This window comes from Candidatus Paceibacterota bacterium, from assembly GCA_035452965.1.
GTDB lineage: Bacteria > Verrucomicrobiota > Verrucomicrobiia > Limisphaerales > UBA8199 > UBA8199.
Genome location: DAOTCE010000014.1, coordinates 1 through 57,671, shown reverse-complemented (window position 1 = coordinate 57,671; position 57,671 = coordinate 1). Strand labels below are relative to the sequence as shown.

39 protein-coding genes (1 of these 39 running past the window's edge) are annotated in these 57,671 nt (G+C 63.6%); 30 read left to right on the top strand and 9 right to left on the bottom strand.

Features of this window, described 5'->3' with window-relative positions:
* The 4 genes in view from P5205_12440 to P5205_12425 are tightly spaced (at most 9 nt apart) and all read right to left on the bottom strand, a layout consistent with a single transcriptional unit that may run on beyond the window.
* Positions 1-64 carry the start of a chemotaxis protein CheW gene (locus P5205_12440; protein HSA11169.1) on the bottom strand. It extends 629 nt beyond the left edge of the window, so only the first 64 of its 693 coding nucleotides appear in the window; the start codon lies at positions 62-64; its stop codon lies off the left edge, out of view.
* A gap of 9 nt (positions 65-73) precedes the next feature.
* A complete protein-coding gene (locus P5205_12435; protein ID HSA11168.1) occupies positions 74-1,261 on the bottom strand; it encodes a CheR family methyltransferase in 1,188 nt (395 codons plus the stop codon).
* Positions 1,248-1,718, bottom strand: coding sequence for a chemotaxis protein CheW (locus tag P5205_12430; GenBank protein HSA11167.1), 471 nt, complete (start codon positions 1,716-1,718; stop codon positions 1,248-1,250). The genes P5205_12435 and P5205_12430 overlap by 14 nt, the downstream gene beginning before the upstream one ends.
* Before the next feature lie 2 nt (positions 1,719-1,720).
* On the bottom strand, positions 1,721-3,319 hold the full coding sequence (locus tag P5205_12425; GenBank protein HSA11166.1) for a methyl-accepting chemotaxis protein: 1,599 nt from the start codon (positions 3,317-3,319) through the stop codon (positions 1,721-1,723).
* 288 nt (positions 3,320-3,607) lie between these two features.
* On the opposite strand from P5205_12425, the gene P5205_12420 reads away from it, so the two are divergent.
* The 13 genes from P5205_12420 (at position 3,608) to P5205_12360 (ending at position 25,929) form a co-directional block, all read left to right on the top strand.
* A complete protein-coding gene (locus P5205_12420) occupies positions 3,608-4,237 on the top strand; it encodes a hypothetical protein (GenBank protein ID HSA11165.1) in 630 nt (209 codons plus the stop codon).
* A gap of 15 nt (positions 4,238-4,252) precedes the next feature.
* Entirely contained in the window at positions 4,253-5,413 is a 1,161-nt protein-coding gene (locus P5205_12415; protein ID HSA11164.1) for a cytochrome c biogenesis protein ResB, read from the top strand.
* Positions 5,410-7,431, top strand: a complete 2,022-nt coding sequence (ccsA, locus tag P5205_12410) for a cytochrome c biogenesis protein CcsA (protein HSA11163.1) — start codon at positions 5,410-5,412, stop codon at positions 7,429-7,431. Before P5205_12415 ends, ccsA begins: the two co-directional genes overlap by 4 nt.
* 146 nt (positions 7,432-7,577) lie before the next feature.
* A complete protein-coding gene (locus P5205_12405; protein ID HSA11162.1) occupies positions 7,578-9,200 on the top strand; it encodes a sodium/solute symporter in 1,623 nt (540 codons plus the stop codon).
* Positions 9,201-9,248: 48 nt separating this feature from the next.
* Positions 9,249-10,658 carry a hypothetical protein gene (locus tag P5205_12400; protein HSA11161.1) on the top strand — a complete coding sequence of 470 codons (1,410 nt, stop codon included), beginning with the start codon at positions 9,249-9,251 and terminating at the stop codon, positions 10,656-10,658.
* 3 nt (positions 10,659-10,661) lie between these two features.
* A complete protein-coding gene (locus P5205_12395) occupies positions 10,662-12,125 on the top strand; it encodes an FGGY family carbohydrate kinase (protein ID HSA11160.1) in 1,464 nt (487 codons plus the stop codon).
* The gene (locus tag P5205_12390) at positions 12,122-13,216 is read left to right on the top strand and encodes an amidohydrolase family protein (GenBank protein HSA11159.1); all 1,095 of its coding nucleotides are present in this window, start codon (positions 12,122-12,124) and stop codon (positions 13,214-13,216) included. The genes P5205_12395 and P5205_12390 overlap by 4 nt, the downstream gene beginning before the upstream one ends.
* Positions 13,213-14,370: a Gfo/Idh/MocA family oxidoreductase gene (locus P5205_12385; protein HSA11158.1), complete on the top strand. Its 1,158-nt coding sequence runs from the start codon at positions 13,213-13,215 to the stop codon at positions 14,368-14,370. Before P5205_12390 ends, P5205_12385 begins: the two co-directional genes overlap by 4 nt.
* A gap of 209 nt (positions 14,371-14,579) precedes the next feature.
* Entirely contained in the window at positions 14,580-16,208 is a 1,629-nt protein-coding gene (locus tag P5205_12380; protein ID HSA11157.1) for an aminotransferase class III-fold pyridoxal phosphate-dependent enzyme, read from the top strand.
* A 24-nt stretch (positions 16,209-16,232) separates the two neighbouring features.
* Complete coding sequence (locus P5205_12375; GenBank protein ID HSA11156.1) at positions 16,233-17,345, top strand: hypothetical protein; 1,113 nt, start codon at positions 16,233-16,235, stop codon at positions 17,343-17,345.
* Positions 17,346-17,436: 91 nt separating this feature from the next.
* On the top strand, positions 17,437-19,806 hold the full coding sequence (locus P5205_12370) for a DUF4838 domain-containing protein (protein HSA11155.1): 2,370 nt from the start codon (positions 17,437-17,439) through the stop codon (positions 19,804-19,806).
* A gap of 775 nt (positions 19,807-20,581) precedes the next feature.
* A complete protein-coding gene (locus tag P5205_12365; GenBank protein ID HSA11154.1) occupies positions 20,582-23,881 on the top strand; it encodes a family 78 glycoside hydrolase catalytic domain in 3,300 nt (1,099 codons plus the stop codon).
* A 167-nt stretch (positions 23,882-24,048) separates the two neighbouring features.
* Positions 24,049-25,929 (top strand): DUF4091 domain-containing protein, encoded by a 1,881-nt coding sequence (locus tag P5205_12360; GenBank protein HSA11153.1) that lies wholly within the window; start codon positions 24,049-24,051, stop codon positions 25,927-25,929.
* Between the two features lie 99 nt (positions 25,930-26,028).
* Here P5205_12360 and P5205_12355 read toward each other — a convergent pair whose 3' ends face one another.
* A complete protein-coding gene (locus P5205_12355) occupies positions 26,029-26,403 on the bottom strand; it encodes a hypothetical protein (GenBank protein ID HSA11152.1) in 375 nt (124 codons plus the stop codon).
* Between the two features lie 255 nt (positions 26,404-26,658).
* Here P5205_12355 and nusA point away from each other — a divergent pair, with 255 nt between their 5' ends.
* From nusA to P5205_12285, 14 genes are all read left to right on the top strand, one after another.
* Positions 26,659-27,939: a transcription termination factor NusA gene (gene nusA, locus P5205_12350; protein HSA11151.1), complete on the top strand. Its 1,281-nt coding sequence runs from the start codon at positions 26,659-26,661 to the stop codon at positions 27,937-27,939.
* A gap of 96 nt (positions 27,940-28,035) precedes the next feature.
* The gene (gene infB, locus P5205_12345) at positions 28,036-30,519 is read left to right on the top strand and encodes a translation initiation factor IF-2 (GenBank protein HSA11150.1); all 2,484 of its coding nucleotides are present in this window, start codon (positions 28,036-28,038) and stop codon (positions 30,517-30,519) included.
* A gap of 110 nt (positions 30,520-30,629) precedes the next feature.
* The gene (gene rbfA / locus P5205_12340; GenBank protein HSA11149.1) at positions 30,630-30,995 is read left to right on the top strand and encodes a 30S ribosome-binding factor RbfA; all 366 of its coding nucleotides are present in this window, start codon (positions 30,630-30,632) and stop codon (positions 30,993-30,995) included.
* A gap of 79 nt (positions 30,996-31,074) precedes the next feature.
* The gene (locus P5205_12335) at positions 31,075-32,058 is read left to right on the top strand and encodes a bifunctional oligoribonuclease/PAP phosphatase NrnA (GenBank protein HSA11148.1); all 984 of its coding nucleotides are present in this window, start codon (positions 31,075-31,077) and stop codon (positions 32,056-32,058) included.
* A gap of 90 nt (positions 32,059-32,148) precedes the next feature.
* Positions 32,149-32,895 carry a sigma-70 family RNA polymerase sigma factor gene (locus tag P5205_12330; protein ID HSA11147.1) on the top strand — a complete coding sequence of 249 codons (747 nt, stop codon included), beginning with the start codon at positions 32,149-32,151 and terminating at the stop codon, positions 32,893-32,895.
* 177 nt (positions 32,896-33,072) lie between these two features.
* Complete coding sequence (locus P5205_12325; protein ID HSA11146.1) at positions 33,073-38,544, top strand: protein kinase; 5,472 nt, start codon at positions 33,073-33,075, stop codon at positions 38,542-38,544.
* 589 nt (positions 38,545-39,133) lie between these two features.
* Positions 39,134-39,562: a response regulator transcription factor gene (locus tag P5205_12320; protein ID HSA11145.1), complete on the top strand. Its 429-nt coding sequence runs from the start codon at positions 39,134-39,136 to the stop codon at positions 39,560-39,562.
* Positions 39,555-39,737, top strand: coding sequence for a hypothetical protein (locus P5205_12315; protein ID HSA11144.1), 183 nt, complete (start codon positions 39,555-39,557; stop codon positions 39,735-39,737). Before P5205_12320 ends, P5205_12315 begins: the two co-directional genes overlap by 8 nt.
* Positions 39,727-41,424 carry a GspE/PulE family protein gene (locus tag P5205_12310; protein HSA11143.1) on the top strand — a complete coding sequence of 566 codons (1,698 nt, stop codon included), beginning with the start codon at positions 39,727-39,729 and terminating at the stop codon, positions 41,422-41,424. The genes P5205_12315 and P5205_12310 overlap by 11 nt, the downstream gene beginning before the upstream one ends.
* A 78-nt stretch (positions 41,425-41,502) precedes the next feature.
* Positions 41,503-42,519 (top strand): M15 family metallopeptidase, encoded by a 1,017-nt coding sequence (locus tag P5205_12305; protein HSA11142.1) that lies wholly within the window; start codon positions 41,503-41,505, stop codon positions 42,517-42,519.
* 22 nt (positions 42,520-42,541) lie between these two features.
* On the top strand, positions 42,542-43,804 hold the full coding sequence (locus P5205_12300) for a hypothetical protein (GenBank protein HSA11141.1): 1,263 nt from the start codon (positions 42,542-42,544) through the stop codon (positions 43,802-43,804).
* A 38-nt stretch (positions 43,805-43,842) separates the two neighbouring features.
* Positions 43,843-44,610 (top strand): sigma-70 family RNA polymerase sigma factor, encoded by a 768-nt coding sequence (locus P5205_12295; protein ID HSA11140.1) that lies wholly within the window; start codon positions 43,843-43,845, stop codon positions 44,608-44,610.
* Positions 44,611-44,902: 292 nt separating this feature from the next.
* Complete coding sequence (locus P5205_12290) at positions 44,903-49,882, top strand: serine/threonine-protein kinase (GenBank protein ID HSA11139.1); 4,980 nt, start codon at positions 44,903-44,905, stop codon at positions 49,880-49,882.
* 839 nt (positions 49,883-50,721) lie between these two features.
* Complete coding sequence (locus P5205_12285) at positions 50,722-51,684, top strand: PEP-CTERM sorting domain-containing protein (GenBank protein ID HSA11138.1); 963 nt, start codon at positions 50,722-50,724, stop codon at positions 51,682-51,684.
* Positions 51,685-51,943: 259 nt separating this feature from the next.
* Here P5205_12285 and P5205_12280 read toward each other — a convergent pair whose 3' ends face one another.
* The 4 genes from P5205_12280 to P5205_12265 form a co-directional block, all read right to left on the bottom strand.
* Entirely contained in the window at positions 51,944-52,174 is a 231-nt protein-coding gene (locus P5205_12280; protein HSA11137.1) for a DUF4287 domain-containing protein, read from the bottom strand.
* A gap of 51 nt (positions 52,175-52,225) precedes the next feature.
* On the bottom strand, positions 52,226-52,657 hold the full coding sequence (locus tag P5205_12275) for a DoxX family protein (GenBank protein ID HSA11136.1): 432 nt from the start codon (positions 52,655-52,657) through the stop codon (positions 52,226-52,228).
* Between the two features lie 32 nt (positions 52,658-52,689).
* Positions 52,690-53,427, bottom strand: a complete 738-nt coding sequence (locus P5205_12270) for a helix-turn-helix domain-containing protein (protein HSA11135.1) — start codon at positions 53,425-53,427, stop codon at positions 52,690-52,692.
* Between the two features lie 200 nt (positions 53,428-53,627).
* Positions 53,628-54,143, bottom strand: a complete 516-nt coding sequence (locus tag P5205_12265) for a GNAT family N-acetyltransferase (protein ID HSA11134.1) — start codon at positions 54,141-54,143, stop codon at positions 53,628-53,630.
* 220 nt (positions 54,144-54,363) lie between these two features.
* Between P5205_12265 and P5205_12260 the strand changes: the two genes are divergently transcribed.
* From P5205_12260 to P5205_12250, 3 genes are all read left to right on the top strand, one after another.
* Complete coding sequence (locus P5205_12260; protein ID HSA11133.1) at positions 54,364-55,392, top strand: SDR family oxidoreductase; 1,029 nt, start codon at positions 54,364-54,366, stop codon at positions 55,390-55,392.
* A 263-nt stretch (positions 55,393-55,655) separates the two neighbouring features.
* Complete coding sequence (locus P5205_12255) at positions 55,656-56,303, top strand: glycerol-3-phosphate acyltransferase (protein HSA11132.1); 648 nt, start codon at positions 55,656-55,658, stop codon at positions 56,301-56,303.
* Positions 56,300-57,671, top strand: a 1,372-nt coding sequence (locus P5205_12250) for a GNAT family N-acyltransferase (protein ID HSA11131.1), incomplete at its 3' end; no start/stop codon positions are given. The genes P5205_12255 and P5205_12250, both read left to right, overlap by 4 nt.

Below are 57,671 nucleotides of genomic sequence, written 5' to 3'. Positions count from 1 at the left end.
CGTTCCAACAAGCCTCGATCTCGCGCGTCGCAGGGGGATCAGGTTGCCGCAGGGAGGTGCTCACGAGTGTGGGCTATGTCTTGAGCCTGATTCGCTGGGCGCGGATCTTATACGCGCGCGCACGTCCGGAATCGCCATTCTGCTCCAGCAAATATGCCATCCACTCTAAACTATCACAATGGTTGGGCTCGAGGTAAATGGCTTTGCGGAGGCAGTCCAACGCGCGAGGATCGCCGCCGGCCTCACGCACCCGCCCGAGCAGATAATACGCCTGGGCGCACGCCGGGTCCCGTAGCAGGCGGGACTCGCATATTTCAGCGGCCTCCTTTAGGCGCCCGGCTTGGATGTGGCGGAGCGCGGCGTCCAGGTCGGCTCCGGGCAGGGGACCCGGTTTGGGTCCGCCGTTGCCCGGGAGCTGTGGTGCGGGAACTTGACGGTTCAGCGGTCGGGGGGGCTTCGGGCGGCGGGGGGCGCGCCCAGGTTGGCGGACGGTGAAGGCCGAGCAGAGGTTGGCGCTGACCAAACCGAAGTCCAAAGCCATCGGTCGTTCAACCGGCCCGACAAATAGAATTCCGCCAGGCGCCAGCAAGCGCTCCAGTCGGGCCAACACATTGCGCTGGGTCGGCGCGTCGAAGTAAATGAGCAGGTTGCGGCAGAAAACGAAGTCATAAACCCCGTGTCCGGGCAGGAAAGTGTCGCTCAATAGGTTGGCCTGGAAGAAGCGCACACACTGCCGCACCGCCGGGGCCAGCACGAAGCCGTCTTTGGCCTGCTGAAAATAGCGGTCGCGGTACCAGAGGTCCTTGCCGCGAAAGGCATTCCCGCGGTAAACGCCCCGCTGGGCCGCAGCCAACGCGCGTGTGCTGATGTCCCCCGCCTCGATTTGGAACCGGCTGGGCGGCACCCCCGCCTCCAGCAGGGCGATCGCCAGCGAATAGGGTTCTTCCCCCGCTGCGCAGGGCAGGCTCAGCACCCGTAGCGAAGCATGCGGGTGGGCGGGCAGCCAGGCCCCGGTCACCGCGCGCGTAAACGCCGCAATTGCCTCGGACTCGCGGAAGAACCAGGATTCGGGGACCACCACTAACTCCACCAACTCGCTCCATTCCCCGCGCGGGGCTGGGAGCAGTTGTCGGTAATCCTCCACTCGCTTCAGGCCAAGGCTCCGCATCCGGTGCCGAACCGCGCGCTGGATGCCCGTGGGGCCCAGGGCGGCGCCACTCAGGCCCATCGTCTGCCGGAGCAATTGTTCAATCTGCTTCATGTGCGGCGGTTTCCGCGAACAAGCTGTTGCGCACGGAATCCGAGAGCAGGCGTTGTTCGTAGATCCACTGGACCGGGCGCTGCTGGTCCATGAGGATAGGGCCCAGATAAGGTGCGTGGTCGAGTTTGACGCCCGAGTCCAGGAAGTCTTTGGCGTCTCTGCGCATCGTCTCGGTGGCCTGCTCGGCAATCAGTCCGAGCAGCCGGTTGGTCCCGCCGCCGTCCGGGTAATTGACGATGATGATCCGCGTGCTGAACCGCTCCCGGGCTGGCTGGCCCAGGGTCAGCGCCGACAGGTCCACGGCGGGCACTGGACGGCCGCGATAATTGAAGATCCCGACTACTCCGCGGGGCGCCTCGGGCAGTTGCTTCATCTCCAACAGCGGGACGACCTCGACCACGCGGCTGGCCTCCAGTGCGTAGCGGTCCTGGTCCAGTTGGAAGAGCAGAAACAGCATGGCTAGCTGGGCAGCTTGAACCGGGCCACACTCACCTGCAGGCCGCGGGCAGCGCTGTTCAATTGCTCGATCGCCAGGTTGGACTGGCGCAGGGACTCTGCTGTTTGCTGCGAGGCTTCGGTCAGTTGCGTCAGCGTGTCGCTGATCTGCTGGGCTCCGGTGGCCTGAGCGTTCATGCCTTCGTTCACCGTCTGGAACCGCGGCGTGAGCGTCTGGACTTGGTGGAGAATCTGCGCCAAATGGGTGCTCACCTGCCGGATTTCCTCCACCCCGCGGCGTGCCTCCTCCGAAAACTTGTCCATACTCATCACCCCGGCGGCGACGGCCGATTGCATCTCCTTTACCATCTTCTCGATGTCGAAGGTGGCCACGGCGGTCTGGTCCGCCAGGCGGCGGATTTCCATGGCCACCACGGCGAAGCCCAAGCCGTATTCGCCGGCCTTTTCGGCCTCGATGGCGGCGTTGAGCGACAGCAGGTTGGTCTGGTCGGCCACCTTGGTGATGGTGGTGACGACGGAGTTGACGTTGGTCGTTTTCTCGCTGAGCACGGACAGCTTGGCGGTGATGGCGGCGGCAGCCTCCACGATTTGGCGCATGGTGGTCTCCATGCGCGTGATGGCCGTGTGTCCGCTGCCGGCGAGGTCGGCCGTTTGTTCGGAGACCTCGTTGACCTCGCTTATGGTTTTGACCAACTCCCTGGAGGTGGCGGAAATCTGCTTGGAGGTGGCGCCGATCTCAGCGGTCGTGGTGGCGATTTCGTGGGCGGTGGTCTGCTGCTCGCGTGCTGTTGCGGCGATCTCCGTAGCGGTGGTGTTGACTTGGATGCCCGAGCGCTGCACCTGGCCCACGAGGTCGGACAGGTTATCCGCCACGCGGTTGAGGTTCTCGCTCAGGATGCCAAACTCATCCTGCCGTGTGACCGTCAGGCGCTCGGTGAAATCACCTTGGCGCATGCGTTCGAGGGCTGCCACCAGGCGATTGAGCGGTCGGGTGACGGTGGCAGAATGGACGCGGCCCACAATGGGGATGGCTAGGAGCAGAATGAGTATGGGCGCCAGGCCTACCCACCCGAGCAGCCCGGCGCGCTTCGATTCCGCGCTGCGCAACGAGTCTATCTCAGCCGTCAAGTCGTCAAAGAGCTTCCGGCGCGCATTGCGAATATCCGGGTATTCCTTATTGTAGAGCAAGGTGGCGGCGGCACTGTCACCCCGGGCGGCAGTGTCGAGCACCTGCTGGTGAAAGTCGGCCAGGGTGCGGGAGGAGAAGTGGTTCAGGTTGCTCACTGCTTGAACGAGGCCCGGGTGTTCGGCGAAGGTGGCTTGGATGGAGTTAAGTTGGTTGGTCAAGGCATCCTCGGCTTCGCGCTTGTATTGCAGCTCCAATTGGTTGCCTGGATCCAACAACAGGCCGCGAACCGTGTCACTGATGAGCACCCCTTTGTAGGTGATGCTGGACCGGGCGGCCGCCAACTGCTCGGAGCGCGTATCGGCGGTTGCCCGGGCGTTGGCCGCCCACAGCGCCAAACCCACGCCGGCCAGCAATAGCACGATCAAAATCCAAAACGCGATGTTAAGGCGATGCCAAGTGGTCGTCGCTTGCATAGGAGGCCAGATGCATAACCCGTTCGAGGCGCGAAAACAAGCATTATTAGCCGTCCTGCCACAGGGTAGATCTCGGCACTGCCGCCACTCCGGACAGTAGCGGCAGGCACGATAGCTGCCGCTGCCTCTTTCACCGCTGGGTGAGTTGGTTCCGCAACGCGATGGGGATTAGGTTCAGCGTGGCTGCGGGACAACTGGCTTGCGCGGGCGGGGAAACGCTTGTAGATACAGAAGGTGAAGTTATTGACCAGTCGGCGATGTCTCCCATCCTGCGCGCGATGGGTTCTTGTGTTCACCACTGCGGTGCTTGCCGGATGCGACCGCAGCCAGGTCCAGGAATACCGCGTGGCCAAGGAACCTGCGGTGGCCCCTTCTCCGGCCCTGCCTCCCGGCCACCCCGACACCTCGGGCGCGGCCCCTATGTTCGAATATACCCGCCCGCCCGATTGGCGGGAGGCGCCTCCAGGCCAGATGCGCGTCGCCTCCTTCCAGGTTTCCGGCCAGGACGGTGAACAAGCCGATGTGAGCGTCGTTCCGCTGCCCGGCCTGGCGGGGAGCGACCTGGCCAACGTCAACCGCTGGCGCGGCCAGGTCGGATTGCCGGGGGTATCCGAGGAGGAGCTAGCCAAACTGGCCCAACCGGTCGAAATCGCCGGCCAGCCCGCCCAACTCTACGAGCAAGCCGGGACCAACGCCGGCTCGGGCGATAAGACCTGCATCCTCGCGGCCATCGCTCGTCGCGACGGCGTAGCCTGGTTCTTCAAGATGACCGGCGAGGAAGCCCTTGTGGCGCAGCAGAAATCCGCGTTTATCGGTTTTCTCAAGTCCGTGCGATTCCCACCCGCCAGCCCCCAGGCGCAATTGCCTCCCGACCATCCCCCGATTGACGGCGGCCACACGCAGCCGGGCACCAACTAGAGCCAGCCCGTTCCCATGGCCCTGGACGCAATGCTCGACCGGCTCATCCGCTTCTTTACTTCGATGCGGCTGACGGTGGTCTGCTTGGCGCTGGCGCTGGTGCTGGTGTTCTGGGGCACGCTCGCGCAAGTCGAACTCGGTCTTTACAAGGCACAGAACGAGTTCTTCCGCAGTTTCATTATCTACTGGAGCCCCAAAGGCGCCGCGTGGCGCGTGCCCGTGTTCCCGGGCGGCTACCTCATCGGCGGCGTCCTCTTGCTCAACCTCATCGCGTCGCAGATCAAGTGTTTCACACTCTCGGTCAGCCGGATTGGGCTTTGGATGGTGCATGGCGGCCTCGTCCTGCTGCTGCTCGGCCAGCTTCTGACAGACCTGCTTTCGCGCGAGAGCATCCTGCACCTGCGCGAGTGCGAAACCAAGAACTACTCGGAAACGCAACGCGAAGCCGAGCTCGCAATGGTGGATACCACTGATCCGAATGCCGACCGTGTCGTCGCCATCCCGCAGGACACATTGGCTAGGCAGAAGACCATCCGGCCGGTCGGGCTGCCCTTCACGGTGCGGGTGAAGCGTTACTTTGCCAACGCGAACGTACGCGAGCGAGCGGCCGACGCCTCCGAGTCCCCGGCGGCGACCAAGGACGCCGGCTTGCGCGCGATTGTCACCGAGCTTCCTCGGGTGACGGAGATGGACCGGCGTGATGTGCCGGCTGCGGTGATTGAGATCGAGACCAACCAGGGCTCGCTCGGCACCTGGCTGGTGTCCGAGTATGTTGATCAGCCCCAGGGCTTCACCTACGATCGCCGAACCTACCAACTCGCCCTGCGGCCCCGCAGGCATTACAAGCCCTACAGCATCCAACTGCTGAAATTCACCCACGATGTCTACCCGGGCACGGAGATCCCGAAGAACTTCTCCAGTCGCGTTCTGCTTCACCGTCCGGACACCGGCGAGAAGCGCGAGGTCCTCATTTACATGAACAATCCGCTGCGTTATGCGGGCGAAACCTACTACCAATCCGGCTTCGACCCGGATAATCACGGCAGCATCCTGCAAGTGGTCCGCAACCCAAGCTGGCTGACGCCCTACCTCTCCTGCGTGCTGGTAGGCCTGGGGCTGATCGTCCAATTCACGGTCCACCTCCTCGGCTTCGCCTTCCAACGGAGGACCGCATGAAGTTCCTCCTCCGGCTCGTTCCCTGGTTTTTCGTCGCCCTGTTCGGCGCCGAGATCGTGGCCGTTTTTCTCCCCAAGCGCGACGGTGAATACCACGTCCGCGCTTTCGGCCGCCTGCCGGTGCTGCTCAACGGCCGCATCCAGCCCTTTGACTCGGTCGCCCGCAACTCCCTGCTGCAAATACGCAGCACCGGTGACCTGCCACTCGAACAAGTGCCGTTCTGGAAATTCTGGTATCACCCCAAAAAACTCCGGGCGACCGAATGGCTGCTCGAAACCGCGACCCGGCCCGAAGTCGCCGATACCCGCCCCATCTTTCTCATCCACCACGCCGAGCTCCTCGGCGAACTCAAGCTCCAGGACAAAGGTATTGAGAAATCGGGCCTGCGCTATTACTCCTTTAACGACCTCAAGCCGATGCTGGAGGAGATTGACCAGCAGGCCCGCAAGGCTGGCGAGGCCAAGTCCGGCGAACAGTCCACCTTCCAAAAGCAGGTGCTCAAACTGGCCAACGCCCTCTCCCTCTACCGCCGGCTCAAGTTCACACTCCAACCGGAGGGCGTGGACGACTTCGCCCATGAGCTGGCTGTCTTCCAGCAAAACCTGGGAGCCGCCCTGGCCGCGGCGCACGCCAACGCCGGCGACAAGGACTTTGACCGGCAAGCCCTCCAGCGCATCGCTCGGCCTCTGCAGAACTTTCGCATGATGGCGCGGCACGGATATGCACTAACGGTGCCGCCGCTGGATTCCGCTCGGGCCCGCGATGATTGGCAGACCCTGGGCGCCAGCCTGCTGGAGAGCGCCCACAGTGGCGCTCTGCATCCCGCGGCGACCAATTTCGCCGCCCTGGCCACGGCCTACCGCCGGCACGACGCGCCCAGCTTCAACCGTGTGGTGGAGACCTACCGGCAATGGCTGGCCCCGCGATTCGATGGCGAGGTGCGCAAGGGCCGCGCCGAGTACTACTTCAACAATGTCAAGCCGTTCCTGCACGCGATGATCATCTATCTCTGTGCCTTCGTGCTGGCCTGGGGCGCGCTGCTCACGTTCGGCCTGGCGCCCGGGTGGTCCGAGGCGCTGCGCCGCTCGGCCTTTTACCTCGTGCTTATCGCCGGGCTGGTCCATACCTTCGGCCTGGTGTTCCGCATGGCGCTCGAAGGCCGCCCGCCGGTCACCAACCTCTACTCGTCCGCCATCTTCATCGGCTGGGGCGCCATGCTGCTGGGCCTGGTCCTGGAGCGTATCTACCGTGTGGGCATCGGCAGTGTGGTCGCCTCGCTGGCGGGCTTCGTGACGCTGACCATCGCTCACAATCTCGCCCTCGGCGGAGACACTATGGAGATGCTGCGCGCGGTGCTCGACACCAACTTCTGGCTGGCGACGCACGTCATTACCATCACCCTGGGTTATTCCGCCGCCTTCGCTGCCGGGTTGCTGGCGATCATCTACATATTCCTCGGCGTGTTCACCCCCCTCCTCTCTCACCCCGTGGGCAGGGCGCGGTCGCCGAGCGCGCCGCCTGCGTCCGCAGGCGCGCCCTGCCACGACGCCCTGCCTGTGACGTTGGGCCAGGCGCTTGGCACAATGGTTTACGGCATCATCTGCTTCACCACTCTGTTCAGCTTCGTAGGCACCGTTCTGGGCGGCATCTGGGCCGACCAATCCTGGGGCCGGTTCTGGGGCTGGGACCCGAAGGAAAACGGAGCGCTGCTTATCGTGTTGTGGAATGCGATCATCCTCCACGCCCGCTGGGGCAACCTGTTGCGCGACCGCGGTATCATGAATCTGGCCGTTTTCGGCAACGTGGTGACCAGCTTCTCGTGGTTCGGCGTGAACATGCTGGGCATCGGCCTCCACTCCTACGGGTTCATGGATGCCGCCTTCAAGTGGCTGATGCTCTTCTTCGCCAGCCAGGTAATGGTGATTGTCCTTGGTCTGTTGCCGCTCCGGCTGTGGCGCAGCTACCGTGCTGGGACCGGCCTCTCCTCCTCCGCCCAGCCCGACCCAGCCACCGTATAGACCTCACCCAGTCGAGCGATGCTCATCGCTCCCTGGTGAGAAACGCTTCCCAATTCCGAGTCAAGGAATGGTTGACGAGAGGAGCAAACCTCGCAAACCTCGGGCCCATGCGAGCGCATCCGGACCATGAACGCGCGTGAGGGTCAATGACGCACGGGATTGACTTCATCCTCTTCGCCCTCTACCTGGCAGCGAACATCGCGCTCGGGCTTTGGGTGGCGCGACGCAAGGCGGCCAACGCGCGGGGCTACTTTCTGGCCGGGGAGCGTCTGCCGTGGTATGCGATCGGCGGGTCTATCATCGCCGCCAACATCAGCACGGAGCACTTCATCGGGATGATTGGCGTGGCCTACGCGGTGGGTTTTGTCGTGGCGCAGTGGGAGTGGGGCAACTGGTTCACGTTCTCGGCGTTGATCTGGGTATTCCTACCTTTCTACATCCGGGGCGGGCTTTACACGATGCCGGAGTTCTTGGAGCGGCGCTACAACCGGACCTGCCGTTACCTGTTTGCGGTCTGCTCGCTGGTGCTCTGGATCGTGGCCCAAATGGCAGTGGTCATGCTGGCCGGGGCAAAGGCGATGAAAGGAATGTTCGGCCTGGATGAAACCGTGACGATCGTGTGCCTGGCGCTCCTGGCGGGCAGCTACACCATTTACGGCGGGCTCATCTCCGTGGCGTGGACGGACTTCTTGCAGTTTGTGGTGATGATGGCCGGGGGGCTGATCGTGACGGTGGTTGGGCTGCATGAGGTGGGCGGCTTGCATGCGCTCATGCTGTCAGCGCCGGAGAAGTTCAAGATCATCTACCCAATCACGGACAAGGAATACCCGTGGCTGGGCGTCTGGTCCATTTTCTTGTCGGTGGGTGTGTGGTACAACTGCACCAACCAGTTTATCGTGCAGCGCTGCCTGGGCGCACGCAGCGAATGGGATGCGCGGATGGGCGTGGTCTTTGCGGGGTTCATGAAGATCCTGCTGCCGCTGCTGGTGGTAATCCCGGGGATCGTGGCCTTCAAGCTGTTCCCGGGTCTCAAGGACACCGACCAGGCGTTCCCGTCGCTGGTGCGGGAGCTCGTGCCGGCGGGGTTGAGCGGTGTGGTCATGGCGGGGCTGGCCAGCGGTATGTTGTCCCACATCAGCTCGGTGCTCAATTCCAGCAGCACGGTCTTCACCATGGACCTTTACAAGCCATTCTTCGGCGGCGGCCAGTCGGAGGCGCACTTGGTGCGGGTCGGGCGGTTGAGCGCATTTGTCATCCTGGCGGTGGCGACGGTGCTGGCCATCTGGTTCAGCCGGCGGCAACTCGGGGTATTCCTCCTTATCCAGAACGTAGGTGCGTGGGTGGCGGCGCCGATCGCTGCGGTGTTCCTGCTCGGGGTGCTGTGGCGGCGCACCACCGGGGCGGCTGCGACGTTCGTGCTGCTGTTCGGTTTTCCCTACACGGGGCTGGTGGAGTATTACCTGTTCAAACACGTTCCATGGTTGATACCATTCGACAACTGGCTGAATCGTACGTTGGTGGTGTGGCTGACCTCGATGGCGTTATTGGTGGTGGTCTCGCTGCTCACCCGGCCGCCCAACGCGGAGCGGATCCGCGGTATAATCTGGTCATGGAACGTGGCCAAATTGCCCGCATCGGAGCGGGAACGAAACCGGGGCGTGCGCAACTTGTTCCTGTGGTGGGCCATTTTCATCGGCATGATGGCGGCCCTGTATGTCTATGTCATTTGGTTCCAATACGCTGGCCCTGGGGCGGCGTCTCCGCCGTAATCACCGCGCCCCGGCTCGGTGTGGCCGGTTCGAGCGGCCATCCAAACTATGAAACATAACGTGCGACCAAAGGTGGGCCTGCTGGCCCTGACGCTCGAATTATATGAAAACCTGCTGCCCGACCTGCGGGGGGCGAGGGAAGCGTGGCTGCGCCGCGCGGTAATCCCCGCGTTGCAGCGTGAGGCCGACCTCCTTTTCACCCGGGCCGTGTTTCGGCGCGAGGACATTGAGCAAGTGGTGGCTGAGTTGGAAACGGCAGGTGCGGACGCGCTGCTGGTGGTTTTGCTGACCTACTCGCCCAGCCAACTGGCTTTGCCTGCACTGCGTCGCGCGCGGCTGCCCATCGTTATCTGGAACACCCAGGAGCTGCGCGGCGTGGACCAGGCCTTCACGCTAACCCACATGGTGGATAACCACGGCGTCCACGGTACGCAAGACCTGGCAAATGTCTTGACTCGCGCTGGCGTGCGCTTTCACTACGTCACCAGCCCGGACAACGACCCCGCGGGGCTCCGGGAGCTTGGCGACTTCTTCGCGGCGGCCGGGGCGGTCAGGCGTTTGGGCACGGCCAGGATTGGCAGCCTGGGTTACCCGTTCCCGGGCATGGGGGATTTTGCTGTGGACACAACGCACCTGGCGGCGACGTTAGGCTGCGCCTGGACCAATTTGACTGTCGAGGACTACATCAACCGCGCGGCGGTGGCCCCCGGCACTGAGGTGGCGCGGCTGGTGGCGGATTACCGGGCCAGCTATGACGTCGCGCCAGACCTTACCGAGGAGGACCTGGCGCTGACAGCTCGGGCGGAGCTCGCGTTGCGGGGCATGGTGGCCGACCATCGGCTGGAGGCGCTGACCTACCAATTCACGGCCTTTGGTGAGGATGAGCGCACGCAGACCCTACCGTTCGTGGCAGCCAGCCGGTTGATGGCGGAGGGTGTCGGCTTCGGCGGGGAAGGGGACCTCATCGCCGCGGCGGCGACGGCCTTCTTCAGCTGGCTTCAGCCGCCGGCCAGCTTCACGGAGATATTTACGATCGGTTTCGCCGATGCGAGTCTGTTCCTTAGTCATATGGGTGAGGCCAACCCAGCGATGGCCCGGCGCGACCGCCGCATCCCGCTGGTGGCCCGACCCGCGCCCATCACCCGCACGCGCGGCAGGCAACTGGCGCTGGTGACCAGTTTCGCCCCAGGTCCGGCCACCCTGGTCGCGCTGACACCCGGGCCCGGCGGCAAATGGCGCTTGATTGCGGCGGCGGCGGCGATTGAGGACTTCGGCCCGCTGCCGGGATTTTTTGTGCCGCACTCGAAGCTCAAGCCCCTCGCGGGCGACGTGTGCCGATTCCTCACCGCCTATGCCACCGCCGGCGGGCCCCACCATAATGCGGTCATTTGCGGCGACGCGCGGCAGCGGCTGCGGTTCGCCGCCGGGCTCCTCGGCGCCGAGTACATCGAGGTCTGAGCTATGCTTCTCGGTCTGGACTTGGGCACCACCAACGTCAAGGCGCTGGTCACCGACTTCGCGGGCCAACCCCTCGGTGAAGGCGCCTGTGCTGTGCCGCTCTATGAGGTCGGCACGGGTGGCGTGGAGCAGAACATCGAGGAAATCTGGACCGCAACACTGACCGCGGTGAAGGAAGCCGTGCGTGCGGCTGCCCCCGCGGACATCCAGGCCATTGGGGTTTCCAGCCAGGGCGGCGCACTGCAAATACTGGACGCGCAGGGCCGGCCGGCGGCGCGGGTGATCAGTTGGCTCGACGAGCGTTGGACTCCCTTCGGCAATTCACTCACTTCGGAGTTGGGGCCGCAATGGTTTGCGCAGCGGATCGGCCATGGCAGCGCGGCATTCGCCCTCGGCCAACTGCTGCGTCTTCGGGACGAGAACCCCGAAGCGCTGGCCGCCCCCAACCGCATCGGCTTCGTCGGCGACGTCATCGTCTCGCGCCTCTGTGGCCGTCCGGCACACGACGGCACCTCGTGCTCGCTGGCACTGCTGTACAATCCCGTCCGGCGGGATTATGACCCCGAACTGCTGGCGCGCTTGGGGATTAATTCGGCGCAGTTGCCGGCCCTCCTTTCCCAGCGGGTGCCGGCGGGTGGCTTGTTGGCGTCCGTGGCCCAGGCCGTAGGCCTGCGCGCCGGCATTCCCGTCTCGGCGGCGGTCCATGACCAGTACGCTGCGGCTCTCGGCGTCAGGGCGGTGCAGGCGGGCACGATGATGGTGGGAACTGGCACTGCCTGGGTGCTGCTAGCCGTCAGCGCCACCTGCGGGCCGCCGGCCACTCCAGATGCGTTCGTGTGTCACCACGTCGTGGAAGATCTTTGGGGCCAAATCCTCTCGCTGATCAACGGCGGCTCCGCCGTGGCTTGGGCGCTGGAACTTGCCGGACACAAGCGGGCGGCTGGCGAGGAAGTGGATCGGCTTCTCGCATCAGCGCCGGCAGGCAGTGATGGCGTGCAGTGCTGGCCGTTTCTCACCGCGCTGCGGCCGGCCGGGCTGGCGCCCGGTACCAAGGGGCGGCTTGCGGGATTGCAGTTATCCCACGGGCCCGGCCACATCGTCCGAGCAGTGCTGGAAGGATTGGGTTATGAACTCAGGCGCCACATTGGCCTGCTGCGCAGGGCTGGCTTGGCGGTCGAACGCCTGGTGCTGAGCGGCAGTGCCGCCACCAGCCGGGTTACGCCCCGGCTCCTGGCCTCGGTAACAGAATTGCCGCTGGCCTGCTTCGGCAGCGGGGCTGGCAGCCCGCTCGGTGCCGCGATCATTGCCCGGGGGCTGTGCGAGCGCGCGACACCGTTGGCGGCCTTGGCCGAGGCAATGGCGCCGTCGGCAAGTCGGGTTGAACCCGGCGCCGACGCGGTTGCTTACCGGGCGGCGTACGAAACTTACCTCGGTTCTCTGCCGTTGCTGGAGGGCGGCGCCGGATGAACCCCATCCCGCTGCATCACGTATGGAGCTACACGGACGTGGACCGTGCCTTTTGGGCGGAGCACCTTGAAGGCTGGCTTCCGCGTCGCATCGTGGATTCGCACACGCACATGGTGCACCCCCAGTTCCGCCTGCGGCCGATGACCGAGACAAAGCGCCGTCAGTACTGGGTTAACGAGGTGCTTGAGCCGATCGACGCGCTGACCTTTGAGCAATGTCACCGCATGGTCTTTCCCGGACGGGACTTTGGCTGCGTGGCCTTTGGCCTGCCGGAGCTCGACTTTGACATTGAAGGTGAGAACAGCTACGTCCGGCAGGAATGCGCCCAGCGGGGCTGGCACAGCCTGGCGGTGCTCCGGCCGCAATGGTCGCAGGACCTCGTGGCCGGGCTGCTGGCCACGCCCGGCGTTATCGGCCTCAAGCCATATTACTCGATGATCAGCTCCGATCCTGAGACCCGCGACCGGCATCTGGAGGCGAGCATTTTTGAGTTCCTGCCGCACCATGTATTGGAGGTCGCTAACGGCCGCCACGCCTGGGTGACCCTCCACGTGCCTAAAGCGGGTCGCCTGAGCCAGCCGGATAACGTGCGCGAGATTCGCGAGATCCGGGAACGCTACCCTAATATTGTGCTGGTCATTGCCCACCTGGGCCGCTGCTACACCGAGCCGCACGCGCGCGAAGCGCTGCCGCAATTTGCCGACGACCCCGGCCTGTATTTCGATACGTCGGCCGTGGTGAATCCCGCCTGCCATCGGGTGGCATTGGAATGCCTTGGCCCTCGCCGTCTGCTCTACGGCTCGGACAACCCAATTATGTACATGCGCGGGCGGCGGCAGTGCCGTGGGCGCGCGTATGTCAACCGAACCAGCCACCCATTCCATTTCAACCGCGACCGTGAAGGGCCCGCCGTGGAGGCCGGTTACACCCTGTTTATGTATGAGGACCTGCGGGCTATCAAACAGGCGTGCGCGGAGATCGGGATTGCCAGCCGCGAGGAGATTGGCATGATCTTCCATGCGAATGCGGACAGGCTGATTGCGGGCATCCTGGCCCGGAAGCCGCCACCCCCGCGGGAAGAAAAGCAGTGAAGACCATCCGTTTCGGCATCATTGGTTGCGGCCTGATGGGGCGTGAATTCGCCAGCGCCGCGGCGCGGTGGTGTCATTTGCTGGAGGCCGAGGCCAGGCCCGAGATCGTGGCTGCGTGCGATCCTCATGCCGCCGCCCTGGGCTGGTTCCGGGAGCATGTGCCCACCCTTGCGCAGACCACGGATGACTACCGCGAGTTGCTCGCCAACCCGGCGGTGGAGGCCGTCTATGTGGCGGTGCCCCATCACCTCCACCGCGACATTTACTGTGCCGCCGTCCAGGCCGGCAAGCACTTCATGGGCGAGAAGCCGTTCGGGATTGACCGGGCCGCCAATGACGCAATCCTGGCGGCCATTCGCAGGCAACCGCAACTTCTGGTGCGGTGTTCCTCCGAGTCGCCTTTCTTTCCCGCGCTGCAGCGAGTGTGCGACCTGATCGAGCAGAATGCGTTTGGCCGGATTATCGAGGCCAATACCGGCTTTCTCCATTCGAGCGACCTGGATCCGAACAAGCCGATCAACTGGAAGCGGATGGTCGAGTTCAACGGCGAATACGGCGTGCTGGGGGACTTGGGCATGCACGCGTTACATGTGCCGCTGCGCGCCGGTTGGCGGCCCCGCAACGTCCGCGCCGTGCTTTCGAAAATTGTCACGCAACGTCCGGATGCAAAGGGCAACCTCGTCCCCTGCCTCACGTGGGACAACGGGCTGCTGCTTATGGAAACCGTTGACCCGCTATCAGGCGCGCCATTCCCCTGGACGGTGAAGCTGCAGCGGATCGCGCCCGGGCACAAGAACACGTGGTACGCGGAGGTGCTGGGGACGCGCGCCTCCGCCCGGTGGTCGAGCACCAACCCGCGTTTGCTGGAGGTGATGCGTTACACCCCGGGCGGCGAGCAGGTCTGGGAACAGGTGCAGACCGGTTATGAGGCGGCCTTTCGGAGCGTCACGGGCTCCATTTTTGAGTTCGGTTTCAGCGACTCCATTCTGCAAATGTGGGCGGCATTTCTCTACGAGTTGGTTCACGGCCAGCCGTTGAAGAAGTTTGCCGGATGCGTCACCCCGGAGGAGACTGCCATGAGCCACCGTCTATTCACGGCTGCCCTGGAGTCCCAGCGCGGTGGCACCACCGTGTCCGTGGAAGAGGGGCAGTGACTACCTTCGATGATCAGCGGCATGAGAACCGCAGTCCTCTGCACGGCGCTTCGAGCTGCGCGTGGGGCCGCGGGGTGCAGGAAGTTGTCCGCCCTCCATCCTTCACCGCTGGGGGAGTTGGTTCGGCAACCCACTGGGGATTGAAGCATGGCAGCGAAAAACACTGTTGACGGCTAACGCGGTTAGGATACCTCATTAGACAACCTATCATGAGTCAACCATTGGCCAGCCTGGGTGAATTATCCGCTCGGCGCTCTTTCGTCCCGGTTTCCATGTCGTTGGCGGACTTGTGTGGCGAGGAATATGTCCGCGCGATTTGCGCCAATCATGCGGCGCTGACCGGCGATGCCCCGGCCGCCGCCGTTGAATCTGCCTTCAAGCGGATTGAATTCTTTCCGCCGGCCTTTGAGCGACGCCTCTTGCAGTTGTTGCCCAAGGTGGGCCACAAGGTCGGGACCCGGCTGGCCCACACGCCGGGCGGGGCATCCACACGCGAATTCGAGGCGCATTCCAGGCTGAACATGGCCCCTACCGGCGTGCTGGGTTACTTCCGAATCGGCGAGGACGGCCAGCTCTACCTCACGGCCAAGTGCGAGCACTATCATGCGCCGCTGGGGCATTTGTTCCCGGGCTATGCGTTGCTCGACCGGGCGCGGCGGCTGGGCATAACGAATGCCACGCACAACAACACCCGTGGCTTCATTACCCGCCGGCTGGAAGAGGAGCTCATTGCCAGCGTCAATGGCCTTGCGCCGGGCGATAACGCCGCCCTCAAACCCGTGCTGGCCTCCAACGGGCCGGACGTGCTTAACCGTGTGCTGAACCTCGAAACCGGCAGCCTGGCCGTCGAGGCGGCCCTCAAGATGGTGCTTGCCCGGTTCTACCGCCCGGAGCCGACGATGCCGCCTCCGGGGTATCATGGCCGTATCCCGGTGCTGCTCGTTGTCGGCGACGACGACGGTGGCCTGCGAGCCAACTACCACGGGACCACCATGCTCACGCAGGTCATGCGCGGCATGTGGCCGGAGCTGTGCGAGGCCGCCCGTGATCGCGGATTTCGCGTCGTGGCCGTCCGGCCCAATTCAATCGCGGATTTGGAGGCGGCCTTCGCCAATCACGAGCAAGGCAGCCTCAAAGTCGCCGGCTTCTTCCATGAGATCGTGATGATGAACTATGGCGGCCGCGTGCTCTCGCCGGCGTTCCTTCAACGGGCTTACGAGCTGTGCCGCCTGCATGACGTGCCGGCGGTGGTGGACGAAATCCAATCCTGCCTCTGGGCCCCGGGTTTGTTCCTCCATCGCGAAAACGGGCTGCGTCCCTCCTTCGTGGCCATCGGCAAAGGCTTTCCCGGTGGCGAATATGCGGCCTCGCGCCTGCTCTTCAGCGCCGCCTTTGACTGCTTGCCGCAGTTTGGGGCGTTGGTCACCAACGGACAGGAGGAACTTGCGGCCCTGGCCTACCTGATCACGATGCGCTGGGCGTCTGCCAACCGGGAGGCGACTCGGGACATTGGGGACCACTATGCCGCCCGGCTGCAGGATTTGGCGGGCGAATTTCCGAAGCTCATCGCGGGCGTGGACGGCTCGCGGCACCTGGGCTGCCTCCGGTTTCGGGAGACTCACACCGCGGTTGAGTTTGCCAGGATGCTGGTCGAGTGGGGCCTGGATGTCAGCGCGCAGACCTACAAGGCGGATTGCCCGCCCAGCGTCCTCACCAAGCTGCCGCTCGTTGCGGGCCATGAAGTTGTAGACTTTGTCGTGGACGCTATGGCCCGGGGCCTGAGGGCCCTGCAGACCGCCGGCATCGCGGCTCCTGGACTTCAGAAGAAACCGCACTGAGTCTTCACATCGGCATGTTTCTGGATGAGAACCATCTGGATTGAGGAGAAGCGGCTGGACCGGGCGCTGGCTCGCCACGAGGCGTTCTGGCGTGCTGAGTTGGAGGAGGGGCCCTTGATGTGGGTGACCGCTGCCAACGCGAAACCGGGGCGGGTCATACCCGAACCGGCGAGCGAGGAAGAGTTGTGGACGAACGTGGATTTCGTGATCGCCGCAACGGACGCGTGTTTGGCGCGAACTCATTTCGCCGGCGATGCGCTGCCGGTGTTTTGTCCCTGGCTTGGGCCGGATCAGTTCGCGGCATGGTTGGGCGCGCAACTGGCGCTTAAGCCGCGTGATTTCACCTCGTGGGCTGAACCCTTTGTCCAGGATTGGAGCGATTACCCGGAGTTTCGCATTGCTCCGGACAACCGCTGGTGGAGGCTTTACCTGGACATCCTTCGGGAATCGGTGCGCGCGGGCCAGGACAAGTGGGTGACAGGCTATCCCGATCTGCACTCGGGGGTGGACGCGCTGAGCGCCATTCGCGGACGGGACCGGCTGGCGATGGACCTGGTGGAAACGCCGGCGGCGGTTCACCGGGCAATGCGGCAGATGACCGCGCTGTGGAAATGGGTGGTGGATGAGGTCTCGAACGTTGTCCTGCCAGCCGGGCAGGGCACCACAAACTGGACGATGGGCTGGAGCCGTGAGCGCTTCTTGTGCATCGGCCAGAATGATTTCACCTGCATGATCAGCCCGCAGATGTTTGAGGAGTTTTGTGGGGCGGACAACCGGGAGTGCTGCGACTACGTGGACTGGACAATCTATCACCTGGATGGCCCCGGCGCCGTGCGGCATGTGCCATGGCTGTTGCGGCTGGAACGGCTGCACTGCATCCAGTGGATCCAGGGTGCCGGTCAGAGGCCGCCGTCGCAGTGGCTCGAACTGCTGCGACAGATTCAAGCCGCAGGCAAGTCCGTCCAGCTTTACTACGGCGGATCGCACGGTGGGGACCTGGATCTGCGGAGCGAACTGGACATCCTGTGCGGCGCGCTCGACCCGAACCGCCTTTTCATCTGGGCAGAAGCAGATTCGGCGGAGCAGGCCGATGCCGTAGTGGCCCACGCTCGCAAGGCAGCCCACCGCCGCTGCTGATCACCGAAGCTGGCGCCGCGCTTCGTCGCCGCAGTCCAACTGATGGATGTTTTGGATTGCGGGTTGGGCTGGGAATGAGAGCCTGTGGCGCATGAAGATTTATCCTCAACAGCGCAGGAATCTCGCGCAAACGGTGTTGCCTGGCTTGGTGTCGGTCCTAATGCTTGTGCCGGCCGTACCCGCGCGGGCGGCATTCAGCATTGCGAAGGGGGGAAAGGCGCAATGCGTGATCGTGCAGCAGCCGGGTGCGACGATCGCCGAGTCCAACGCAGTGCGCGAGCTGACCGGGACGCTGGAGAAGATTACCGGGGCAACGTTCGAGGTGCAGACGGCAGCGGACGGCAGCGCGCCCGAGCGGGCGATCATTGTGGGGCCCGGGGTGGCGGCGCGGGCGCTCTTCCCGGAAGTCGCGCTGGATAAGCTGGGTGCCGAGGAATTGGCAATGAAGGTCAAGGGGAACCGGTTGTTGCTGGCAGGCGGCCGGCCGCGCGGGACGGTTTACGCGGTGAACCGCTTCCTGCAGGAGCAGTGCGGAGCCCGATGGTGGATGCCCTGGGCGGCCAGCATTCCCGCGCGTCGGAGCCTGCGTGTGCCGGATTTGGACGTGCGTTACCGGCCGCCATTCGAGTATCGCGAGCCTTTCTGGTACGCGGGATTCGAACCGCAGTGGAAGGTGCGCAACGGTGCCAACGGCGAGAACCGCCGGATACCCGCGGAATTGGGCGGATGCATCCTGTATAAGGGGTTCTGTCACACGTTTTATCCGCTGGTGCCGCCCGACAAGCATTTCGCCGCGCATCCCGAATGGTACAGCCTCATCAAGGGCAAGCGCACGCATGAGCACGCGCAACTTTGCTTGTCGAACCCGGAGCTGCGGGACTTTGTGGTGAGCCGGGTGAAGGAATGGCTGCGCGAGGCGCCCGAAGCTCAGATTATCTCGGTGACGCAAAACGACTGCCACGGCGCGTGCGAGTGCGCCAGTTGCACGGCGATTGACGAGGCGCAAGGCAGCCCGTCGGGGAGCATGCTGGCGTTCGTCAACTACGTTGCGGAGCGAATCGAGCCGGAGTTTCCGCACGTGGCGGTGGACACGTTTGCCTACCAATACACGCGCAAGCCGCCCAAGACCATCCAGCCGCGGCCGAACGTGATAGTGCGGCTGTGCTCCATCGAGTGCAATTTCCGGGAGCCGCTGGATCATGCTTCGAATGCGGCGTTCCTGGCGGACCTGGAGGGATGGTCGAAAATTTGCCGACGGCTGTATGTTTGGGACTACACCACGGATTTCAGCCACTACGTGTTGCCGCATCCGAACTGGTTTGTGCTGGGGGCGAACGTGCGGCTGTTCGAGGCATACAACGTCAAGGGTCTCTTTGAGCAGGGTGCCTACCAGGGGTACGGGTCGGAGATGGCGGAGTTGCGGGGGTGGGTGCTGGCGCAACTGCTCTGGAACCCGCGGCAGGATGAGCGGGCGCTGATCAAGGAGTTTCTGGAAGGCTATTACGGCAAGCGGGCAGGCGGGCTTCTTGGACGTTACCTTGTTCTGATGCACGATGCCTCCAAGGGGTTCAACTTGCGGTGTTATCTGGGCAACGACCCGCCGCATCTGCGTTTCCAGCCGCTAGCCGCGGCGGAACGGCTGTGGCAGCAGGCCGAGGCCGCCGCCAGCCGCGAGGCTGACCCCGACATACTGCTGCGTGTGCGTATGGGGCATCTGCCGGTGCGCTTCGCCTGCCTGGAACGCTGGACTTCGTTGCGGCGGGAATGCTGGGAGCAGAATGGGACGTGGCCTTGGCCGCGATCGCGAAAAGCCGCAGCGGAGGAGTTTCGCCGGGTGTGCGCTGGTGTTCCAGGCAAGGACTGGACGGTTGTGAAGGTGCTCAACGAGCCGGGGTTGCAGGTGGATACTTTTCTGCAGGGAGTGGCGGCGGACGTGCCGGACGCCAACGGCCCGCCGCCGCCCAAGCGATTGCTTCGGGCTCCCCCGCCAGAGGACCTGCGCGGGATGAAGCTCCGCCATTGTGTGGACCTCCAGGACAATGTGGCTGGATTGCACAAGCCGGGCGAGTTTGCGGAAATTCGGCCGGATGCGGCGGCCTCGGATCGGCGCGCGGCCTGGATGCCAGGCAAGCATAAGGAATGGGCGTTCCGGATTCCCGGCAAGGCGCTGCCGCTAAAGGCCCGGACTGGCAAGTGGAAGGTCTATGCTGTGGTGCGGGTGGAGAGGGAACCAGGGGTGACGTCGCATGGGATCGCCTTTGGCGCTGGGGTGTACGACAATCAGACCCGTACCTACCCAGCCGACCTGAAGGTGCTGCTCAATGAGACGGTCGCCGGTTACCGGTCCTATCTCGTGGGCACAGTTGAAAACAACGTGAACCGCGACATCTGGGTGGCGCCGGCAGGGAACAAGGCAGTCAAAGCGATCTACGTGGACCGGATCTTCTTGACGCCGGAATGACGGGGTTGACAGGTGGATGACTGAGGTTCTTCGCGGGTTTACGGCGATCTCTGATGGTAATCCGCCGGCTCGGGCTCCCCTTATTACCTCCAGCACCCCCGCCAGACGGGCCCGACGCCGTTCGGGTGGTCGCACGTTGGCGTCGGCTTGCGGTAGGCTGCAGGATGCCTTGTTAGCGTGGTCGGGCTACGGTGTGTATCCCATGGGGAGCGCTCCCCATGGGATACACACCGTAGCACCACCGTAGTGTCACCGTAACGCCAAGCCCAGGGTGCCGGGGTCAGCGGTGGCTGGAGAAGGCAGGCAGGCAGCATCACTGTCCCAAAAATGGACAGTGCGCGGGTTTCGCCGTATGTGTTTAGCGTAGCGCAGGCGTCCTCGCCTGCGGGTGCCGGCGGCATCTCGCCCTGCGTTTCCAACCGCGCACCGAGATGGTGCGCCAAACCGCAGGCGGGGACGCCTGCGCTACGCTAAACACACACCAGGTTGCAGTTTGGCAGGGCCGATACGACTCTGGCTGGGCCTTCCGGGCTGTGCAGCTGACAGCCCACTTGGCGTTTACCGGAATTCCTTGCAGAACCTGAAATCAGGGAGTCGTTTCGTGAGTGTCCGGGAGTTGGCAGTGTCTTTCACGCGGACTCGTCCGCAGTGGCTCCCTGGCGCTTTGGCTCAGGTCTGAGGCACAATTCGGGGACATGGCGCTGGTGGATGCTGGACATGTGCCTGCCGTTATGTGAACCTTCGCCTCATAATAGATTGTGAACCAAATGGACCTATGACTTCATTTTTGCTGCTCCAGACCAATACGCGCATGATGTCCACCCACCAGCATTTAGCGCGAAGCCTGGTGGTCATTTTGGCGGTCGCACTGGCGCCCTTTTGCGCTTCGGCGGTGGTTGTTGGGCAATTACGGTGCGAGTACTTGGAAGACCCGTTGGGGATTGACGTGATGCAGCCGCGCCTGAGCTGGCTGTTGAGCGCGGACCACCGGACGGAGCGGGGCCAGGCCCAAAGCGGCTACCAGGTGCTGGTCGCCAACAGCGCGCGGGAGTTGAAGGCGGGCGGGGGTGACTTGTGGGACAGCGGTAAGGTAGCTTCGGACAAGTCCATCCAGGTGCGCTACGCGGGCAAGCCGCTGATCTCCGGGCAGGAGTGCTTCTGGAAGGTGCGGGTGTGGGACGAGCAAGGCAAGGCCTCGGCCTGGAGCGAACCGGCGCGCTGGACGATGGGCCTGCTGCGGCCAACGGATTGGCACGCGAAGTGGATCGGACGGGATGAACCTGCCGAAAACGAGGCCGCGAACAAGCCGCTCGGTCAGGCGCAGTGGATTTGGTTTCCCGAAGGCCAGCCTGAAAAGGCGGCGCCGGTTGGCACACGGTATTTCCGGCGGGTCCTGGCAATCCCCGCAGATCGCGTCGTGAAGCGGGCGAGCCTGTCGTTTACGGCGGACAACAGTGGCGAGTTCTTTATCAATGGCCAGAAGGTCGGGGGCGCCAGTGACTTTCATGCTGCCAGCCAGTTCGATGTCACCAAGGAACTGCGGGCCGGCGAAAACGTGCTGTCGGTATCGGTGCACAACGACGGGTCGGACCCGAACCCCGCCGGGCTGGTGGGCTTGCTTCGGATCGAGTTTTCCCAGGGAGGGCCGCTGGTCGTGGCGACGGATTCAAGCTGGAAGGCCAGCAGAAGCGAATTGGCTGGCTGGAAGGATGCGGGCCTGGACGAGGCCGGCTGGGTGGCGGCAAAGCAGCTTGGATCGGCGGGCATGGCGCCTTGGGGCGAGATCAGCGGACCGGAAGACCGCCGGTTGCCGGCGCGGATGTTACGCCGGGAGTTTGCAGTCGAGAAGAAAGTCCGGCGCGCTGTCGCTTACGTTTCCGGGCTCGGTTTGAGCGAGTTCTATCTCAATGGCCGGAAGATCGGAGATGACGTCCTGTCGCCGGGGCTGACGGATTACACCAAGCGAGTGTTCTACATCACCTTCGACGTGACGAAGCAGCTGAAGAAAGGGGCAAATGCCGTCGGCATCCTCTTGGGCAATGGCCGTTTCTACGCGCCGCGCTCAAAGGCGCCGACCGGAACCACGGGCTACGGGTTTCCCAAGCTGCTCTTCCAGATGCACATTGAGTATCAGGACGGTACAAGCGCAGAGGTGGTGAGCGACAAAACCTGGAAGCTCACGACCGACGGACCGATCCGGACCAATAACGAATATGATGGTGAAGATTACGATGCGCGCAAGGAAATGCCCGGCTGGGACAGGGCCGGGTTCGACGACAAGAACTGGCAGCCGGCGCAGGCCGTCGCGGCGCCGGGCGGTGAGCTTGCGGCACAGATGATCAACCCGATCCGGGTAGTCGAGACGCTCAAGCCGTTGTCTGTCACGGAGCCCAAGCCGGGCGTGTGGATTTACGACCTGGGCCAGAACATGGTCGGCTGGTGCCGGCTTAAGGTGTCGGGTCCCCGCGGGACGGAGGTCAAGCTGCGCCATGCCGAGACGCTCAAGCCCGATGGCACTCTCTACCTGGATAACATCCGCGGGGCGAAAGTGACCGACACTTACACGTTGAAGGGCGGGGGGACGGAAGTGTACGAGCTGCGATTCACTTACCACGGGTTTCGCTTCGTCGAGTTGACGGGCCATCCGGGCAAGCCGGCGTTGTCGGCAATTGAAGGACGGGTGGTGCACGATGATGTGGCGACCTCCGGAGAGTTCACCTGCTCCAACCCTTTGCTGAATCAGATTTACCGGAACATCGTGTGGGGGGTGAGCGGCAACTACCGGAGCATCGCGACCGATTGTCCGCAGCGGGACGAGCGCCAGGGGTGGCTGGGGGACCGGTCTGCCGAGTCCAAGGGGGAGATGTACATGTTCGACACCGCCGCATTTCACACCAAATGGCTGCAGGACATGGCGGACGCCCAAAAGGCAAGCGGCAGCGTGCCCGATGTGTGCCCGGCCTACTGGCCGATTTACTCGGACAACGTAACCTGGCCCAGCACCACGGTGCTGCTGCCGGAGTCCATGCGCGAGATGTATGCCGATGAGGGCATCATTGCGGCTCATTACGCCAGCGCGAAGAAATGGGTGGACTACATGAGCGGGTTTGTCACTAACGGCATTATCTCGCGCGATACCTACGGCGACTGGTGCGTGCCGCCCGAGGACCCCAAGCTGATTCATTCCAATGACCCGAAGCGCAAGACCGACAAGGCGCTGCTCGCCACAGCCTATTTCTACCATGACGCGCGAGTGATGGCCCGCTACGCGACCCTGCTGGGCAAGACTGACGACGCCCGTCGGTTCGAGACGTTGGCCGCGACGATGAAGGAGGCGTTCAACCGCAAGTTCTTCCGCGCCTCTGAGGGTCAATACGACAACGGCTCGCAAACCTCCTGTGTGTTGCCGCTGGCCTTCGGGCTGGTCCCGGAGCACGAACGGGGACGGTTGTTCGACGCCCTGGTGCGGAAGATCACGGTTGAGACCCGCGGGCACATCGGCACCGGACTGATCGGCGCGCAATGGCTGATGCGCGTGCTGACCGACGGCGGCCGGGCCGACGTGGCCTACGCGATCGCGTCGCAGAAGACTTACCCGAGCTGGGGCTACATGGTCGAGAGGGGCGCCACCACAATCTGGGAGCTTTGGAACGGCGACACCGCGGACCCGGCGATGAATTCCGGCAACCACGTCATGCTCGTGGGCGACCTGGGCATCTGGCTCTACGAGAATCTTGCCGGCATCAAGCCCGACCCGGAGAGGCCGGGTTTCAAGCACATCGTCATGCGGCCCGAGCCGGTGGGAGACTTGCAGTTCGTGAAGGCGACGCGCCGGGCACCCTATGGGCTGATCGTTAGCGATTGGCAGCGGAAAGACGGGGTGTTTCGTTGGCGTATCACCGTGCCGGTCAATAGCACGGCGACCGTCTATGTGCCGGCGAAGAGCGCAGATGACGTCACCGAGAGCGGCAGGCCCGGCGTCCAGTCGGCGGGCGCGCGCCTGCTGCGGTTCGAGCCGGGGCGGGCAGTGTTCGAGGTGAAATCGGGGGACTACAACTTCCAAAGCTCGCTTTAGCGCAGGCCGTTGGCGCTCACACGGGAAGTGGATGGCTGAGGTATGGTTGAGCCGGCGCTCACGTTCCGCTCGTAGTCACACTTATCGATGCGGCGCCTGCAACGCAGCCACCCGGAGACTGCCACCGGATGCTTGATTGCGGGCGCAGTTGTCTTCATGCTGCCGGGATGCGCCGCGCATTGGAACGAATCCACACTGGTTTAGTTGCTTTCCTTCTCATCGAGCTGATTGTCATTTGCCTCGCGCCGCCGCTGGCGGGCGCGGAGGGGAATGGGGTGCTTAACGACATTCGGGGCGGACATTGGCTGGCGCAGACGGAGGACCTGGGGGTGTGGTGGTGCGAGAGCGGATGGAAGGTCGGACGGGAACGCGCGTTGCCGGCCAGGCCGCCGGGCAAAGTGGAGCCAGTGCGCGTCTCCGCCGCGCGCGGCGAGTTCGAGCCGGTGCAGGTGGTCTTGCGGCCGGAGAAAGACGGCGAGCTGGTGTCGGCGGTGGTGAGTCCTTTGCGCAAGAGGTGGGGCGGGGCGGCGCCGATTACGGTGCGGCTGGACGAGGTGGCTTACGTGAGGGTAACGCACCCGACGGATAAGACCTGCGTGCCGGGCTGGTATCCAGATCCGCTGCCGCCGTTGCGGCTGCCGCTGGCACTGTCGGCGGGAAGCAATCAACCGCTCTGGCTGACGTTTCACGTGTCGCGCGACGCCAGGCCGGGCGATTACCGGGGCCATTTGAGACTGGAGACATCCCTGGGCGAAGTGAAGGTGCCACTGCAGGTTCAGGTCTATGATTTCGTGCTGCCGAAAGAGACACATTTGAAGAGCGCGCTGGGCCTGAGCAGTTACCGGATCAGTCAATATCACGGCGCGAAGCAGCAAGAGGATAAGGAAGCGGTGTATGCTAAATACCTGCGAAACTTTGCCGAGCATCGAATCAGCCCATACTCGTTTTACGACCACTCGCCGATAGACATCCGTTTTGTTGGGGAGGGGACGAACAAGCACGCGCAAGTGGATTTCACCAGGTTCGAGCGCGCGGCGGCGCGGTGGCTGGACGAGGAGCATTTCAATACGTTCATGCTGCCGCTGCGCGGCATGGGGGGCGGCACCTTTCACAGCCGGCACCTCGGCCAGCTGGAGGGCTTCAAGGAGGGCACGCCGGAGTTCGCAAGGCTGTTTGGCGATTACCTGGGCAAGATCGAGGCGCATCTGCGCGAGCGGGGCTGGCTATCCAAGGCCTACACCTATTGGTTCGACGAGCCGGCGCCCAAGGATTTTGAATTCGTCGCGGACGGCATGAAGCGCATCCGCGAGGCAGCGCCGGGGATTCGGCGTATGTTGACCGTAGAACCGCAGCCGCAGTTGATCGGAAACGTGGAAATCTGGTGCGGGCTGACGCCGAAGTGGACGCCGGAGCTGGTGCGCGAGCGGCGGCAGGCAGGCGAAGAGGTGTGGTGGTACATCTGCTGCGGCCCGCATGCGCCCTACATCACGGAGTTCATTGATCACCCGGGCACGGAGCTGCGGCTTTGGCCGTGGCAATCGTGGCAGTATGGTGTGCAAGGCATTCTAATCTGGGATACGGTTTACTGGACCAGCCCGGCAGCGTTTCCGCCCCCAAAACTGCAGAATCCCTGGAATGATCCCATGAGCTACAAGTCAGGCTACGGCGAGAAGCCGGGCGAGATTGGCTACTGGGGCAATGGCGACGGGCGTTTCCTCTATCCACCACGGCGCGAGCCGGAAGCTGACGTGGCGCTGTGCCTGGATGCCCCGGTCAATTCGCTGCGCTGGGAGAACTTGCGCGACGGTATGGAGGACTACGAGTATCTTTGGCTGCTGCAGCAGGCGGCGGAAAGCGAGGTTGCACGGCGTGGCGATACTGCTTTATACAAACAAGCGCGCGAGCTTCTGAAGGTGCCGGACGCGGTATCCCGGGACTTGACGCATTTTACGACCGACCCGCGTGTGGTGCTGGCCCACCGTGCCCGCGTGGCGCGGCTGATCGAGCGACTTCAAAAGGCATCGGGAGGGGATGTTCCCGGGAGTTGAACTGCCGAGGGCGATGCCTCCAGTCGAGCGGGAGTGCGGGGCTGATAGAGTGAAACCGGAGGGTTGGCCAAGGGCGACGGGTCGCGCGGCGGGGAGCAGCTACTCGAGTTGCAGGGCCTGATCGAGAAGTTGGGGTAGGTGGCTCAAGATAGCCGCCTCGGCAACTAACAGTGTTACCCCTGCGGCCTTGGCGGCGGCTTGGAGTTCATCGGCGTCCTCACGGCTGAAAGCGATTATCGGCAGGTGCTTGGTGGCGGGATTCTGCTTTAGGCGGGCCAGGGCGGCACAGACGTTGTTCTGAGTGGATTCCAGGTCGGCCAGCACGAGCATGGGTTTGGTCTGTTCGGCGCATTCGGCGAGTTTGCTCGCATCCGGGATGGCCTGGACACGGTAGTTCAGGTCCTGGAGCCGATTAACCAGCTGGCTGCCCGGGAGCAGCTTCTCGTACAGGACAAGCGCGAGGGGTTGCGTCATAGCGTCAGCTTGGGACAGGGTAGGGGAGATTGCAAAGAAATTCAAACCAAAGGGCACAGAGCGGCCAGAATGGGGTACTTCGGCCTGGGTACGGGGAGGCGAAATGAACTCAACTGGGAGCTTGACTGATTTCGGCGAAAACCATAATTTGATATTTAGAACGGTACAAATTGCTGGTTCGCCAGCACGCCAAAGTCGGAAGAGTCTTATCTGCCGACTTTTTTGTTCCCTGTGTGGGACTGCCGTTGATGACATATGAACGCCGATTTTTTAGCAGTCTTGGAATTCTGGGAGCGGGAGAAGGGCATCAACCGTGATGTCCTGACCTCCGCTGTGCAGGAGGCATTACTATCCGCCGCTAAGAAAGCCGTGGGCCCGGCGCGGGAATTGCGCGTGGTCATTGACCAGAAGAACGGCGATATCCGCGCCTTTGCGAAGCTCATCGTGTCGGAGAAGGTTATTTCCAAGCATGACCAGATTACGGTGTTCGATGCCCGGCGAATCAAGGCGGATGCACAGGTGGGCGAGGAGGTCGAGGTGGAGGTGACGCCCGTAGGCTTCGGCCGCATCGCCGCCCAATACGCCAAGCAGGCCCTGATGCAGCATATCCGGCGCGCTGAGAAGGCGATGATTTTCACGGAGTTCAAGGACCGGGTGGGAGACGTCATCAGCGGGACAGTGCGGCGTTTTGACCGGTCAGACGTGCTGGTGGACCTGGGCAAATACGAGGCGCTGCTGCCCAACCGGGAACGCGTGCCGACTGAGGAATACCAGGCCGGCGAGCGGATCCGCTGCTACGTCAAGGCAGTCGAGGAAGGACCGCACGGTCCGGAGATCATTTTGTCCCGCGCGGACCCTCGCTTTGTGATCAAGTTGTTCCAGCTCGAGGTGTCGGAAATCAACGACGGGACGATTGAGATCAAGGGCATCGCCCGCGAACCCGGATTCCGGACGAAGCTGGCGGTGTGGACTCGCGACGAAAAGGTGGACCCGGTGGGCGCTTGTGTGGGCTTGCGCGGTCAACGGGTGAAGAACATCGTGCGGGAATTGAACAACGAGAAGGTGGACATCATCCGCTGGGACACCAATATCAAGAATTTCATTACCAATGCCCTGGCGCCGGCCAAGCTGAAGGCGTTCGAGGTGGACGAAGCTCACAAGCGGGTCAAGATCACCGTTAGCGAGGATCAGCTTTCACTGGCCATCGGCAAGCGGGGCCAAAACGCGCGGCTGACGTCGAGACTGACTGGCTGGCAGGTGGACATCGAGGCAGAGGTGCTGGTGACCAAAGGTTTCGAGGAGAAAGTCGCCGAGGCGGTGGAGTCGCTGGCGGCGATCGACGGGATCACGCGGGAGCAGGCGGACGTGCTCGTCCATCATGGACTGACGCGATTGGAGGATCTGTTGCAGGCGGAAGAGAGCGATCTGGCGGGAATGCCCGAGCTGGGGGATAAGGCTGCGGCTATTATGGAAGCGGCGCGTGCCGAAGCCGTCCGGAGGACCGTAAAAGTAGGGGAGACGCCGATTTCCGGTTGATTATGGTGGCGCGGTTGGAAATTCTTGTAGTCTTGTAGTTCAGGATCGAGCCTATGAAGGCTGTTTTGCAGAAGAGGCTCGAAGCGATAGATAGATATGCCCGTTCGGATTTACGACATTTCGAAGAAGCTGCACCTGGAGAGCAAGCAAGTGCTCGCCAAGGCGAAGGCTTTGGGTCTAACCGCTGCGCGGGTAGCCTCCAGCTCGCTGGATAAGATCACCGCCGAGTATCTCGAACTCGAACTTCTCAAGGACCACCCCGAACTTGCGGCTCCGCCGCCCCCGCCACCACCTGCCCCACTCGAGCCGCCGGTCGTAGAGTTGGTTGCTCCGCCTGCCCCTGAAGTCAAGACGGAGCAGACGGTGGAAGCGAGCGCAACAGATGCGGCCGCCTCACCTGTTGCGGAGCTTGCTGCAGTTCAACCGGAACCGGCCATATCAGATTCCGGCATCGTAGTCCTCGAAGCGCCGGCGGTTCCCGAGCCCGCGCCGCCAGTTGTCGAGCCGCCTCCACCTCCGCCCCCGCCGCCTGGACCCAAGGTGGGAGACAAGGTCGGGTTCATCCAGTTGCGACCCAGGCCGGGGACCACGAAGGTTGTGACTCGGCCAGCCGACCAGAAGAAGCCTGATTTCATACGGCGCGGCGATGTGCGCGGTGTTCGTGGCGCCCCTACCGCTCCGCAATTAGCTGTCCCCAGAGCTGCGGCCGCGCAAAAGGGCGGCGCCAAGACGAAGGCTGGTGACCTCACGGTCAACGAGCCAAAGATCGTGCTGCCCGCCGATGCTCAGGTGATAACCCTGAAGCCGCCGATTGTCGTCCGTGACCTTGCGGAGCAGATTAAGCAAAAGCCCTTCAAGATAATCGCCGACTTGATGGAGACGGGTGTCTTCGCCAACGTCAACCAGGCGATTGACGAGAAGGTGGCGCAACGCATCTGCGCGAAGTACGGGTTCAAGTTCGAGGTGGAGAAGCGCGAGCGGGGGAGCGGCCAAGTTCATGCACCCGTCCGAGGCAAGCCGGATTTGGACGTGGAGGACAAGGTCGAAGACTTGGTTCCTCGAGCGCCGGTTGTGACGATCATGGGTCATGTTGACCACGGCAAAACCACCTTGCTCGACGTGATCCGCAAGTCCAACGTTGCTGCGGGCGAGGCTGGCGGCATCACGCAACATATCGGCGCCTACACCATTTCCTTCCCGCATCCCGAGCGGAAGAAAGAGCCGGCCCAGATCACATTCCTCGATACACCAGGCCACGCTGCCTTCAGCTCGATGCGGGCGCGGGGGGCGAACGTGACAGACCTGGTGGTGCTGGTCGTGGCTGCCAACGATGGTGTGATGCCGCAGACCATCGAGGCGCTCAACCATGCGCGCGCGGCCAGGGTCCCGGTGCTGGTCGCGGTCAACAAGATTGACCACCCCAACGCCAACCCGCTGAAAGTCCGCCAGCAGTTGCAGGACAAAGGAGTGGTGCCCGACGATTGGGGCGGTGACACGATTTTCGTGGACGTTTCAGCCCTAACCAAGAACGGCCTGGACAAACTCATCGAGATGATCCTGCTGCAGGCCGACTTGCTGGAACTCAAGGCCAACCCGAACCGGCGCGCCAAGGGGAACGTGATTGAGTCGGGCTTGGAGCCTGGCGGTCCTACGGCCACGGTGCTGGTGCGCAAAGGCACCCTCCGGGTTAGCGACGTAATCATCTGCGGACAATATTACGGTCGTGTGCGGGCGCTAATCAGCGAGGAGGGCAAACGCACAAAGGAAGCCGGACCTTCGGTGGCGGTGAAAGTCCTCGGTTTGAATGGCGTCCCCGACGCGGGCCTGGAGTTCAGCGTGGTGGAGGATGAGAAGGCGGCTCGCGACCTGGCGGAACAGCGCGGCCAGGCGGCCAAGGCTCTGGGCCAGGAAGCCACGCGGGCCAAGATGACGCTGGAAAACCTGTTTGATCAACTGGCCTCAAACGCCGGCAAGGTGCTGAAGTTAGTGGTCAAGGCCGATACCCAGGGTTCGGTAGAAGCCATCGTGGACGCCCTCAAGAAGATCGAATCGGAGAAGGTGTCGCTGGAGGTCATCCACAGCGCCGTGGGCACGATTACGGAATCCGACGTGGCGCTGGCCTCGGCCTCGGAGGCGGTCATCCTGGGTTTCCACACCCGGATTGACAGCGGCGTGGCCGATAAGGCCAAGCACGAAGGCGTGCAGATCAAGCTCTACGCGGTTATTTACGAGTTGATTGATCAGGTGAAGGAGGGCATGGCCGGGCTGCTTGAGCCGCTGTTGAAGGACATCACGGCCGGCGCGGCCGAGGTGCGCAAAATTTTCCGGCTGTCGAAGGGCGCGCCCGTAGCCGGGTGCATGGTGACAAGCGGCCGCATCGTGAAAGGCAAGGTCCGGGTGCGGCGTCGCAAGGAGGTCATTTATGAAGGTATCGCCCAATCCCTGCGCCGTTTCCAGGACGAAGTCAACGAGGTCCGCGCCGGCATGGAATGCGGCATTCGCATTGACGGCTTTAGCGAGTTTCAAGTCGGCGATAGTATCGAGTGCTACACGATGGAGAAGATTGCCCAGAAGCTCTGATCATGAAAGCTGGACTGGCACGCGGGGCCATCGCTCGCCGGGTGCGGCAGGCGCCTCACTCAATTCGGGTAACGCTATTGTAATGTAACCATGGAACCCTGGCGCGAACCATGCCTTCCCTTCGACTCCAACGCGTGCGTGAGCTGCTGAAGCGCGAGATCGGCGAAGTCATTCGCCGCGAGTTTCAGGTCAGTGACGCGGGCTTAATCACAGTCAACGATGTGGATGTGGCAGGTGATTTGCATTCCGCGGTGGTATTCGTCAGCATCCTGGGCAGTGAAGACCAACAGAAACGGGGGTTTGCCCTTTTGGTGCGGAACCGGAAACGCATTCAGGGGCTGGTGGGAGGGGCCATCATTCTGAAGTACACTCCACGGCTCCGGTTTCTAATGGATGATTCCATTGCGCGGGGCAATCGTGTGCTCGGGATTATTGAGGAGCTGGAAAGGACCCTGCCGGTCGACGCGGAAGAGTGAGCCAAACCAACCACAGATCGGTACACGCCGTGTTAAACCAACTGTCCTGCGCAACGCAGGAGCAGAAGGGGGCCGTGGCATGAAGTCGCACCCCAAGATCATCGACCGCATTCTTGAGGGAATTCGGGCGAGCCGGACCATTTGTGTCGTCGGTCATGTCCGCCCCGATGGGGATTGCGTCGGGTCACAACTCGGCCTGACGCTGGCGCTGCGGAACGAAGGCAAGAAAGTGGTGTGCTGGAACGAGGACCGCATTCCGCAGAAATACGAATTCCTGGACCGGAGCGGCATCATCCAGAAACCCAAGGCGGGCCTGGAATTCGATTGCGTGGTGGCCACGGACGCGGCTTCGTTTGAGCGGCTCGGCTCGGTGGGCCCCTGCATTGGCCAGCGCAAGCTTTTCATCAATATTGACCACCATGAGAGCAACACGCGTTTCGCTGACATCAACTGGGTGTCCGCGCGGGAGCCTTCGACAGGCGAACTCGTCTTCCGCTTGCTCAAGGTAGCCAAGTGGCCGATCACCAAACCTATTGCGGACAGCTTGTTCACGGCGGTCTCGACTGACACCGGTTCGTTTCAATACCCCAGCACGCGTCCCAGCACCTTCAACGTGGCGGGAGAACTGGTGCGGCGGGGCGCAAATCTTGCCAAAATCTGTGATGAAGTGTACCAATCTTATCCGGTTTCGCGCGCGCGGCTGCTCCGGCACATCTACAGCCACTTCCGCCTGACCCACAACGACCAAATCGCCTACTTCTGGCTGCGAAGAGCCGACTTCGCCCGCAGCGGCGCCGACAGCAGCGACGCGGAAGGATTGATTGATCACATTCGCGCCATCGCCCCGGTGGTAGTGGCGTGCGTGTTCGAGGAGGTGGAGCCGCAGCTGACTCGCGTCAGCCTGCGCTCGAAGAGCGAGAAGGTGAACGTGAGCGAGATCGCGGCGCACTTCGGTGGTGGAGGACATCCCGCCGCAGCCGGGGCGCGCATCGCCGGCAGCCGGCTTTCGGCGCAACAGAAAGTTGTCGCGGCGGTTAAGGCGGCGCTCAAATCCGCATCCTGAGCGCTCCGCGCGGGGCATAGCCGGCATGGGGGTTGCGGGACGTCTGGAATAGACACCGCGAAGCCGAGTTCATATGCTCGGTTTCCACGAATGACTTCCAGCGGCACAGAGACACCAGGATCGCCGGCGAGGTGCTTCGTCACCACGCATTGGTCGGTGGTGCTGACTGCTGGGCGCAGCGACACGACGCGGGCGCGGGCGGCGCTGGACCAGCTTTGCCGGCATTACTGGCAGCCGCTGTATGCCTACGTGCGGCGGACGGGCCATTCCCGGGAGGAGGCGGAGGACCTGACCCAGGAGTTCTTCGCGCGGTTGCTGTCACACAACAGCGTGGCGCGGGCGGACCCGGCGCGGGGGCGGTTTCGGTCGTTCCTGCTGTCGGCGCTGAAGCATTTCCTGGCCAACGAGTGGGACAAGGCGCGGGCGCAGAAGCGGGGCGGGGGGGCGCAGGTGCTTCCGCTGGCGTTCGACACGGCGGAGACGCGGTGCGGGCAGGCGGTGGCTTCGGGGGACACTCCCGACCGGGCGTTTGACCGGCAGTGGGCGCTGGCGCTGCTGGAGGTGGTGCTGGGGCGGTTGCGGGGGGAGTATCGGAGCGCGGGCCGGGAGGAGACATTTGTGGGGCTGAAGGATACGCTGGGGGGCGGGCGGGCGGAGATACCCTACCGGGAGCTGGGGACGAAGCTGGGGATGAGCGAGGGGGCGGTGAAGGTGGCGGCGCACCGGCTGCGGGTGCGGTATCGGGAGCTGCTGCGGGAGGAGATTGCGAACACGGTGGCCGGGCCGGAGGAGGTGGAGGAGGAGTTGCGGGAGCTGTTTGCGGCGCTAGGGGGGTGATCTACATGTGGAGTGCGGTGGCAAGCGAAGCGCGACACCGCTATCGTGGCTCGCAAGACAGTTTGGCAGGCTGCTGCGAGAGCCAAAGCGCCGTCGTCGCTGGCGCTCTGCCGGCGCAGTCCAAAAGGATGGGATGGCGGCGTAACCTTTGACCGGCTTTCCGGTAGTAAGCGGTGTATGAACAATGTGATGTTTGGGGCAATGATGGTGAGCATCTGGGAGATCCTGGTTGCGCTCTTGGTGCTGCTCGTCATGGCGGGCGTCGTGGCGGGAGCAATCGTGCTTGTCGTCTGGCTGATGCGGCGGGGGAAGTCGGCACCGCCGGTCGCTCCGCCGATTCGGCAACAGGAGCACATCGGGGCTGGCGCGGGCGAGACCAGAAGGTTCTCGTTCGCCGAGATTCGTGCCGGCCAGACCCATGTGCGCTGGGTGCCGTATGGGTTAGGTTTGGTGGCCGTCATACTCGGCTCGGGTGCCCTGAACGGATTGTTGCTGGCAGCGGGCGTGTGGAGCGGCGTGGACACTGTGCTGTTCGGCACGCTGGCCGGAGTGGTGGCGTTTAACCTTTATGTGATTTACCAGTTCAATAGACTGGGGAGGAGTGGAGAAGAGAACTCTATAGCCTCCAGGAACGCCCCTCAGAGTGAACCCTTGCGGTCAACCTCTTCAGCCACCAGGCGCAAGGGCAGGAAGTTCACGTTTGTCGAGGAGCCTAGTGGCGAAGTGCGGGTGCGGTGGAGGGTCTGCTGCATTTCGGCGCTTGGGGGGACGCTGGCCGCGGCGCTGGCCATCGAGTTGTTCCACGCGCTTGGTGGCTGGAAGTCCGAGCGCACGTTGCTCACGGCCATCTTCTGCGGGGTCGGGTCGGTTTGCGGCTGGGTGATCTATGAATGGAGCCAGGCGCGGAAGGCGCAGCGGATGCGGAGTGCGGGGACGTTTCCCACCGGGACAGAGAGCGCCCGCCCTCACCCCGGCCCTCTCCCCCAGGGAGAGGGAGAATCGTCGGCAGCCAAAGGTGTTAGCATGGGCCGCAGTGCGGAGCAGGCGCCGGGCAGTTGTCCTCGGTGCGGGGCGGCGGTGCCGGCGGAGGCACCGCAGGGGTTGTGTCCGCGCTGCGTGCTGGGGGTGGGGCTGGCAACGCAGACTGAGGCAACGGGGGAATCCGGGCCGCACGGCACCAAGGTCGTCCAAGCGCCGCCGGAACCTGCAGAGATCGCGAAGCATTTCCCGCAACTGGAGATTCTGGAGTGTCTGGGGCGGGGCGGGATGGGAGTGGTTTACAAGGCGCGGCAGCCGAAGTTGAACCGGCTGGTGGCGCTGAAGATTCTGGCGCCGGAGAAGGGGGCGGACCCGAAGTTCGCCGAGCGGTTCCTGCGCGAGGCGCAGGCGCTGGCGCGGTTGAACCACCCGAACATCGTCACCGTGCACGATTTCGGCGAGGCGGAGGGGTTGTATTACCTGCTGATGGAGTATGTGGACGGGATGACGCTGCGACAGCTTTTGCAGGGGCAGAAGCTGACGCCGGAGGAGGCGCTGAACATCGTGCCGAAGATCTGCGAGGCGCTGCAGTTCGCGCACGAGCTGGGGGTGGTGCACCGGGACATCAAGCCGGAGAACGTATTGGTGGACAGGCAAGGGCGGGTGAAGATTGCGGACTTCGGGATCGCGAAGATCGTGGCCGCCGACCAACCGCGGCAGGCGATCACGCAGGACCAGGTGGTGGGGACGCCGCATTACATGGCGCCGGAGCAAGTGGAGAAGCCGCAGTTGGTGGACCACCGGGCGGACATCTACTCGCTGGGCGTGGTGTTCTACGAGATGCTGACGGGCGAGCTGCCGCTGGGGAAGTTCCAGCCGCCGTCGAAGAAGGTGCAGGTGGATGTGCGGCTGGACGAGGTGGTGCTGCATGCCTTGGAGAAGGAGCCGGAGCGACGCTACCAGAGGGCCAGCGAGGTGAAGACGGCAGTGGAGACGATTGCGGCCACGCCCGGAGCGCCGGCGGCGGGGCGGGGCCTGCCTGCCGCTGGTGGTCCCGGGGCCGGCCCGCCGGTCGTCATCAAACGCTGGCGCGACGCATGGATTTGGAACTGGGAGTATATCCAGTTGTTCCTGATTGTGCCGCTGGTGGTGGTGGGGCTGGCTCTGCCTGTGCTGGTGCCCCGGATGGGACTGAAAGCGCTGTGGTTGATTGCCGCTGAGCTGGGGGGCATCGCGTTTGCCATCACGTATGCGATCGTGGGCCGGCAGGTCCGGCGCGCGCGGGCGGAGGTGCCCCGCACCGAGCGCGACGTGGCGGAGTGCCTGATGTTCCGGCGGCCGTTCCAGTCGCCCGGCGTGGCAGTGATGCACGAGGACCGGCTGGAGTTGATTCCCATCGTGGGCTCGCCGATCATCGTGCCGCTGGCGGACATCGTCGCGATCAAGGAGGTAAAGTGGTTCAACGGCACGCGGCTTTGGTTGAAGAAGGGCTTCGTGATGGACCTAGCCACCGGCCAGCGGGTGGGCGTGGCGGTGGCGGAGGTGTTTGCCCGCCGCTGGCGCGCAAAGTTGAGCCGGGGTGCGCTGCCGGAAACGCCGCAGGATGACGTCAGGACAAGGCGCATGGCCGGCTCCGGCAAACCGGCAGGCTGGGTGACGGGCATGCGATGGAGCGCGCGCATATTGGGCACGCTCCTGTTTGCCATCTACATGCTGTTTCTCGTGGGCGAAGGGCTGCCGCCAATGGGCTCGCAGCCTGAGGGCGTTCAGCTTGGGTTCCTGGCCAACGCCGTGATACTACTGGGATTCCTGGTCGGCTGGAAACGCGAGGGCGCCGCCGCGCTGCTGATTCTCTCGGGCTGCACCTTCTGGCATATCATCCAGGGCCGCATTGGCCTGAACGCCTTCCTGACCCCGCTGCCGGTGGGCATCCTCTATGGCCTTTGCTGGTGGGCGACGCAAGGCAGGCGGACGCTGGCAGCGGCCGGGACAATCGCCCTGCTGGCGGTGGCGCTGGCATTGGGAGGCTACTTCGCTCCGACCAACGTTTTCCTCATCGGCACGACGCGGGATGCGGCCACTGGAGCGCCGATTGCCAAGGCTGAGCTTACGCTGCAACCGCACAGGCCCTCTGCCGCCGCCAAAGACAAGGGCCCCAACGCCCGCTCCGACAAGACAGGCAAGTTCTACCTTTATGTGGGCTGGTACGCCCCGGAAAAGCAGGTCAGCATCTCCGCGCCTGGCTACGAGACGCTGACGGCCAACCTGGGCCCGCGGGCGCTGGGCCAGCGGAAGGTGAGCCGGGATTACCAGTTGCGGCGAGCGGACAGCGCGACCAGCGGCGAGAGCGAGAGTGCGGGCCGGAGGTTCGTGCGGATGGTGGTGGACAAGGACGCGATGACGTTTGAGGGGCAACCGACGACCTGGGAGACGGTGGGGGGGCTGCTGGAGCGGGTGCCGCACCGGGCGAAGACGGTGCTGGAGTGCGCCGTGACCTCGGACCAAATCACCGTGCAGCAGCAGAATGAGTGGTTCGGCAAGTGCAGTGGCTTGGCACAGGAACACGGTTTTGCCTATGCCAGCTTCGTCGGCGTTCATGCGCTGGGTTCGAGGGGAACAGGCGGGGCGGCTGCCGGGCATGTGACAGGTGCGCCAGCCCGGTTCGGTCCGGTGATCGAGCGGGTGGTGAACGACGACAGCGTGCAGCGCGACCTGGCGATTGACTTCGACAGCGGGAAGTTGTTTTCCCCGCCGCCCGGTCTGACTCCCGCGGACACGAACGCCTTCCTGGCGTGGGTGCGGGGCAACGGGATTGACGCCATCGGCGAAACGAGCCAGAGCATCCGCGGCCTGGCAGGGCTGGAAATGGTGGCGCGCCCGGTGAACGCGGAGCTGTGGAAGGCGCTGACACCGCGCGCGGCCCTGACGGATGATGTACTGAAGCATGGCACGCCTGGTTCGCCGGTGTTTTTAAGCGCCAAGGGGGCGCTGCCGGAGACGTACCTGTTCAGAACTCGGGAGGGCGGGATCGGGCTGGTGCAGATCACGGGCTTCTCGGGAGAGCCGCGCGGGGTGGAGATTCGTTACAAGCTGGTGGAGAGCGGCGGGCTGAGTGAGAGTCCGCCGGCTGATCGGGAGGGGGACTTTGTGGCGGAGCACCGGGCGGAGTTGGGCCAGAAGGCGTTGGATGCGGCCCGGGAGTTCGTGGAAGAGCACAAGTGGAAGATGCGGAGTGAGTTTGGCGATCAGGCACGAGTGGTCCTGAGGGCTACTGACGCGGCGGGCAAGCAGATCATGTTTGAGGAGGCTGCGATGGAGGACGGCACGGCGCGCTTCACGATCATCGCCGAGCCGGGGGCCGAGCTCTCCGCCCAGCGCATCGGCGCGGCGATCTGGCGGCGGCTGGGATGGGTTCATGAAAGCCCGGGTGTGGCCGCGCAACCCACGCCACCGCCGGTCGCCCGGGCGGAGGCGGGCATGTATCAGATCACGCTAGCCAACGGGATAACGGTCGAGGTGGTGGCTGTGGCGCGCGATCCGCTGAGGAGCTGGCTTTGGTGGAAGCCCGATGGCACGCCGCTGCCGCAGCCGCCGGGCGAGGCTGTCGAGTTCCAGCCCGCGGGCATGTGGACGAGGAAGAGCGTCGGCTCGAACGACTGCGCTATCCTCGTGCGCCACGGCGGCCGACTCCCCTCGAAGTGGCAGGGGGGGCGGCAATACACGCCCCGCGGAGAGTTCATCGGCCACTTCGGAGTCAAGGGGGTGGGAATGGCGGAAGTGATACGTTTTCCGGCGGGCACGAAGGAAGCGGCCATGCACGTGGCCACCGCAGCGGATCGGCCATGGGAAGCGGTGGCGGTGTTTGACGGGAGCCGGACCCGGGTGCTGATCGAGGGGATACAGGTCCTGTGCACGCACCTGCGGCACGACCCGGATGGGAAGTGCCTGGACGTGTCGCACAACGTGGACCGGGGACAATACGCGCTGCGGATGATGGCCAGGTTCAAGAGCGGCAAACGCGAGGAGGTGGGGCTGCATTCCGGAGTGTTGAGCGCCCAGGAGACGCAGGGATACGTCTTCCTTGATCCGAGCGAGCCCGATTTGCGCGCCGGGGACATCGCGGAATTCGTGCTCGAACGCACGCCGTGGGTGAGCGGGGAGATTGGCGGAATCGCGCTGGCGCCGCGCACGGCCACGACGCTGAAGCCGCTCAGCTTTGGCCCGGCGATCGAGCGGGAGCTGGGGGGCTGGCCGAGTCTGGACTGCACGGTCTTGGATCTGGACCAAGGGAGGCTGCTGGTGGTGCCGACGAACATCGTCGCGGGCAGCATGAACAATCCGCGCCCGCTGCTGCACTGGATGGTGGAGCGGGGGGCGGACCTGACGGTGCAGATGGGCGCGGGGCCGGCGCTGCACCTGGATGACGGCGTGCTGCTGCGGCTGGAGGGCGGGGCAACGTTTGAGAGCGTGGCTGCCTCGACAGTGCGCCGCCAACTGGCAGGCGGCGGCGGGGCGCAGGATGTGAGTATTCCCCGCACCGAGGTGCAGGCGCAGCCGGTGTTCGTCTATCGCACCCGCGAAGGCGGCATGGGCGTGCTGCAGGTGCTGGGGCCGAGCCAGAATCGGTTCAACCTCCGGATTCGGTTCAAGGCGGCGCTGCCGCTGCGATGATCGGGCGCTCATTCTCCTGACCTCATGCCCTGGCAACACGCGGATCCTGCCAGTGACCTCCGGCTTGGCCGGAAGTGACTGACATGGGGGTGTTCCTATTCATGCCGTTACTGACTCAATTTGAGTCACAGGAACAGCCGTGGGTGGGCTGGAGGTGCTCGAATTCTAAGCGAGGTCGCTTCCCAATGCGCTTTAGGCGCTGGGCCTCGCACCATTTGCCGTTCGGAAGTGCACACCTCTGGGACTGAGCGGACCCTTCATCACTCTCCTTCTCCCTTTGGAAGGACTGGGGGAGAATGGCGGGCAAGGAATGGAGCAATTGCAGAACTGCAACTGGCATCAGACGGCACCAGACTTGCTTAGTTACGCTCGTCAACCGCATTTGCCGTAGAACGCTTTCGCATGAGCTTATTGTGTCTATTGTTGCGTGGGCAAGGCCGGCCGAAGTCGCATTCGGCCCGGCCGCCAGGGGTATTTTCGTGCTTATGCTGCCGGATCGGCGGCGGGGCAGGTCCGGCGCCTGCTGGAGAGTCCAGCCGCCTCGGGCGGATAGGCAGCATCCCGTGCCTGGCCAAGGAATCACACGTCCATGAAAAATAAGGCAACAGCAGCAAACTCACCTTGCACAGCCGTCCTGGTGGACGATGACTTAACCAGCCGCTGGCTGTTGCGCGGGGTGTTGAAGCGGCTTGGGTTCACACTTCTGGCGGAGGCGACGAATGGAGATGAGGGCGTTTCAGCAGTCAGCCGGACGAAACCGGACATCGTCCTGCTGGATGTCTGCATGCCGTTTCAGACCGGGCCGGGCGCGCTGCCGGCGATTATCGCGGCGCATCCGGCGGCCAAGGTTGTGATGCTAACCTCGATGGCCGACGAAGCCACAGTGCGGGACTGTATTCAAAAGGGCGCTGCGGAGTACCTGCGCAAAGATACACCCGTGGAGGAGCTTTGCCGTGTGCTGACCGGGTTGCGGCAGAAGATCGCGGCTCGGCGTGGCCTGGAGGTGAGCTGTGCGTGAAGCAAAGCTACGGCATTTTGATCTCGACTCTCTTCTCGCGGAGATTCCCGAGGACGAGGCCGTGTGCCGCGCGGTGCCGCGCATTCTATCGCAAGACGATATTCGCCGACTGATTGAAGACAGCCGCCGTCGCAAAGAGCAGGCCGGCCCCAAGGCTTCACCGCATGAGGAGTGACTCGTTTCTAAAGTTGGTTGTTGACCGGGGGCTGATTTCCGCCGAGCAGGCGGAGAAACTCTCCGCCAAGCACGGCAAAGCGACCCTGGCGATCCTGGAGGAGCTGATTGACCGGTACGAGACGGCGAAGCCGGAGCTGTGCCAGATGTACGGTGACACCCTTGGGGTGGCGTACCTGGACATGACCCGCACGATCATCCAGCCGGATGTGGTCAAGCTTTTGCCGCGTGACTTCGCCGTCAAGCATCAGATGATCGCCATCTATCGCTTTGCCGACAGCATCACAGTGGCCGCAGCCGAGCCCCTGAACCCAACGGTGCTGGACGATGCCTCGCGATTGGTGTCCATGCCGGTGAATGCCGTGTTCAGCCTGCCGGGCGAGATCAAGGACGCCATCGAGGTGGAGTACTCCACTGTCGCCGTCTTGCAGGAAAGCCAGGCGCAAATGGGACTGAAGCATGTGTTCGTGGAGGAATCTGAGGCAACTCCGCAGCGCCTGGCGGGAGTGGCCGCCGACCAGAGCATCGTCCAGTTGACGCGCCAGCTCCTGATTTGCGCGCTGAGAGAAAGAGCCAGCGACATTCATATCGAACCGTCGCAGCACGAGGTTCGAGTCCGTTTCCGCATAGATGGAATGCTCCAGGAGCGATTTCAGCTTGATCGCCGGCTGCTGGCTCCGCTGGCATCGCGCCTTAAGATCATGGCGGGGTGTGACATCGCCGAGCGACGCCGGCCGCAGGACGGTCGCATTGCCTTCGAACTGGCGACCCGCTCCCTGGATGTGCGCTTTTCCTGTGTGCCGGCCATGGATGGCGAGAAGCTTGCGCTGCGGCTTCTGGGGAGCGTGCGCGGGCGGCCGATCCCACTATTGGAAGAGCTGGACTTCTCAAAGGACTGTCTGAACACGGTTAAACAGATCGCCGCCAACTCGAGCGGAGTGTTCTTCGTCACCGGACCGACGGGTTCCGGCAAAACGACCACCCTCTATTCGGTCCTCAAGCTGCTGAATGAACCCAGGGTGCACATCATGACCGTGGAGGATCCGGTGGAGTACCGGCTGCCTGGCACCACCCAGGTGCAGGTCAATGAGGCCGTGGACCTGACTTTCCTGACGACCTTGCGCAGCTTCCTCCGGCAAGACCCCAACATCATTCTGGTGGGGGAAGTGCGGGACAAGGACACAGCCAAGATTGTCACACAAGCGGCCCTAACCGGCCACTTGGTGATGACTACCTTGCATACCAACAGCGCCATGCAGGCGGTAACCCGGCTCATCGAGATCGGCGTGGAGCCGTTTCTGGTGGCCTCGGCAGTCGTCGGCGTGAGCGCTCAGCGTCTCGTGCGCAGGATTTGCCTGGAATGCCGGGAGGAGATCCCGATGCCGAAGGCCGTGGCCGAGCGCTACTTTGGCGATGTCGGAGGTCGAACGGTAAGCATGTGGCATGGTCGCGGCTGCGATGCCTGCCGCGGAACCGGCTACAGCGGACGATTGGCCATCCACGAGGTGTTCATCCTCACGGATGAAGCTCGCCGTCTTATCGCCGAAGGGGCTACCGTTCTGGATCTCCAGCCCCTGGCCGAGGAGAGTGGTTATCGTCCCATGGTGTACGACGGGGTGAAGAAAGTTCTGCGCGGTCTGACCACCCTGGCCGAGGTGGAACGCGTAACTTCAATCCCCGAGGAGTAGCCTCCGTCCTGCGCGGACGCCCGCGCTGCATTTAGAGGGTTGCCATTGCCCGCCGGGACGGGTATGGAACAGAAACCGATGAATGCAACCTTCCGGTTCTCAGCTCCGCTCCTGGTCGGCGCGATGTTCTTCAGTGGCTGCGCAACCCCGCCGCCCGAGACCGAACCCTCGCTGCGCTCGGAGATGGACGCATCCGTAGACCTGATCGCGGCTACCGCCGACCTTGCCGGGACCGACGCGACGCTCCTGCATCCCAACTACGTTTGGGCGACGCTCAAGCACCGGGAACAGGACACGAAGATCAACGCCGCCTTCGAGCAGGCGCTCACGCAGAGGACCCCCGAATCCCAGCTCGCCCTGGTTCGCGCCCTCGAGTTGAAATTCATACATGACCCGAAGACCTCGGGCCTCGACATCCTGGGCCCAGAATTGAGCCAGCATTTCCGCAGGTTCGAGTGGCAGGAGAATGATTTCCCGGGATCGCCCGATGGTCCCAATGAGCAATTCGCCGACGTGATGGTGGACGTGGTGGACCTGGTGCGGCCGGAGCGCCGGGCCAACAGCACGCGCGACGCGGTCGTCCTGCGCGCGGAAGCCACCGACGCGGTCTGGGAGTACATGACCGGCCAGTGGGTGGCCGTGCCGGGCCAGGAGCGCTGGATGCTCAACCGTCACGCGAAGGACTCGTTTGTCCGCATGCGCGAGCAAGCCACGGCCGAGGGCGTGGACCTGGTGATTCTCTCGGCGCACCGGCGCCGCCAGACGGCCGAGGCGAACGCGGCCCGCGCGGGGAATTCGAACGCGGTCGCGAGCTTCTCGTCGCACTCACTGGGGCTGGCGATTGACTTCGACATGAGCCACCGCGACGAGATCAAGTTCAGGGGACTCTCGACCCGTCCCATGTCGGAACTCGTGCGCATGCGCGAATCGCCGGTGCACAAGTGGCTGCTGCTGCGCGGCGAGGAGTTCGGCTGGTATCCCTACCAGAACGAGCCGTGGCATTGGGAGTACAACCCGCCGGGCTTCCGCGAGATCTTCTGGGCCGACTTCCCCGGCGGGGCGCCGGCGCGGGGAATCATCGTTGAGGAGCCGTAAAGGCGAGCAGCCTCGGGCCGGGATGACTTCCAGAGCGCTGTTGATTATTTCCGTGGCGGCGAACGTGGTGCTGGCGGGGGTGCTGCTTTCACGCAAGCAGCCCGGTTCGGAGCGGGCTGAAGCCGCCGGAGGCCGTGGGGCCGCGCCCGCCGCCGAGGTCGTTTCGGCAAGCCGGGCGCTGCCTGTCCTGCCGACGAATGCCGCTCCGGCGGCGTTCGACTGGCGGCAGGTGGAGTCGCCCGACTACCGTCAATACGTCGCCAACCTCCGCGCCATCGGCTGCCCGGGGGAGACGATCAAGGACATCGTCATCGCTGACGCCATGAAATTCTATGCTCAACGATCGCGGGCGGTCCAGACCCGCCGGCCGTTCAAGTATTGGGAAGCTGACGAAAAGGACCGCCTTCCGAAGGAACAGAGGGAGCAGTTCAACCGAGCCAAGCAAGACTACGAGAAGGACCTTCCCAGACTGCTGCATGAACTGCTGGGCATCAATCTCGCGCGGGAAATGGCACAATACCTACCCGCGGGCGGGCTATTCGGCACCGGTGCGGGCGAGGAAGAGTTGAGGAAGCTGGGCATGTTTTCGGAGGAGAAGCAGCAGAGGCTCTCAGCCTGGCGCGATGAGTATGAATGGCGGCGCGACGCGGTGGACGACGCCGAGTTGAACCCCGCCGACCGTGCGGCACAACTGCGCCAGCTCGAGCGGGAACAGCAAGCCGTCCTGGCGGGCATTTTGACACCAGCGGAGATCGAGGAGTACGAAATGGCTTTTTCCCAGACCGGCGACACGCTGCGCTCCAGACTGGTCGGCTTCGATCCCAGCGCCGAGGAATTTCGCCGGCTGTTCCAGTTCCAGAAGACGTTCGACGACAAGTACGCGAACGCCGACACGGCCGATCCCCAGGTCGCGCGCGAGAAGGAGGCGGACCAGGCGCGGCTGGAGGATGCCATCCGGCAGCAATTGGGCGACGCCCGGTTTGCCGAGTATCAACGCTCGGGGGACCAGACCTATCAGGAGCTCTGCTTCTTCGGCGCGGAGCATGAGCTGTCTCCCGCCATCGCGATCAGCGCCTTCGGGATCAAGCAGGCGGCGGAGCGGGCGAGGCAGGAGTTGCTGGCCACCTCGGGGCTCAGTGCCGAGCAGCGGGGGGAGCGGCTGAAGGCCATCGCGGCGGAAACGCGGGCGGCGTTGCGCGAAGCGATGGGCAGCGACACCTTCACTCGCTATGACCAGATTTACGGCGGGTGGATTCAGGTGTTGGGGCGAAGACCGAAGGAATAGACACGCTGGGCGCGGCTCGGTATCCTCCACGTCACCAAATGACTTCCAGTGGCCGAGAGACGCCGGGCACGGAGACGCCGCATGCGCCGGCGGGATGCTTCGTCACCACGCATTGGTCGGTGGTGGTGGCGGCTGGGCGCAGCGACACAACGCGCGCCCACGCGGCGCTGGAGAAGCTCTGCCGGGCGTACTGGTTTCCCCTTTATGCCTATGCGCGGCGGCGCGGCTACTCGGTGGAGGACGCGCAGGACCTGACGCAGGAGTTCTTCGCGCGGGTGCTCGAACACCACTGGCTGGCGCGGGCGGACCAGGCCCGGGGCCGGTTTCGCACCTTCCTGTTGACCGCCATGGAGCGGTTCATGGCCAACGAATGGGACAAGGTGCGCGCGCTCAAACGGGGCGGCGGGCAGAGAAACGTTCCCATTCAACTGGATACGGCGGAGACGCGCTACGGGGTGGAGCCGGCGGATACCCAGACGCCCGAGCAGGCGTTTGAATACCGTTGGGCGGTGGCCCTGCTGGACGAGGTGGTCGGGCAGCTTGAGGCCGAGTTCCGCGCCCGGGATCAAGTCGAGCTGTTTACCACACTCAAGCCCTGCCTGGTGGGGGACCGGGCCTCGCAACCCTACGCGGAGCTGGCGGCCAGGTTGCGGATGGAGGAGGGGGCGGTGAAAGTGGCGGTGCATCGATTGCGCCAGCGGTATCGGGAGCTGCTCCGGGCGGAGATTGCCAATACGGTGGACTCGCCGGGCGAGGTGGATGCCGAGATGAGGCATTTGTTTAACGTGCTGGCGCGATCAGCGTGATCCACTTAACCCAGGTATTGAACACTCAGGCGTCGCTTTTCATTAACACCGGGGCTTCAGCCCGGTGCAAGCGCGTGCTTTGGAATGCCCAACTGTGTCAACAGTTTGTCCCCCAGCGGGGCAAGCCGTTGAAACGGCTGCTGGCTCTGTGGGCGTCTTTACACCGGGCTAAAGCCCCGGTGTTAATGGGGGGCGGGTGGCCTGCCCTGTACCAAATCCAAGCTCGCCGGGTTGCCTGCTTTTCCGTGTAACCTCGGCCCGGCGTTGCTTAACAGACGGCTGGAACAGAGTTATGGATACTGAACATATTTGCCCATCCTGCCGGAAGCCGCTGCCGGCCGGCGCGCCGCAGGGGTTGTGCCCGGAATGCCTGATGAAGGCGGGGTTTGGGAGCGGGGTGGCCCCCGAACCGGGGCAGCCGAGCCGCACACCGGCCTTCGTGCCGCCGGCGGCGGCGGAGATGGCGCGGCTCTTCCCCCAGTTCGAGATCATGGAGCTGCTGGGGCAGGGGGGGATGGGGGCGGTTTACAAAGCCCGGCAGCCGGCGCTGGACCGGCTGGTGGCGCTGAAGATCCTGCCGCCCGAGACAGGCCCCGACACCGGGTTTGCGGACCGGTTCACGCGCGAGGCACGGGCGCTGGCCAGACTGAGCCATCCCAACATCGTGGCGGTGCACGAGTTCGGACAGGCGGGCGGGCTGCACTACTTCGTCATGGAGTACGTGGAAGGGCTGAACCTGCGGCAGTTGCAGCAGGCGGGTCGGCTCGCGCCGCGCGAAGCGCTGAAGATCATCCCGCAAATCTGCGACGCCCTCCAGTTCGCGCATGACGAGGGGATCGTGCACCGGGACATCAAGCCCGAGAACGTGATGCTCGACACGAAGGGGCGGGTGAAGATTACCGACTTCGGGCTGGCGAAGATTCTGGGTCGCGAGCCGACCGCCGTGCGCCTGACCGGCGCTAGGGATGTCATGGGCACCCCGCACTACATGGCGCCGGAGCAAATCGAGCATCCGCAGGAAGTGGATCACCGGGCGGATATCTATTCGCTGGGCGTGGTCTTCTACGAGATGCTGACCGGCGAGCTGCCATTGGGCAAGTTCCAGGCACCGTCCAAGAAGGTGCAAGTGGATGTGCGGCTGGACGAGGTGGTGCTGCATGCGCTGGAGAAGGAACCGGAGCGGCGTTATCAGCAGGCCAGCCAGGTGAAGACGGATGTCGAAACGATTGGCCGCACACCGCCGTCGGCGGACATAGGGCCAAAGGAAATGGCGGAGCTGCGCCGCCACTTGCTGGTCAAGGCCGGCTGCTTCGCGTTCGCCGCCCTTTGCTTCCTCATTGCGACCTTTTCGTTTGCGGCATCGGACCAGGCGCTGCCCGCGGTGCTAAGCGTGGTGGCGACAGTGTTCCTGGGCATTGCCGCTTATCGCCATTTCTCCGGGGCGCAGCGGTGCAGTGTCGAAAGCACCGGCAGCAGCGAGCGGAGGTCAGACTCGACTCGAAGCCAGGGCAGGGGTCAGGGAGAATCGGCCGCCCTCGAACGGGCGAGGCGCCTGGTGAAGTGGCCGGCGATCGGCCTCATCACGACGAGCCTGCTCGGCCCGTTCATGCTGGGCTTCCTGATAACCATCGGACGCATGAAGGCCGGCGCATGGATGTTCCTGCCGCTGGTTCTTCAGATTGCGCTGATCGTTGTGACGGTACTCGGGAGCTATAAGCTGCTGCACCTGGAATCGCACCGATGGGCGATTGCCGGGGGCATCGCTGGTTGTGCCGGGTCATTCCTCAACTTCCTGTGCCTGCCATTTGCCGTATGGTCGCTGGCGGCCGCCAACCGGCGCGACGTGCGAGACTTGTTTGGCAAGGTACCCGTCACCGGCGCTCGAGGCTCGCCCGGTGCCCAACACCCTGCAAGAGCGTGGAAGCTGCCTTTCGAGCCAGCGTGGTATCTGGGCATCATCGCAGGACTAGCCTTGGTTGCGGGCTTGATCGCCTGGGGTATGTGGGAGCGCAGGTTTGCGGTCAGTCCCGACGCTGTGGTCCACATCGAAGAAGAGCTCGCGCGGGAATTGAAAGCACGGGTGATTGCCGCTGATTTCGGTGTGGCATCGGTCTCCGTGAACATTGATCGCGCCAGGCGTAATCGCGCCGAATGCCTGATAGGCGGCCTGGTAAAATATTGGGGGGCGGGACCACAGGAACCCGGCAGGCAGCGAATGTATTCCGAGGTAGCCGGGGGCGGGGTATTCCGCCACGAAGGCAGCGGATTATGGTCGTTCGTGGGAAACGGCGCGCTTCAGAAGTTGCGATTTCACGTGACTGCCCGGGCCACCACGTATCACGGCCAGAACGCTTTTGAGGTCCAGCAGAAGCTGGGCAAGGAGGTCGTACGTTATCTGGAGGCCGAGGGGTATCGTTGGGATCAACAAACCCTGGCAATCCACTACTTCATCAATCCTGACGTCGCAGAGTGCACTATCGAGGGACTGCGGAAGCTGGTGGGCGAGGGGCTGGAAAGCGGTTCCAAAACGCAGCTCTCTGAAGCACTATCGGGAGAGTTGGACATTCGCCACAGCGGCAAAGGCCTTTGGGCCGTTCAGGGCAGCGGTGATCTCACCAATGTCACCTTCACTGTGGACACCGCTGCGGAAATGGGCCCTCTGAGATTTCCATACCCCACACGAGAGGACCCTGACCCTGCGACCCGCCTGGTTGAGCGTGCGTCCAAATCCCGGCCACCCGCACGCAGCCAATTCCCAAAGGATGCCCACATCGGGGGAGGCAATTACTCAGTGATGGTTTACCATGATGATGTGGACCTGCACTACGCGCTCTTTTACGCGGGCGAGTTCAGTTCTACTACGCAGGGCTCTCGAAATTCCAGAAGCCAAGCGTGGACAGACGACGGCAGCCTCAAGCTCAAGAGCGGGCGCACCTTCGGCTATCTGCGCGAGTCTCCGCGCCCGGACCGCCTGCGCATCAACGGGAAGGAGTATAATCTGCGGCAGGGACGCGTGTTTGCCCTCAGCGACGATGGGAACGTGGCGCAAATGGCCTTGTTTCCGCCGCTGGAAGTTGCGCGTGATCCACAGCAGCTCGCCGGTCTGGTCGCAAGTTCGGACGCTTCGCTGCCGTTCAGTCAGGCCAGGCCGGGCCAGTTCAAGGTCAGCCTCACCAACGGTCTGGAGTTCGAGGTGCTGGCCGTGGCGAGCAGCCCGCGCTCCAGCTCCGTCTGGTGGCGGCCGGACGGCACGCTCCTGCCCGAGGCGCCGGGTGACAGGCTGGGTGCCTTCTCGACCCTGTGCCCGGACAGAAGAGACGGCACCGAGTTTGCCCTCCTGACCAGGCGCGCTGGAGAGTTTGTGCCGGAGACGGAGCTGTTGCTGGGCTTTGAGCCCCGGCCCCACTATGTCACCTGCACTGACCTCTACCAGGGCAGTCAGGCCAAAGGGCGGGTGACCCTCATCGGCTTTCTTGACGTCGTGCCCGGGAGCCTTATCTGCAAGATCGGGCTGGCCGATGGCGCGTGGGAACGCGTGGCCACCTGGGACCAGGCGGGCGTTCTGTTGAAGAACGAGAGCGGTAGCACCGTGCGGTTGATCCGCTCCGGCGCCGATGACCAAACGTGCCTCAAGCTCGATCACAACCTCGATCCCAGGAAGTTCGCGCTGCGTCTCGCTGCCAGGTTGAAGAATGGGGAGCACACGACTGCCCGGCTATGCCGCGTTGAGTATGCCGGCTTGCAGAATGTCCACACCTGCTCGCTGATCCAGAACCTGCAGGACTCGGAGGTGGTCGCCTACGAGCTTTACCGTCTGCCGCTGCGCTGGGCGCGGGTTTCGGGCATCGCGACAAGGCCTACGGTGCCTCCCATTGAGGGCAGCTCAGGCGGACTCGGTTCACGCGGCACGCCGTCACGGTTGGAGGACTTGTCGCAGGCGGACCAAGCGCGGGCGGTGGCGCTGTTCAATGACATCGAGGATTTCGGGCACGAGTTCGAGGCGGCGTTTGCGAGCAAGAGCGTGCCGGCGGCGGAGACGGGCACGCGGCGGCTGCTGAATCTGCTGAGCAACTACAATGCGGTGGTGAAGGGGACGGGGTATGAGTTCTCCTCTGGCATCTTTAAGGACATCGGCAAGGTGCAGCAGGCGCTGAAGGGAGGCGATTGGAACAAGGTGCAGGAGGCCGCGCGGGGCAACGACGCATACCGCCAGGAGTTCAAGCGCATCGCCGGCCGGATGGTCGAGCTGGCGCGGCAACAGCGGCCGGCCGGCGCCACGTCCTTCGGCCCGGTGATCGAGAGGGTGGTTGTCGGGGCAGGGGACAAGAACCGGCGGTTCATAGACTTGGACGAGGGGCGGCTGTTTGCGGCGGCGGAGTATTTTGGGCCGAAAGCCGAGCCCAGCCCGGCTGAGACGGAGAAATGGCTGAGAGAGACCGGGATTGACGCGGTGGCCGACACGAGGGCGGCCTACGGCGGGCTGGTTGGGTTTAACATGGTGGCGGCGCCAGTGCCCAATGAAGAGTGGGAGCGGCTGCCGCCGTCCGGGCTCGATTACTATTTCGCGATGACCACACTCGGCACGCCTGTCACCATGTCGGGCAAAGGGAGGCTGCCGGCGACTTACGCCGTGAAGACACGCGAAGGGGGGAGGGGCTTGCTGCAAATCGTGTGGTTGAGCACCAACGACCCGCCGACGGTGAAGATACGCTACAAGCTGGTCGAGTCGGCCCGGACCAACGCAGCCATGTTGCCGCTGACGGCGAGCGTGCGGTCATTGGAGGCCAACCAGGCACGGCGATACTGGCGATGGCAGATCAAGCGACCCACGCCCGCGCGGCTGATTTATGGGGTGCTGGATGTCACCGACCCACAGCATCCACAGCGTGTGGTCACGGGGATGGAAGGCAAGGGGGGTCAGGGCACACAGGACTACGCGTTGCGTGTGAATCCAGAACCCGATAAGTGGAAGGTGGAAATCGAAGATGCGTGGGCGGGAGAGAATGGTGGGCGGGGCGCCATCTGGGAGTACGTGCGCTGTCAAACAGACGCGACCGTGACTGGTACTGGCATGCGCCCGCCAGCCACGTTGACTACCACCAACTATTCGATGCTCTGGAAGGGCGAACTCGCAGGCAGAGGCGGTCGCACACTCAAGTCGCTCTGGTTTGTGGCCCGCCTGGCCGAGGCAGATGACCCAGTGAAAGACATCCTGGGCCCGTCAGACGCAGTGCGCACCTTCGACGGCAAGCCGCTGCCCATTGGGCCGTAGTGGCGGGAGGGCAAGCGTCCGCCCGAGCCAGCCCGGCGCTAGTGGCGCCTGGCTTAAGGTCCATTGGCGGATCGCCCCCCTCGCCGACGCGAAGGACGCGGTGAGCGACAATCGCCAGGCCTCGGACTTGGTCTGCAGGTTCGACGGCAATCTGCTGTCCGCGGCGCCGCAGTGCTTCCGCTGCGCTTGCCTTGGTGGTGTCTGGAGCGTGCGTGGCCCGGGTTGGGACGGTGTTGGTAGCATGATTAGAGCATGATTGGAGCATGATTGGAGCATCATTGGGCCTTGATTCGCCCTCGGGCCTCCTGTTCCCGCACTTGACCCGCCGGCAGCTTCAAGCCGCGGCTCATCTCCATGAGCACTTTGCCCTTACAGCCATGACCTTGTAGCCGGGCAGGGGCGCTTGAGTGCGCGCCGTCGAGCGGCGTTTCGTAACGACTCGCTTAAAGGCTGCGCTGTTCATTGGGTTTTGTCAAGGGGCAGGTAGCCGCCGCAGTAATCCCTCCGTCTGGCAGGGTGCATTCGCCGAAGTCGCCATCGTTCGGCCGCTTCGGCGAGGCGGCCCCAACTAATACTGAGGCCTTACGGCCTCGCCAGCGCGTATGCATGAAGGCGCGCGGGCATCATGCCCGCTTGTCTGGTCTGCAACCGAAAAGCGGGCAGGATGCCCGCGCGCCTCCGGCGGCTTCATGCATACGCGCTGCGGCCTCGCGGCTTCTGCAAGTTCTCCATTGACAAGGGGCAGCGGTGGGCCTAGAATGGCAGCGCTGGGCCAAGAATGGCAGCGCTGGGCCAAGAATGGCAGCAGGTCCAGCGAGATTGGGAGACTATGAATGATTATGAAGACGACATTGAGAATTGTGCTGGTGGCAGCTTTCGGGTGGGCGCTGGGTGGCAGCAACGCATCAGCGGCGCTGTATTCCCAGGACTTCAACGTGGATGACACGGCGAATTGGACCGTGAACGATCCCGGGCTTTCGGACACGACGGTGGACTTCTTCTACGACTATTCGGCGATTGGCGTGCCCGCCGCTCCGAACGGGTCGGGCACGCGCGGGCTCAAGATGACAGCGAACAATTTCAGCGGTGTATTCAGCGGGTTCAGCGTGTCACCGACCGGCGAGAGTTTCTCGGGGGATTACCGGGTGAGTTTCGACATGTGGCAAAACTATGTAGGGCCGCTGGGCCCTGGGGGCAACGGCAGCACGCAGCTTGCCCTGTATGGGATTGGCACGGCCGGCAATGTCGCGTTCTGGCCTGGCGCGGCGACCAAGGAGAGCGTTGCCTTTGGCACGACGCTCGACGGGGGTTCCGCCTCAGATTACCGGGCGTACTCATCGGCGGCCACAAGCAGCTATCCCGCCGGCAACGCCGTGTATCAGTCGCCGGGCGGAGGCATCAATAATAGCGCGGTTTACTACACAGACTTTTTCCCAGCGCAAGCCGCACCAGCCGCGCAGGTGGGGCTGTTCCCCGGGCAGACCGGTTCGACCGATGCCGGCGAAACGAGCTTCGCGTGGCGGCGCGTGGTTATCGAGGTCGCCGGCGGGCTCGCGGGTTGGTCCATTGACGGGTTGCCGTTGGCGGTGGTTGACCTTAGCACCGTCACGCTGGGAGGAGGTAACATCCTTTTCGCATTCAGCGACACTAACGCGGGTTCATCTGCTGACCCCAACAACATTCTCCTGAACATCGCCCTCTTCGATAACATCGAAGTGAGCCAGATACCCGAACCTGGCACGATGGGCCTGTTGCTCCTGGGTTTGCCGCTGCTAGCGTTGCGCCGAAAGGCTGCGGCTTAAACGCCCGGCATTCAGCTCAAGACCCTCGAGCCGGCAGGAAGCTCCTGCCGGTTTGTTTTTTTGCGGGTACGGCGGGTGAGCGAACTGAGATGGGCCCGCCGGAGCGCAGAGGGAGGGATTGATACAGTCACGGATGCCGAAGGCGAAGCCCGAGGCCGGAGAGGAGCAAGCGCCAGGGGGCATGCGTATTGTCTGATGCGAAATCAATTCCATGCGTTTCCGTTGTTTGCCCCCTTTATTTGCGTGGCATGCGGTTGTCTCAGGGGCTGTCTTCGTTCTTCAACCCTTTCAACAGGGCATAGATGGCCATGGCATGGCCATGCCCGAGGTGGAAGTCCTTTTTTAACCACTTGACGATTGCACCCGCTTTTACTCCCGCTGTGAGCAGACCGCCATCGGTGAATCCTCTCTTCTCGGCGAGCGCCCGGAACTCGGCCGGGCTTTTGCCGGTCTTGGTTCTAATATTGGTGAGGTAGGCCTGGTAGGACATGGTGTTTGGGTGGTTGATTGTTCTGGTGACTAATTTCGACCACTCGTTACTTCAGTGCGTGTTACCGCGCCGGAACATCCAGCGCAACAGGCAGGGTTCGCGCAGAACCAGCCCCGTCCAAACCAGCACGCCACAGCCGACGGCGAAACCGGCGGGGAAAGCCCCGCTTCCATGAACGATGTGCGTAGCCGCCGCCCCGCCAAGAAAACCGGTCAGAAGCACCGCCCCAAAGAGGGCGGTCCGAGGAACCACGTAGATAACGGTGCAGGCGAGCAACAGTAAGCCGATTGCCGCAGCCATGTCCGGGCCGATGCCCATTTTCTGGCAGGCATCCATCACTGGAGCGACGCGAATCACCTTGGTGATTCCGTCGAAGGCCAGGAACAGCACCATCAACCCGGTGAGCCCCGTGCCCGCCTTCCGCATCGTTCCGGCCCTGGATGAAGGTTGCGCCGGCGTTTGAATGATTGTGTCGCAGTTCATATTCACAGCCACAGCTTGGCACGCAGCGCAGCTTATTTCTTGTATAAAAACGACAACTGATCCTGGCCTTGCGAGATGCGCCCGGGGCTTTGCCCGGCGAATCGCCGCAGGGATCGCGTGAGGTGTGCCTGATCGTAGTAACCCGCTTGATGCGCCACATCGAGGATTGAGATACCTTGCCTCAAAAGCAAAACGGCGCGGCGTGCCCGCTCTATCTGGTAGATTGCCCCGCAGGTTAGCCCCGTGACCTGCCGTACGCGCCGCTGCTCCGTGCGCTGTGAAACATTCTGCAACTCACCGCTGATCGCCGCCTTCGCGGTGCGATCCTCGCAAAGCAACCCGCGCCGGGCGAGTCGGTTTACGAACGCTTCCATGTTTGCAAAACTGGGAAACTCCCAAGCTGAGCCATCCAGCCAGAACGACCGCCCCGTGGCGTTTGGCAACACCAAGTCATTTCGGTCGCGCAACCCGCTGGGACGCAGCAATGGCATGAAGGAGCCGAGTTTGAAGAGGACCCCGACCCACTCGCCCTGCGCCGGACAATCCGCCATCGTTGCCTTGGTTTCAGGCCCGCGCACGATGAACGAAACCTTGCCCTGAAGGCGCATGACCACCATTCCCCAATGACAGGACGCCAGGGAAGTAAACCTGCCCGCCTGGTCGCTTCGACTCCTCCAAACCCGTTCGATGAACGGAGAGTCCGACGGGCGATCCTCGAACGTAATTAGAGTCTCGCCCTTGGCAACCCGGTGATTGGCGACTTCCTTCATTTCATTCGCAAGCGACCCGGGAGTATAATCTGACTTGGCGTTGGCGTAAAGCTGCTGCCCGTTGTGTGAGATCCCGGGACTTACGCCCCGACCTTTGCCGGAGAGTGTCTGTCCCTGGGCACGGCAAGGCGCGAAAGCACCGCTGTGTGAGAATCAGTCACCCGCGCAGCACTGAGCACAGGCGGGGGCGCAAAAGCAATCTACCGGTTGTTGGGTAGCGGGAGCGGAACGTAGCCTATGTAGTGGTCCACGGTGGTAGATCCCATGACGAAGGGCGCGGTTTCAGTGACGGCGAAGCCCATTTTCTTGTACCAGCTCACGGCGTGGGTATTCTTGACCATTACGCCGAGCCAGATTCGGTCGGCGCCCAACTGGCGGGCGTGTTGTTCAGCGCAAGCCATCAGGCGGTGGCCAAGCCCGAGGCCCTGTTTGGCCGGCCGGATGTAGAGTTGGTGCATGTAAAACCGCTGCTCCGCACGGGCGTGAAACAATTTTGCGTAACCCGCCACCACACCTTCCATCTCCACGAGGAGGCCGGTTACGTCCGGATCGGCGAAGAGCATTTCCAGTTTCTCCTGCGAATAGTGCGCCTGGAGGTAACCGGCAAGGTCCTCGCGCGGGATGAATGAGCCGTAGGCATCCAGCCACGTCTCGCGCAGCAGGTTCTGGATGGCGGGCAGGTCGGGCGGGGTCCAGCGGCGGATGGCAATGTTCATCGAGCGTCAATATGGTGTTGTGGTCGGGATTATTGAGCGGAGGGGCGAGGAAGCGTCAACCGGAAAGCGGGGTTTGCGAGGGCTCACGTCATATGGAGATAGACCGGTTCTGCTGGCCAGCGGAACCTGGCTTTGGGGCGATGCTCGCCTGGTGAGGCAGAAACTGCTTTTGTCGGGTGGCCGGCTGAGGCATGCTTCGGCGCGCAATACGACAGGAATAATGACTGCTTACGACATTGTGCAGGAAGAATTGAAGACCGCGCTCAAGGTGTGGCTGGTCACCGGTGTGGCTGGGTTCATCGGGTCGAACCTGCTGGAGGCATTGCTGAAACTGGACCAGCGGGTGATCGGGTTGGACAACTTTTCGACCGGCAAGCGGAGGAACCTGGAGGAGGTCAAAGAGGCGGTCAGCCAGGCGCAGTGGTCGCGGTTACGAATCCGGGAGGGGGACATCGGGGACCTGGCCCTCTGCCGGGAGGCGTGCGCGGGAGTGGATTTCGTGTTGCACGAGGCGGCGCTTGGTTCGGTGCCGTTGTCCATGACCGATCCGCTTGGGGCGCATGAGAGCAACGTAACAGGGTTCCTGAACATGTTGCTGGCGGCGCGGGATGCGGGGGTGAAACGGTTTGTTTACGCGTCGAGCAGCGCGGTGTACGGAAATGAACGGGGATTGCCCGCCACGGAGGGGAGCGAGGGCAGGCCGCTATCCCCCTACGCGGCGACGAAGAGCATTAACGAAGTGTATGCGCAGGCGTTCGCGCAGGCCTATGGCCTTGGCTGCATCGGCCTGAGATACTTCAATGTGTTCGGACCGCGCCAGGACCCGGAGGGGGCCTACGCGGCGGTGATTCCGCACTGGATTGCGGCGCTGCTCAAGCGGCAGCCGGTGCATATCAACGGCGACGGGGAGACGAGCCGGGACTTTTGTTACGTGGCCAACGTGGTGCAAGCCAATCTGCTGGCCGCGACGACCAGGAAGGCCGGGGCATTGGACGAGGTTTATAACGTCGCCCTTGGCCAGCGGACGACGCTCAACGAGCTTTTCCGGCTGCTGGAGAGCGCCTTGCGCGCCAGGGACGCGTCGGTGCCGGAGCAGAAGCCGATCTATCGCGACTTCCGGCCCGGCGACGTGCGGCACTCGGTGGCGGACATCGGCAAGGCGCGACGGCTGCTCGGGTATGCTCCCACACACAGCATTCAGGCAGGGTTGGATCTGGCGATGGATTGGTATCGGCGAAATGTGGGTTGAGTGGAAAGGGGACATGCGGATGGAAGCACAGGAGGACACGAGCGGCTTCCCGGCGCGACAACGGCTGCCCTGCCGGGGCTTAATCGCTCAGTCGGGCAGGGCGCTTTCGTCGAAAGCACCACTGTTTGACCGCCTCGGCGAGGCGGCCCCCCCAGGCCTTACACCGGGGCGAAGTTTTTTGTTCCCAGGGGGGTTATGAACGGGTTACACTAGGCCGCAATCCGACGGGCAGCGAGTCGCCGGATGATGATCTGAGATAAGCTATGCCGTGGTTGGAACAACTGCAGTCCGCCGATTGGAGCGAGGCAGGCTGGATTGCCCTGGCCGCCTATGTCCTGGGGTGCTTCACCACAGGTTACTACCTAGTCCGGTTTCGCACCGGACAGGACTTGCGGGAGGTGGGCAGCGGCAGCGTGGGTGCGCGGAACGTGGGTCGGTTGCTGGGGTGGCGGGGTTTCGTGCTGACGGCGCTGGGGGATTTTGGCAAAGGCGCGCTGGCGGTGTGGGCGGCGCGGCATTTCACGATGGATGACACGATCTGCACCCTGGCTCTGCTGGCCGTCGTGGCGGGGCATGTGTGGCCGGTGCAATTGTGTTTCCGCGGGGGCAAAGGAGTAGCAACCGCGCTGGGCGCGCTGTTGTTTTATGACTGGCAATTGGCGCTGGTTTTCGTGGTCCTGTTTGCCGGGGCGTTTGCTGTGCTGCGAAGAACCATTTTACCCGGTTTATTTGCGTTGGCGTGTCTGCCGCTGGCAAGCGCGTATCTGGCGCGCGGGGAGACGGAGGTGGCCGGCACTACCGCCCTGGCGGGGTTGGTGCTGATTGCGCATCGGAGGAACCTGATGTCTGAATTCTCGAATTTCGTGGAGCATCGCAATGTTCACCCCAAACACGACTCACCTGAAGCATGAGCGCTAAGCCTGCATTGGTGTTCAAGTTCGCTAATGAGGATTGGGAATTTGAGCAGGTTCACCGGCTCAACTACCGAACCTTCGTCGAGGAGATTCCCCAGCACCAGGCCGCGCCAACACATCGGTTGGTGGACAAGTTCCACGCGGAGAACACTTACCTGATCTGCCTGTGCGGGCGGAAGCTCGTCGGCATGCTGGCGGTGCGTGGGAACCGGCCCTTTTCGCTCGATCAGAAGCTCGAGCGGCTGGATTCGTATCTGCCGGCGGGGCGCAGGATTTGCGAAATTCGTCTCCTGGCGATCGAGAAGAAGTATCGCGGGGCCCAGGTGCTGCAAGGCATTCTGGCGCTGCTTTGGCAGCACGGCATTGAGAAGGGGTACGACCTGGCGATCATTTCCGGCACGACACGGCAGTTCAAATTGTATCAGCACCTGGGATTTGTGCCGTTCGGGCCATTGGTGGGGACCGGCGAAGCGCAGTTTCAGCCGATGTACGTGACCTTGGAGACGTTTGAGAATACCGCGCGCGAGTTCCTGCGCTCCTCCCCCTCACGCGCATTCCAGCCCAGCGCGGTGAGTTTCCTGCCAGGGCCGGTGACGGTTCGCCGCGAAGTACGGCGGGCCTTTGAGCAGGCACCGGAATCGCACCGGGCGGACGCGTTCATTAAGGACTTCCACGCCACGAAGCAGGTGCTCTGTGAGCTGGTCAAGGCACGGAGCGTGGAGCTGTTCCTGGGGTCGGGCACGTTGGCCAATGATGTGGTTGGCGGCCAGCTTTCGCTGGAGCGCAAGCCGGGGCTGGTGCTGAGCAACGGCGAGTTTGGCGAGCGGTTGGTGGATCACGCGCGGCGGTGGGGCCTGGCCTTCGAAACGGTGGAGCATTCCTGGGGCGAACCGCTCGACCTCGGAGCGGTGCGCCGGTGTCTCGAACGCGCACCCGCACTTGCCTGGGTCTGGTGCGCCCACTGCGAGACCTCGACCGGGCTGCTAAATGACCTGGGCCGGCTGAAACACCTCTGCGCGGAGTTCGACGTGAAGCTGTGCGTGGATTGCATCAGCTCGATTGGCACCGTGCCGGTGGACTTGCGCGGCGTCTGGCTGGCCTCGTGTGCCAGCGGCAAGGGATTGCGGTCGTATCCGGGTCTCTCAATGGTCTTCTACGATCACAAGATTGTGCCCAGCGCGCACGCATTGCCGCGCTACCTGGATCTGGGTTACTACGCGGCGCTGGACGGGGTGCCGTTCACGTTCTCGTCCAACCTGTTGCACGCCCTGGCCGCGGCGGTCCGGCGTGTCGGGTGGGAGGAACGATTTGCCGGGCTGGTCGAGCTTTCGGCCTGGCTGCGCGCGCGTTTGCGTGAGCTGGGAT

Excerpts from the sequence above, each read along its gene's own strand:
- P5205_12435 (HSA11168.1), bottom strand. The coding sequence starts at position 1,261 with ATGAAGCAGATTGAACAATTGCTCCGGCAGACGATGGGCCTGAGTGGC.
- P5205_12430 (HSA11167.1), bottom strand. The coding sequence starts at position 1,718 with ATGCTGTTTCTGCTCTTCCAACTGGACCAGGACCGCTACGCACTGGAG.
- P5205_12425 (HSA11166.1), bottom strand. The coding sequence starts at position 3,319 with ATGCAAGCGACGACCACTTGGCATCGCCTTAACATCGCGTTTTGGATT.
- P5205_12415 (HSA11164.1), top strand. The coding sequence starts at position 4,253 with ATGGCCCTGGACGCAATGCTCGACCGGCTCATCCGCTTCTTTACTTCG.
- ccsA (HSA11163.1), top strand. The coding sequence starts at position 5,410 with ATGAAGTTCCTCCTCCGGCTCGTTCCCTGGTTTTTCGTCGCCCTGTTC.
- P5205_12405 (HSA11162.1), top strand. The coding sequence starts at position 7,578 with ATGACGCACGGGATTGACTTCATCCTCTTCGCCCTCTACCTGGCAGCG.
- P5205_12400 (HSA11161.1), top strand. The coding sequence starts at position 9,249 with ATGAAACATAACGTGCGACCAAAGGTGGGCCTGCTGGCCCTGACGCTC.
- P5205_12395 (HSA11160.1), top strand. The coding sequence starts at position 10,662 with ATGCTTCTCGGTCTGGACTTGGGCACCACCAACGTCAAGGCGCTGGTC.
- P5205_12390 (HSA11159.1), top strand. The coding sequence starts at position 12,122 with ATGAACCCCATCCCGCTGCATCACGTATGGAGCTACACGGACGTGGAC.
- P5205_12380 (HSA11157.1), top strand. The coding sequence starts at position 14,580 with ATGAGTCAACCATTGGCCAGCCTGGGTGAATTATCCGCTCGGCGCTCT.
- P5205_12375 (HSA11156.1), top strand. The coding sequence starts at position 16,233 with ATGAGAACCATCTGGATTGAGGAGAAGCGGCTGGACCGGGCGCTGGCT.
- P5205_12370 (HSA11155.1), top strand. The coding sequence starts at position 17,437 with ATGAAGATTTATCCTCAACAGCGCAGGAATCTCGCGCAAACGGTGTTG.
- P5205_12365 (HSA11154.1), top strand. The coding sequence starts at position 20,582 with ATGACTTCATTTTTGCTGCTCCAGACCAATACGCGCATGATGTCCACC.
- P5205_12360 (HSA11153.1), top strand. The coding sequence starts at position 24,049 with ATGCGCCGCGCATTGGAACGAATCCACACTGGTTTAGTTGCTTTCCTT.
- P5205_12355 (HSA11152.1), bottom strand. The coding sequence starts at position 26,403 with ATGACGCAACCCCTCGCGCTTGTCCTGTACGAGAAGCTGCTCCCGGGC.
- nusA (HSA11151.1), top strand. The coding sequence starts at position 26,659 with ATGAACGCCGATTTTTTAGCAGTCTTGGAATTCTGGGAGCGGGAGAAG.
- infB (HSA11150.1), top strand. The coding sequence starts at position 28,036 with ATGCCCGTTCGGATTTACGACATTTCGAAGAAGCTGCACCTGGAGAGC.
- rbfA (HSA11149.1), top strand. The coding sequence starts at position 30,630 with ATGCCTTCCCTTCGACTCCAACGCGTGCGTGAGCTGCTGAAGCGCGAG.
- P5205_12335 (HSA11148.1), top strand. The coding sequence starts at position 31,075 with ATGAAGTCGCACCCCAAGATCATCGACCGCATTCTTGAGGGAATTCGG.
- P5205_12330 (HSA11147.1), top strand. The coding sequence starts at position 32,149 with ATGACTTCCAGCGGCACAGAGACACCAGGATCGCCGGCGAGGTGCTTC.
- P5205_12325 (HSA11146.1), top strand. The coding sequence starts at position 33,073 with ATGAACAATGTGATGTTTGGGGCAATGATGGTGAGCATCTGGGAGATC.
- P5205_12320 (HSA11145.1), top strand. The coding sequence starts at position 39,134 with ATGAAAAATAAGGCAACAGCAGCAAACTCACCTTGCACAGCCGTCCTG.
- P5205_12310 (HSA11143.1), top strand. The coding sequence starts at position 39,727 with ATGAGGAGTGACTCGTTTCTAAAGTTGGTTGTTGACCGGGGGCTGATT.
- P5205_12305 (HSA11142.1), top strand. The coding sequence starts at position 41,503 with ATGAATGCAACCTTCCGGTTCTCAGCTCCGCTCCTGGTCGGCGCGATG.
- P5205_12300 (HSA11141.1), top strand. The coding sequence starts at position 42,542 with ATGACTTCCAGAGCGCTGTTGATTATTTCCGTGGCGGCGAACGTGGTG.
- P5205_12295 (HSA11140.1), top strand. The coding sequence starts at position 43,843 with ATGACTTCCAGTGGCCGAGAGACGCCGGGCACGGAGACGCCGCATGCG.
- P5205_12290 (HSA11139.1), top strand. The coding sequence starts at position 44,903 with ATGGATACTGAACATATTTGCCCATCCTGCCGGAAGCCGCTGCCGGCC.
- P5205_12285 (HSA11138.1), top strand. The coding sequence starts at position 50,722 with ATGAAGACGACATTGAGAATTGTGCTGGTGGCAGCTTTCGGGTGGGCG.
- P5205_12280 (HSA11137.1), bottom strand. The coding sequence starts at position 52,174 with ATGTCCTACCAGGCCTACCTCACCAATATTAGAACCAAGACCGGCAAA.
- P5205_12275 (HSA11136.1), bottom strand. The coding sequence starts at position 52,657 with ATGAACTGCGACACAATCATTCAAACGCCGGCGCAACCTTCATCCAGG.
- P5205_12270 (HSA11135.1), bottom strand. The coding sequence starts at position 53,427 with ATGAAGGAAGTCGCCAATCACCGGGTTGCCAAGGGCGAGACTCTAATT.
- P5205_12265 (HSA11134.1), bottom strand. The coding sequence starts at position 54,143 with ATGAACATTGCCATCCGCCGCTGGACCCCGCCCGACCTGCCCGCCATC.
- P5205_12260 (HSA11133.1), top strand. The coding sequence starts at position 54,364 with ATGACTGCTTACGACATTGTGCAGGAAGAATTGAAGACCGCGCTCAAG.
- P5205_12255 (HSA11132.1), top strand. The coding sequence starts at position 55,656 with ATGCCGTGGTTGGAACAACTGCAGTCCGCCGATTGGAGCGAGGCAGGC.